Below are 56,418 nucleotides of genomic sequence, written 5' to 3'. Positions count from 1 at the left end.
CGGCCGCCGCCCCCGTCGCCGACCGATCATTGACGATGATCGAGATGCGAAACGGAATGTCGAACTGGATTGGCCTGAGTGCCAGTCCGAACTCGGAATAGAAGCCCGCAGTGAACGGATCGACCACAGCCAGCGAAGGGCCCCCCCTGACCAGCGCGCAGGCCAAGAACGACTGGAAGATGTCGGCGACGGTGTTGGCCGCGGTCACTTCGAGTAGCCTCGCGCCGTCGCGGCTGCGGCGGAAATAGAGCTCGCCCAGCGACACGAAAGGACAGCGGGAAAAATCCTCCAGCCGGACGCCTTCGCTCTCGGCGAGCGGATGCTTCTGGTCCATGACACAGACGCTATTGCGTTCGAAAGTGGCGACGCATTTGGCGTCCAGGAAAGAAACGCCCGCGTCCACCAGGCCGACGTCGGTCAGACGCGAGGCGACGGAGGAGACGATCTCCGTCGAGCTGCGCACCGCGATGGTGGTCCTTGCCTCCGGAAAGCGCGTCCGAAGCTGCTGGATCGCATCCGGCACGATCTTGAAGGACATCGCCGCCAGCGTCCCGATCCGCACGACGCCGCGCTTCAGTTCCCTGATCTCCTGCGCCGCCATCATGAGGTTGCGCGCGCCATGAAACGTCTTGCCGACCTCGCCGTAGAACAGCAGGCCCTGCTCGGTCGGAACGAGCCGACCGTGCGAGCGATCGAACAGGCTGAGGCCGGTATCGATCTCCAGCTCCTGCAGCAGCCGGCTGACGCTCGGCTGCGAGACGTTGAGCGCGATCGCAGCGCCCGACACGGAGCCGGCCACCATCGTTGCCTCGAAGGCCTCCAGTTGACGAACGCTGAGCCCGGAAAAACGCATCTCGTCCTCCCGGTATAGGATTAGCACATACCGGACCAAAATCTTGATCTTTGATTTCGCTGCGTTTCGGGCCCTAGCTGCAAGCTTGGCAGAAACTGACGGAGCCGTCGTGAAGCGAGCCAATGTCATCTTCATCTGTGCCGACCAGATGCGCTACGACGCGCTCTCGGTCACCGGCAACCGCGTCGCCCATACCGCAAACATCGACCGCATCGCCGCGCGCGGCGCAACCTTCCATCGGCACTTCACGCCTAACCAGATTTGCTCGCCAAGCCGAGCGACCATGGCAACAGGGCTCTATCCACGCCATCACGGATTGTGGCGCAATGGCGTGGCGCTCGACGATCGGCTCCCTAATCTGTGGCAGGCGCTGTCGCTTGCCGGATACGCCACAAAAGGCGTCGGAAAGCTGCACTTTCAGCCACTGCTCGCGCCCGTCGAACGCGACATGCCGGAATCGCTTGCCTATTGGGAAAGGCCGGGCTGCGAGGACTGGCACGGTCCCTATTTCGGCTTCGATGCCGTCGACCTCGTCATGGGCGAAGCCAACGAAGCCACTCGCGCCGGCCACTACGCCGCCTGGCTCAAGCGCAACCACCCCGAAGTGGTGGACCTCTACGAGCCCGACGCCAGTCCCGACAGCCGGGCGCAGGATCTGAACGAAGTCTGGAAAAGCGCGGTGCCGCCCGAGTTGCACTACACCAGTTGGATCGCGGATCGGGCGATCGACTTCATCGAGCGCCAGGGCAAGCAGGCAGAGCCGTTCGGCCTGTTCGTCTCGTTTCCGGACCCGCACCACCCCTTCGCCCCGCCCCGGCCCTATTGCGACCTGTTCCGATCGGAGCAAATGCCCACGCCGACCATCCGGGCGGGCGAGTTGGAGCGGATGCCGGCCTATCTCGGCGAAGGCGACGATCCGACGAAAGTGCCCTACATCGCCTCGGGCGAGCAGCCGCGCGAGCAGGGCTTCCTCCTGCGCACCGACGATATCTCCGACGAAACGCTGGCCATCGCAATCGCCCACACGCATGGCATGATCCAGATGATCGACGATGCCGTCGGGCGGCTGCTCGCGGCCCTGGACGACGTTGGCGTGCTCGATGACAGCTTCCTGCTGTTTACCGCCGATCATGGCGAGTTGCTCGGCGACCACGGGCTGCTGCGCAAGGGGCCGCCGCCCTACCGACAACTGCTGCAGGTCCCGCTGGTTCTTAGCGGTCCAGGCATCCGCGCCGGAACAAACCTCGATGCGCTGACCAGCCACCTCGACCTGTTCGCGACCATCGCATCGCTGCTCGGCCTGCCGGCGCCCGCGACCGACGGCACCGATCTCAAGCCGCTGATCGACGGCCGGGTCGCCGACGTCCGCGACTTCCTGTTCGGTGAATATCATCCGCGACGTGACGCCTGCCTCTACAACCAGTCGATCATCTCCAAGGAGTGGCGGTTCACCCGCTATCCCAACCAGCCGGCCTGGGGGGAGCTGTTCGATCTTCGCGAAGACCCCTGGGAGCACTGGAACCTATTTCCCGAGCGAGCACTCGGCGCGCAGGCGCGCGCGCTGAGCGCGGTTCTCGACCGGCGGCTGCCGCCACAGCCGCTGATGGTCAACGAAGTCCTTGGCGCCTATTGAACCAATGGGAGAATGACATGAACGACAGAAGCGTCTTCTCGAGCCTGGACAGCATGAACCGCCGCAGCTTCATCAAGACGGCCGCTGCGGCTGCCTTCGCCACGGCGGCGTTTCCACATACCGGCCTTGCCGCGGCGCCGCGCAAGGGCGGCGCGCTGCGCCTTGGCCTCAACGGCGGCAGCTCCGCCGACACGCTGGACCCCACGCAACTGATCGGCACTTTTTCCATCAACGTGTCGCGGCAGGTCTACAACACGCTGGTGGAGATTGGCGATGACGGCAAGGCGGCGCCGGAGCTCGCGGCAAGCTGGGAAGCCAGCGACGGCAACAAGCGCTGGATCCTCAATCTCAGGCCGGGCGTGCAGTTTCACAACGGCAAGACGTTCGACGCCGACGACGTCAAATACTCGCTTGGCCTGCATATCGGCGACAAGACCAAGTCGAAGGCCAAAGGGCTGGTCGCCGACGTCGCGGAAGTGCGGGCCATCTCGCCGACGCAAGTCGAGATCCTGCTCAAATCGGCAAATCCCGACATGGATTATGTGCTGTCGGATCTGCATTTCGCCATGGTGCCGGCAGGCTTCGCCGACTGGTCGAAAGCGATCGGCACCGGTCCGTTCAAGCTCACTGCCTTCCAGCCCGGCGTGCACGCCACCGCCGCACGCAACGAGACCTACTGGCGCGGCGATCGCGGCCATGTCGATACGGTCGAGACGGTCGTGATCAACGACGCCGCGGCACGCGTCTCGGCTCTTCAAGGCGGCTCGGTGCACATCGTCAACGGCATCGACTACAAGATCGCTCCACTGCTCAAGAAGGACCCGCGCGCCTATCTGCTGGTCACCGAAGGCAAGCAGCATTTCTCGCTGCCGATGGACGCCACGAAGGAGCCGTTCAACAACCCCGATGTCGTGCTGGCGCTCAAGCACGCGCTCGACCGCGAGCAGATGGTGAAGCTGCTGATGGCCGGCTTCGGACGGGTCGGCAACGACCATCCGATCGCTGCCGGCGATCCGAGCTTCAATCCGAACATCGCGCAGCGCGGCTACGATCCGGACAGGGCCCGTTTTCACCTCAAGAAGGCCGGCAAGAGCGATCTTACCCTCGAGCTGCACGCCGCCCCCGTGGCGTTCGAGCAGGCGGTCAACACGGCCGAGCTTTTCGCGCAATCCGCCAAGCCCGCCGGCATCACCATCAGCGTCAAGCGCGAGCCCGATGACGGCTACTGGAGCGACGTGTGGCTGAAGAAGCCATGGGTGGCTTCCTTCTGGGCCGGGCGGCCGTCGGCGAGCATGATGTTCTCCTCAGTCTACGCCTCGGGCGCGCCGTGGAACGAGACGCATTGGAAGAACGACAGCTTCGACAGAAGGCTGACGGAGTCGCGCTCACTGGCCGATCCGGCAAAACGCCGCGAGGTCTATTTCGAGCTGCAGCAGATGATCCATGACGAGTGCCCGACCATCATCCCGGCCTTCGCCAGCTGGATCGACGCGGCGCGCCAGGAGGTAAGGGGTTTCGTTCCCAATCCCAACTTCCTGCTCAGCGATCATCGCGTGGCCGAACGGGTCTGGCTGAGCGCATAAGAGCTTCCGTCGGAGAGCGTCGGCAGGAACATTTCTGCCGGCCCCACATTGTGCTATAGGGGGTGTGGCCGGCTCAACGGCCGGCCACGGCGGGAGGCACGTGGCAAGGGGATGTCGCAGGTCCAGACCGTAAAGCCAGCCGAAGCAGCGGCGCCGCCAAGGGGCTCCGATGCATTCGCGCTGAAGCTCACTTCCTCCGAATTCGCAACCACCATGTCGCATTTCCACCGCGCGGAGATCGGGCGCATGGCGGGCTGGCGCGACCGGCTCGATCGCACCAGCAATTGGGCGATCACCGTGGTGGCGGCGATGCTGTCCGTATCGCTGTCGACGCCTTCGGCGCATCACGGCGTGCTGCTCTTCGCCATGCTGCTCATCACGCTGCTTCTATGGATCGAAGCGCGCCGCTACCGGTTCTTCGACGTCTATCGGGCGCGGGTGCGTCAGTTCGAGCGCTATTATTTCGCGCAGATCTTTTCGCCGCAGCCGGATTTCGCCTCCAACTGGCTCGCCATCCTCGGCGAAGGCCTGCGCTCGCCGCGCTTCCTCATCTCGCAGCGCGCGGCGCTGGTCCGGAGGCTGCGCCGCAACTACGTCTTCATGTACACGATCCTGATGCTTGCCTGGGTGTTGAAGATCACCACGCCCAGCCTGCAGCGTGAAGGCTCGCCGATAGGCTTCGGCGCCTCGCTGCTCGACACCTTTCGCGTGGCGACGCTCGGTCCCATCCCCGGCGTCGTGGTGGTCTGCGGCGTCGTCGTATTCTATCTCGCGATGCTTGCCGCCGCCTTCCTGATGCGCGCCGACGACGGCGAACTGTCGTTCGGCGACGTGCATGTTTGAGCCTGGGGCGGCGGCCCTTGGTCTTTCAGGCAGCCCGCCGTTTCCACGCGCTCACAATCCCGGTGGCCTGACGAAACCGTCGGTGAGACGCGCCAGCGCTTTCGCCACGGCCAGCAGCTTCATGTCCGAATGGCGGCGGCCGACCAGCTGGGCGCCGATCGGCAGGCCCTCCCGGTCGACACCGATTGGAATGACGGCGGCCGGATGCCCGGTCAGGTTGAAGCGGCAGGCGTGGCTGAGCGCGCTCCAGTAGGGCGTCTCGATGCCGTCGACGGGGATCGGCGCACCCATTTCGCGGTGGCGGAAGGCCGTGCACATCATCGCCGGACAGACCAGCACGTCCCACCCGTCGAAGAAGCGCTCCCAGGCAGCGATGAATTCGTCGCGCCGGTTGAGCGCCTCGAGATAGGCGGCCAGCGAGGGCGAGGTTTCGCGCGGCTGCCGGAAGACCTGCGAATACCAGGTGATGAGATCGGAAAACAGCGCCCGCTCGGCCGCGAAATCGTGCTGCGGCAATGCCTGCCCTACCCGCGCGCCGCCGACCTCGATGGCGCCCGCGAAGCCGGCGATCGCGTCGGCGATGTCGAGCGCGGTCGGCACTCCGGGAAATTCGGGCGCGAAGGCAACCCTGAGCTTGCCCAGCGACGGCTCCAGCGCCTCGTCCGTCGCTACCGGCGGCACTTCGGTATCGAGACCGTCGGCGCCGGCGATGATGCGGTGGGCCAGGATGAGATCGTCGACGTCGCGGGCCAAAGGCCCGATGTCGAACAGCAGGCGGAAGCTGCGCGGCATGTCGGGCGGATCGGCGTAGCTGCCGGTGATCGGCACCGTCGCCTGCGTCGGCTTGAAGCCATAGACGCCGCACAGATGCGCCGGCATCCGGATCGAGCCGCCGGCATCGCTGCCGATCTCGAGCGGCACCAGCCCGGCGGCGACCGCGGCCGCCGCGCCGCCGCTGGAGCCGCCGGGTGTCCGGGTAACGTCCCACGGATTGACGGTGCGGCCGAAGATCGGGTTGTCGGTCTGCAGGTCGCGCAGCCTGGGCGGCACGTTGGTCTTGCCGATGATGACGGCGCCGGCCTTGCGCAGCCGCGCGGCAATCGTGCCGTCCGTCGCCGGCACATGATCGGCAAAGGCTTCCAAACCGACGGTGGTGCGCATGCCGGCTGTGGCATGGCCGTCCTTCAGCGTGACAGGCACACCGTTGAGCGGACCGACGGCCTCGCCGCGCGCGACCGCCATATCCGCGGCCTTCGCTCCGGCGCGGGCCGCCTCCTCGTCGAGGGTGACGATGGCGTTGAGCAGCGGGTTGACGACAGCGATGCGGGCAAGCTGCGCCTCCATCGCCTCGACAGCGCCGACGTTCTCCTCGCGGATCGCCGCCGCCAGTTGCGAGGCGGTCAGGAAGGTGGTGTCCAAATGGCTCGTCATGGTGGTGTTCCTTCCTGCGGAACGGAAATAGGGGAGTAGGGGAGTAGGGGAGTAGGGAAGATCAGACTTCGTGAACTCCGCACATCGGATGCCAATACCTTTTTCCCCTATTCCCCTATTCCCCTATTCCCCTCCCTTCCCTTCAATTCAACGAAAGCGCCGTCCGGAACTCCTTCGTGGTGTTGCGGTTGGGATAGGGCTTGTCCGGCACCGGAACGCCGAGATGGGCGCAGAGCGGCGCCCAGCCGTCGCCCAGCTTGTGAACCAGCAGGCGCTCGGCCGGCACCGTCTTCAGCACCGCTTCGATATTGGCCTCATAGACGGCAATCGCGTGCGCGCGGTCCTGCGGACGGCCGCCGAAAACCTGCTTCGTGACAAGGGCGACGCCCAACGACTCCTGATCCTGGCTGTCAATGACGGCCGGCAGGATGGTTTTTGCGAAACTCTCCCACCAGCTTTCCGGCGAGCGCCAGGTGAGGATGACGCGCGCCTCGGGGTAGGCCTCGATCAGCTCGCGCCAGTAATGCACCGAGGGCCAGTCGACGCAGGATTTATAACCGGCAAACAGCCGATCCCAATCCGGCGCGGCGCCTTGGGCGAGCGCTCGCCAGAGCCGCTTCTGTTCCGCATGCGCCATGACCTCCGACATGTGATGGCACGGGCCGAAGCCGAGCATGGTCAGCGCCTCGCGCATCGAATCCGTGCCGGTGCGGCCGAAGCCGGTTCCTATCACCCTGATGGTCATTCTCCCCTCCTCCCACTTGTCTTCCCCAATGGTCCGATGCGGCGCGATCAACCTTCCCGAAGCACGAACCGCAAGCGATTGCCTTCCGGGTCCGCGGTCTCCACGGCACCGCCGATCTTTTTCGGCGGCAGGTTGGCGGCATCGAGCCTGCGTTCCAGCGCAGCCAGCTCCTCGACCGATGCAAGCTCAACAGTGAAATGGTCGAGGCCGGCGGCACCCGGCGGCGGCTCGCGCAGCTCGTCACGCGCCCAGATGTTGAAGGCGACCATATGCGGCCGGCTCCCGGTGCCGCAGTCGAACATGCCGAAGCTTCTCGACTGGATGTGCGGGCGGAAGCCGAGCACGCCGACATAGAATTCCATCAGTTTTTCCGGCGCGCGGGCACGCATATGGATGTGGCCGATGAAGGCGTCGTGGGCCATTGCGGGTTCAACGTGGCCCGAATTGCCGAGGTCGCGCAGCAGGCCCGGGAGATCGAGCGGCTCGAGCCCGGAATGCGCGCTGCCGTCGGTGCCGATCAGCGCCACGCGGCCATCGGCCGACACCTCGCGGCCCAGACAGCGTTCCGGCGTGTCGAAGCAGATCTCGATGCCGTTGCCGGACGGGTCGGAAACGTAGAGCGATTCCGAAACCAGGTGGTCCTGGGCGCTGTAGCGCAAGCCGGACGCCTTAAGCCGAGCGGCGGTGTGGGCGAGGTCGCGGCGGCTCGTCACATGGATGGCGACATGGAAGAGATCGCGCGATTTCTGCGGCAGGGCGATCCGCGCTCCGGCGTGAAGCACGATAAGCTTCCGCCCGCCGGCGCCGAGCTCCACCGTGACGGCATCCTCGCCGAGGACCGCCAATCCGAGCGTATCGCGCCAGACGATCAAGGCAGCCGGGATGTCGGTCACCCTGAGATGGACCGGCCCGAGACGGGTGGCTTGAGGCAACCCTTCGTCCATCGTCGTCCGTCCGATTGCGGTCGGCGAACATATTAGCTGTGAACGATATTTCTGTCTCGCGCCAAGTTCGGGTTGACCCCTCCCCGGCGGGCGGCGACTATTGCCACCAAGCTTCTTGGGAGGAGATCACATGGACGAGACCGACCACTGGCGCAACATGGCGAGCGCGCCGCGGGACGGCAGTCGCATCCTGGTGACGGTGCGCTCGTCCGAACAGGGACCGGCCGAGGTCGACATGGCCTACTGGTCGCGCGCCGACCAGTTCGGCGAGGAAGGCTGGCGGGCATCGGATTCATCGCCCGGACGCATCGTCGAATATGCCGAGCCGGAGTTGAGATGCTGGATGCCGCTGCCCACGGCGGGGCGAGGTTCGTTGCCGAGCCCCTGGGAAGGCGACGACGTGCCGCTGGTGGATGGCGAGGGGATTTAGCGCCTCTTTCCTTCTCCCCTTGTGGGAGAAGGTGTCGCCGAAGGCGGCGGATGAGGGGTGCTGGACGGAGTGAGGCGCTGGGGAATGTCGCTGCGCTGTCGTCGTGGCCGCCAAGCTGGAACACCCCTCATCCGTCTCGGCGCTGCGCGCCGATCCACCTTCTCCCACAAGGGGAGAAGGAGGAGCTTTTCACCCCACCGCCACCATCACCGCTCCCGCCTCGACCTTCGCCGGATAGGTCCTGAGGTTGATGCATGGCGGCAGGCGCTTGGCGGCTCCGGTGCGGTAGTCGAAGGCGCCGGCGTGCTTTGGGCATTCGACCTCGTAGTCCATGACCAGGCCGTCGGCGATGTGCACCGCCTCATGCGTGCAGAGCCCGTCGGTGCAGAAGACCTCGTCGTCGGGCGAGCGAAAGACGGCATAGGTCTTGCCGCCATGGTCGAAGCGGCGGGCGCCTTCCTGTTCGATGTCGTCGAGCCCGCAGGCCCTGATCCAGCCGGTCATTTTTCTTCCCTTCACATCGAGGTGAACCCATCGGGGCGGCGAAGCCGGCCACCCCGATGATCCGGGTCTAGTTCTTGTTCAGGTATTCCGCCGCGTTGGCGGGCGTCACCAGCTCGAAAGGCACATAGACGACGCGGTCGACCTTCTCGCCCTTGGCGAGCGCGAGCGCCGCATCGACACCGCCTCCGCCCTGGCCCTTGGCGTTCTGGAACACCGTGACCGAGAGCTCGCCGGCCTTCATCGCCTGCAGGCCGTCCTGCGTGGCATCGATGCCGCCGACCACGACATTCTTCAGGTCGACGCCGTTGGCCTTGAGCGCCAGGATGGCGCCGATGGCGGATTCGTCGTTGTTGGCGATGACGGCGTCGGGCGCCGGGCCGGCAGTCAGCCAGTTGGTCATCAGGTTCTGCGCATTGTCGCGCGACCATTCGGACGACTGCTTGTCGGTGACCTTGATGAAATTGCACATGTCGGTCGAAAAGATCTGCTCGACATCCTTGGTGCGCTGGAGCGCCGCCTGATGCACCAAGCTTCCCATGATGATATAGGCCGTAGCGCCGGCCGACTTGCCCTTGGCGCGCAGCATCTTGCAGACCTCGAAGGCCTCCAGCGTGCCGGACTCGACCTCGTTCGAGCCGACATAGACCTGTTTCTCCGGCAGGTTCTTCATGTCCGACGGCTCGAGGTTGACGAAGACCAGCGGAATGCCGGCCTTGGCGGCTTCCTCGCTGATGGTCTTCGAGGCATTGGTGTCGACCAGCGTGACGATGATGGCGTCGACACCGCTGGCGATGAAATTCTTGACCTGGTCGAGCTGTTTGGCAACGTCGTTCTGGGCGTCCTCGACCTGGATGTCGGCGCCCTTCTCCTTGGCGCGGGCCTGCATGCCATGCATCAGCAGCGTCTGGAAATTGTTGTCGAAGTTGACGATCGAGACGCCGAGCTTGGCGGCGAAGGCGCCGGTCGAGACAGTCGCGAACGCGGTCGCCATCAAAGCGGCGAGCGCCGTCGAGATGAGAAGCTTCTTCACGGGTTTCCTCCCTCTGGATTTGGAGTGCCGGCTCACTCCTGTCTTGTTCGCCGGCCCTTTCGGGATCGTTGAAGTAGGCGGCTCAGGCCGGCCACGTGGCTTTCTCTGCGGCTGTCATTTCGCGGCGGCGTTGGCGCGCGCCTTCTTCTTCTCGTAGCGGGCCTGCATGCGCGCCTCGCCGTCCTTGCTGCCGTCATGGAAAGTGCCGAACCAGCGGTCGAACGGGATCAGGCCGTCGCCGTAGTTCACCTCGAAATATTTGTGGTGCAGGTAATGGATATAGGCGTGGCTATCGACGGATCTGTCCTCGGTCAGTTCCACCTTGTCGAAGCCGACATGGCCCGGGATCGCGCCGAAGCCGGCATAGTGGAGCTGGTAGAGCGCCAGCAGCGGGTTGGACGGAATGATCAGGTGCCAGAAGGCGACGCCGAGATAGCCGAGCTGCTCCACCGGATGCATCGACAGCGACGACCAGGGCGACGGGTTGACCGAATTGTGGTGCACCGAATGCACCCATTTGTAGAGCGGCCCCCAATGGATCGTCCGGTGCAGCAGGAAGAAATGCGTCTCGTGGATGATCGGCACCACCAGCGCCAGGCAGAACAGGTAGACGGGGTTCTCCGCGAAGGTCAGCCACGGCACGTAGCCGTTGGCGTAGGCGTAGAGGATCGCCACCTCGATCGCCGTCCAGATCGGCATCCCGGTGCCGAAGGTGCGCAGCATGTTGTCGATGTTCTGGTTCTCGAAGAAGAAGGCTTTGCTCTTCTGCTCCGAGGGCCATTTGCCGTTGTATTTGAAGCGGTTGCCCTGGGCTCTCAAAATGTAGAGTCGAAGCTCGAAAGCGCCGAAGAAGACAAGCAGCGCCGCGCAGTTGACGATGAACAGGCGCAGGATCCAGCCGATGGCGAGCGTCTTCATCGTCTCGACGTCGGGCAGCACGTAGCGCCACCACACCACTGCCGAGAGGGCGAAGAGCAGGTTGTAGGGCAGGAAATAATGCGGCAGCCACTTCAGCAGCGCCAGCGGTCGCGGCGGAAACGCAAAGAGCGGCGCGGTGCCGGCCGGTTCGTTCGGGGCCCAATCGCCTCTCTTGTTGCGCGTGCCGTATTGCAGGTCGTCCATGGCTGGTCTCACAGCGATTGAGAAAGCGTGAGGAAGCGGTCATAGGCGGCATCGTCCATGTCCACCTGGTGCTTCGCTTCCGGGTAGCTGCCTTCGGCCACGTCGCGGCCGAAGGCGCGGAACGCACTGATGCGCTTTTCCTGCAGCTCGGCCTCCAGCGTGACGAAGTCGGCATAGCGCTTGGCATGGCGCGGATAGTGGCCGGTGTGGGTGCCCAGCACGTCGCAGGAGAAGAGATACTGCGTGTCGCAAGCAGTGCCGCAGCCCATGCCCATGGTGATCAGCGGCGTCGAGCGGGTGATGTGGTCGGCGAGCCTGACAGGCACCACCTCGACCTCGATGCAGGCCGCACCCGCATTCTCCAGGTCCTTGGCCGCGCGCAGCACCTTGAAGGCCTCTTCCGCCGTGCGGCCGACGGCTCGGAAATTCGTCCAGGTGACGCGGTTCGGCACCAGGCCGACATGGCCGGTGACGGGAATGCCTTCCGCCGCCATCGCCTCGATGAAGCGCGGCGAGTGCGATGAATAGATGGCGTCGGCGCCGCGCTTCATCATGGCGAAGCCCAGCCGCACCGCCTCGTCCGGCGACGCGACCGCGCCATGCGGCATGCCGACGGAGAGGAACGCGTGAGGCGCCGCTTGGCGGATCGATCCCAGATTGTGGTCGGGCTCGCAGGAGAGGATGACGATGTCGCAGGCGACCGCGGCCGCCGCCTCGGCCGGCGTGTCGACATGCAGCTGCAGCCATTTCCTGCTGCCCTTGGCGCTTTGCAGGTCGTAGGCCGTCAAGCGACTTGCCACCGATGATCCTCCCGTTCGCGGGCAGACGATCAGGCGTGTGAAAGGTCCCCCTCACCCGGATTGGCAGCCGATTTGCGAAGCGCAATTCGGGGCCATCCGACCTCTCCCCAGGGAGAGAGGAGCCAGGCTGCGTCGGTGCCGGCCCTCTTCTCCGCTCGGGAGAAGGTGGCCGCGCAGCGGCCGGATGAGGGGGAGAATTCGCACATGCTCGTCTCCCGTTCGCGGTCGAGTTAGCACCGCGATGCCGGCCAAGGCTCGCGCAACCTTGATCAAATCAGATCAAAGGTTCTCGGCAGTGAAGGTGATGAAGCGGATCGGCGGGTTGTCGACCGGCAGGTCGTGCAGGTTGAGCGCCGCCAACACCAGGTCGATGGCGCGGCGCGCCTGCGCCTCCGGCGCCTGGTCGAGCACGACGTCCATCGTGCCGTCACGCAGGCCGCGCGTGCTGCGCTCGGTCAGTTCATGGCCGACGAAGAAGACGTCGCGACCGCGTGGGTGCCGGCGCAGCACTTCGTTCAGCGCCGTGTTGGCGCCACCGGCATTGTACAGGCCGGCAAGGTCGGACCAGCGCACAAACGCCTCATGCAGCTGCTCGGCATTGCGGTCGCCGTTGTCGAAACCGAACAGGGTGGCGATGGGTTCGAAATCCCGCCCCTCGTCGTTCAGATAGTCGAAGAAGCCCCGCACGCGGTCGCGGTGGACGCGATAGATCTGGCTGTGACAGATCGCGACCACCTTGCCCGGCCGCCGCTGCATCTTCGCCATCAGCAGCCCCGCCATGCGGCCGGCGGCGTAATTGTCGATGCCGACATAGGTGCTCTTGGTGCCGGAGATCTGGGTGACGATCTGCACCGTCGGGATGTTTTCCGCCTCCAGCTTCGCCACGGCCGCGCTCACCAGCGGATGGTCGGGCACGGCGAGGATCAGCGCGGCGCGCCGCATCTCCGGTTCGAGGATGCGCTTGGCGATCGCCGCCGGATTGGCCTCGTCGAGAAAGGTGCGGTGGACGGCGATCGAGCGGTCGAGCGTCGCGGCGATGCGTTCGAAGGCACGGGAGAGGCGCGCGAAGAAGGTGGCGTCGGGCCTGACCAGGATCACCTCGATGCGGATGACGCCCCGATGCGCTTCGGGGAGCCGGCGCGGATAATCGAGCGAGCGCGCCGCCGCCACCACTTTCTCGACGGTCTCGGGGCGCACCCCGCCCCTGCCGTTCAAAACGCGCTCCACCGTCGCCGTGCCGACCCCGGCGCGGCGGGCGATCTCGAGGAAGGTGGGCTTTGGAATGGGCGCGCTCCTGGGGGTGCTTTGGCACGAAGCCTAGCCGTTCTCCGGCAACAGGAGAAGGCGAGACGCCGAAGCCGCTAATCTCCCCCCTTGCGGGGGAGATGGCCGGCAGGCCAGAGGGGGGTGCGAAGGAACGCTACCGTTGGCCGGATCGGTTCACCGACAGGATGAATGTGGGACTGCCAAGAATTGACAGGCTGGCGGGACAGCACCCCCCTCTGCCCTGCCAGGCATCTCCCCCGCAAGGGGGGAGATTGGCAGTTTCAACGCCTCAAAACATAAACGCTGCCGTCGCCGGGTTTGGTCCCGTACGGCCGTCGGCGACGCCGCCCAGGCCGCACTATCCCGCGAACGTCTCGACGATGATGCGGGCCATATCGCGGTGGACTGCCTCGCGCGACGCCCGCGGCGCGGTGGATCCGGTGTAATAGACGGCCACGAGAATGGGCGCGCCCTCGGGCGGCCAAAGGATTGCGACGATGTTGGTCGTCCCGTTGTCGCCGCTGCCGGTCTTGTCGCCGATGCCCCACGTTGCGGGCAGCCCGGCACGAATTCGCGCCGCGCCAACCTTGTCTTCGATCAGCCAGGCCTCGAGCCGTTTGCGAGATGCCGGCGACAGCGCGTCCCCCAGCAGGATGCGCCTGGCGTCGCCAAGCGCCGCTCTCGGGCTGGTCGTATCGCGCTTGTCGCCGGGGATGGCCGTGTTCAGCGTCGGCTCGGTGCGATCGAGCCGGGTGACATCGTCGCCGAGCGTGCGCGCGAAGCGCGTAAGGCCCTGCGGCCCGCCGAGCATCCTGAGCAGCAGGTTGCCGGCGGTGTTGTCGCTCCAGACGACCGCCGCGGCGCAGACATCCTCGAGCTTCATGCCCTCGCCGGCGTGGTCCTTTGTGATCGGCGAATAGCCCTGCTCGACATCGGATGCGGCATAGACGATGCGGTCGTCGAGCTTGGCCTTGCCGTCATCGACGGCCTTGAGCACGCCCGCGGCGGCGAGGAACTTGAAGGTGCTGGTGATCGGAAACAGCTCGTCCGCCCGGTACTCGATCGCGGCGTTGGTCCCGATATCGAGAACCATGACGCCCAGGCGCCCGCCATTCCTGGCTTCGAGCGCTTCGACCGCCTTGGTCGCGGCCACCACATCGGCCTTGCCCGGCCGCGTCGCCGCCTGGATACGGACGATCGGCAAGGATGCGAATGCGCCGGCAAGCGCTGAACGCCGGGTGATCGAGGTCATCTGTTTCTCCATTTTGGGCAGGTTTTTTGGGGCGCAGGCGGTGCCCCGGTAAAAAAGTGCATGGCGAAGGGGATTTGAGCGCCGAAGCGACCGAACGAGCGGCTAGTCGGTGAGCCGCGACAGCACCTGGTAGGCCGCCCTGACTCGCGCCTCATTCGGGTAAGCCTTGTTCGCCAGCATGACGATGCCGATCTTCCTCGACGGGACATAGGCGACATAGGCGCCGAAGCCGTTTGTCGAGCCGGTCTTGTTGAGCACCACGTCGGCGCGTGGCGCCATCGGCGGCTCGATCGCAGTTGCAGGGATCGGCTGCAGCATACTGGGCGCATTCCCGGCGACGATCTTCGCCAGGTCGACCGGATAGGGATACTGCTCCCAGATCAGATCCTGGATGAGTTCGCCCGCGCGGAAATAGCCGGTGTGGGTGGCTTCGAGCGCGCGTGCGACATCGTCCGGCACCTTGCCGACGCCCATGTTGGCCTCAATGAAGCGGATCATGTCGACTGCGTTCGACTTGATCCCGTAGGCCTCTTCGGCGAGCAATGCCGGGGTGACGCGGACAGGCTTGTCGTTGCGGTTGTGGCCCCAGGCGTAGGATTTCGTCTGTGCGGCCGGGACGTTGACGTAAGTTCGCCGCAAGCCGAGTTCCGGCAACAGCCGTTTTTCCATCAGCGCCGGGAAGCTCGCGCCCATCGCCTTGGCGGTGGCCATCCCGAGCAGGCCGATGCTCGGGTTGGCGTAGGTGCGGGTGGTGGCGGCCGCGAATTGCGGCTTCCATTGGCGATAATAGGCGATGAGCTGTTTTTGCGTCTTCACCGTATCGGGCAGCTGCAGCGGGAAACCGCCGGCCGTGTGCGTGGCGAGGTCGAGCAGCCTGACATCGCCCAGCGCGCTGCCTTGAAGCTCGGGCATGTGCTTGCCGACCTTGTCGCCAAGCGCGAGCTTGCCCTCGACCTCGGCATAGGCCGCGAGCGTCGCGGTGAAGGTTTTGCTGATCGAGCCGAGCTCGAACAGCGTGTCGCGCGTCACGGCGGCCCGCGGCTGCTTGGCGGCCACGCCATAATCGACAAAGAAGCGCTCGCCGTTGACGGTCACGGCGACGGCCATTCCCGGAATGCCGTACTGCGCGATCACCGGCTTCACGGCCTCGTCGACGAGTTGCCGTATCCTGTCGGCCTGGTCGGCAGCGCAGGCGCTGGACAGGCTGCCCGGCGCGCAGGCGAAGACGCCGGCGGCGATGGTGAAGCGAAGCCGGTTGGACATGATCTGCTCCTTTGCGTTGGGCTGGATACGGGGACCGGATGCGGGTTTATGACCCCTTCGAACCGGCTACAAACGATGATAAGTCGGATAAGCTATAAGATAATCTTGGGCATCGATGGTTCGACCTTACCTGCCGCTCAATGCATTGCGGGCCTTCGAGGCGTCGGCCAGGCATCTCAGCTTCACACGTGCCGGCATCGAACTCGCGGTGACGCAGGCCGCCGTTAGCCAGCAGGTTCGATCGCTCGAACAGCGGCTCGGCGTGCAGCTGTTTCGCAGGTTGCCTCGCGGCCTCAAGATCACGGCGGAAGGCGAGGCTCTGCTGCCGATCGTCGGCGACGCCTTCGACCGCCTGGGGCGATCGCTGGAGCGGGTCGGATCTGGAAAACTGCGCGAACCGCTCGTCGTCGGCGCCGTCGGAACCTTCGCCGTCGGCTGGCTGCTTCCGAGACTGGAAGACTTCCGGCGCACCCATCCGTTCGTCGAGCTGCGGCTGTCCACCAACAACAACCGCGTCGACCTGGCGGCCGAGGGATTGGATTTTTCGATCCGCTTCGGCAACGGCGCCTGGCATGGACTTGATGCGACGGAACTTTTCGAAGCACCTCTGACGCCGCTTTGCACGCCGGAACTGGCGGCGACGCTTCACGCGCCGCAGGACCTCGGCGCGCTTACCTTGCTGCGCAGCTACCGTCAGGACGAATGGAGCCGCTGGTTCGAGGCCGCCGGCATGGAAGCGCCGGCGAACTTCGCGAGCGCGATCGTCTTCGATTCTTCACTGGCGATGATGGAAGCCGCCGAACAAGGGGCAGGCGTTGCGCTGGCTCCGGCGCTGATGTTTTCGCGACAACTGAGCAAGGGGTCGATAAGGCGCCCTTTCCAGGCCTCAATATCGCTCGGCAGCTATTGGCTGACCAAGTTGAAGTCCAGGGAACCGACCGCCGCGATGTCGGCCTTTGCGGACTGGATCACCAGCTTGGAACCGGACAGACGAAGCGCGCTCAGCTAGCGGTGCTTCAGCCGGCTTTCGCCGCCTCCGATGCCCCGAACCTCAGCCCATCCATCAAGAGCTTCACCAGCCGCCCCGAGCGGTCCCGCCAGTCGGGCGTGTTGGGGGCGGAGTAGATGCCGCCCAGCGCATGCAGCACGTCCGACGCATCGACGTCGGCGCGGATCTTCCCCGCAGCTGCGGCCTGTTCGACCAGCCCCTTCAGCGCGCCGGATACGCGGCCCGAGGTATCGGAGAACAGCGTCGAGTTGGTGGTGAGCAACAGCCGCAGGCTTGTCGCCAGACCGCGCTTGGTGGCGATATAGTCGACGAAGCGCTGCATCCAGAGTTCCAGCGCCACATCGGCCGGATGAGCGCCGGCAAGTTCCTCGGCCGCATGGCAGAGCGCTTCCACCTCGCGGCGGTAGACCACCTCGACCAGATGCTCGCGCGTCGGGAAATGCCGGTAGAGCGTGCCGATGCCGACTCCTGCCCGCTTGGCGATCTCCTCCAGCGAGGCATCGACACCCTCGGCGGCAAACGCCTGCGCCGCCGCCTCGACAAGCTGGTCGCGGTTTCGCCGCGCGTCGGCGCGCAGCGGCTTTGGCGCCGGCGTTTCAGGCTTTTCGGCAGGCTCCGAGGGCTGTTCAGTCAGCTTTTTCTCCACTGTCGCAATATGGGGCTTGAACCCATGCGGGTCAGCCCCCACGTAAATAAACGGAGGCGCCTCCGTTTTAGTGGAGTTGTCTTATCATATAATCAGGGGAAGCGATATGTCACGGGGTAAGCGCCTAATCTCCCCCCTCGAGGGGAGATGTCGCCGAAGGCGACAGAGGGGGTCGCCGCGCGTGAAACGCCTTGCTGGCGCGTGAAGCGCCTTGCTGGCGCGCGACGCGCGAGGACGTTGGCGCTCGACGTGAGACGACCCCCTCTGCCCTGCCGGGCATCTCCCCCGCAAGGGGGGAGATTAGCTGCTTCGACGCCTTGCCCCTCTCCTCCCAAGCCCCATTTCCCTCCCCCTAGCGTCCAGCAATCGGAGCCCGACGCCTCATGACCAGCCAGACAATCATCGACCCTCCCGAAGACGGCCATTTCAGGAACGGCAAGGCCAGCAACGGCGCAAGCCCCACCACCTTGTCCATCCACCTCACCATCAACGGCCGTGACCACGCGCTCGATATCGAGCCGCGGGTTACCCTGCTCGACGCGCTGCGCGAGCGGCTCCACCTCACCGGCACCAAGAAGGGCTGCGACCAGGGCCAGTGCGGCGCCTGCACGGTCCATGTCGAGGGTGAGCGGGTGCTCGCCTGCCTGACGCTCGCCGCCCAGGTCGAGGGACGCTCGATCACGACAATAGAAGGGCTCGCCGACGAAGACGGCACGCTGCACGCCGTGCAGGCCGCATTCCTCGAACAGGATGCATTCCAGTGCGGCTACTGCACGCCGGGACAGATCATGTCGGCGGTGGCCTGCATCCGCGAGGGCCATGCCGGCTCCGACGAGGAGATCCGCGAATACATGGCCGGCAATCTGTGCCGCTGCGGCGCCTATCCGCACATCGTCGCCGCCGTCCGCCAGGCAGCTAGGGAGCTCCGCTCATGAGAGACTTTTCCTATCTTCGCGCCGACAGCGTCGAGGCCGCGCGCAACGCGGCCGCCCTTCCCGGCGCCATGCTGCTTGCCGGCGGCACGACGCTCATCGATCTCGCCAAATGCGGCGTCGCCGAACCGGCCACCGTCATCGACATCAGCCATATCGAGGGGCTCAACGCCATTGATGTAACCGCCGACCGCGCCGTCATCGGCGCGCTGGCCAAGATGAGCCATGTCGCCGACAACGCCGAGGTGAAAAGCCACTTCCCAGCGGTTTCGGAAGCGTTGTGGCAGGCGGCCTCGGCGCAGCTGCGCAACATGGCGACCATCGGCGGCAACCTGATGCAGCGCACGCGCTGTCCCTATTTCCGCGATCCGCAGAACTTCCCGGTCTGCAACAAGCGCGAGCCGGGCAGCGGCTGCTCGGCGATCGGCGGCGTCACGCGCGGCCATGCGGTGCTCGGCACCAGCGAAGCCTGCATCGCCACCTATCCGGGCGATCTTGCCATCGCGCTTGTCGCCTTCGACGCCGAGGTCGATCTCGGCGAGCGGAAGCTGAAGGTCGAGGACTTCTTCCTCGCCCCTGGCGCCACGGCCGAACGCGAGCACGACATCCGCCCCGGCGAAATGATCACGGCCATCGAGATCCCGGGCTCGGCCGCGGCCCGGCGGTCGACCTATCTCAAGGTCCGCGACCGCCAGTCCTATGAGTTCGCGGCGGCGAGCGCTGCCGTCGGACTGGAGCTCGAGGGCGACGGCCGCACCATACGCGACATCCGCGTCGCGGTCGGCGGCGTCGCGACGAAACCGTGGCGGGCGCGCGCCGTCGAAGAGGCGCTGAAGGGCAAGCCGCTCGACGAAGCGTCCGTTCGCAAGGCGAGCGAGCTCGTCATGGAGGGCGCCGTCGACCATGGCGCCAACCGCTACAAGATCGCATTGGCGCCCCGCGTGATCGCGCGCGCCATCCTGAAATTGGGAGAAACGGCATGACCGTTCATGACATGAAACACGCAGGCTCCGACAGCGCGCGCCTCGAAGCGGTGGGCGGGCGCCTGTCGCGCGTCGACGGCCCGGCCAAGATCACCGGCGCCGCGCATTACGCGTTCGAACAGCAGCTCGAAGGGCTGACCCATGCGGTGCTGGTCGGCGCGACGATTGCCGCCGGCAAGGTCACCGGCATCGACACGCGCGCGGCTGAAACCGCGCCAGGCGTGCTCGCCGTGCTGACGCCCGACACCATCATGGAACTGAATTCGGCATCGGACTGGTTCGGCAGACAGCCGTCCGAAGAAACCTATTGCCCGCTGGTGCGCGAGGTCACCTTTTCCGGCCAGCACGTTGCTGCCGTCGTGGCCGAGACCTTCGAGCAGGCCGTCGCCGCCGCGGCGCTGGTCAAGGTCAGCTATGACGAGATGCCGGCAATCGTCGACCTCAGCGACGGCAGCGACGGCATTCCGGTCGACGCCATGACCAAGGAATGGGGCGACGCCGAGGCCGCCTTCGCCGAGGCACCGGTGCGCGTCTGCGCCGCCTACAACACGCCGCGCGAGTTCCAGGCGGCTATGGAGCCGCATGGGCTGATCGCGCGCTGGGAGGGCGACCAGCTCACCATCTGGGAACCGAGCCAATGGCTCGACGGCATGGCGCGCACCTATGCCGAATGGTTCGGCGTGCCGTTCCAGAATGTGCGGCTGGTCTCGCCCTATATCGGCGGCGGCTTCGGCTCCAAGGCGCTGGCGCTCGCGCACAGCGCGGTGGCCGCGGCAGCGGCAAAGATGCTCGGACGCCCGGTGAAGCTGGTGCTCAACCGCCCGCAGAATTTCACCTCCTATGGCGGCCGCGCCGCGACACGCCAGACGGTTGCGATCGGCGCCGACAAGGCGGGCCGCATCCAGTCGATCGTGCATCGCGGCGTCAACGAGACGGCGGTCGACGGCATGTGGGTCGAGCCGCTCGGCTCCGTCACCTCGATCATGTATGCGACGCCCAATTTCTCCTCGAAACAGAATGTGGTCAGGGTGAACACGGTGGTGCCGGGGGCGAAGCGCGCGCCGGGCGAGAACCCGAGCGCCTTCGGTATCGAATGCGCCATCGACGAGCTCGCCCATGAGCTCGGTATCGACCCGCTGGAGATGCGGCTGATCAATTATGCCGAGCAGGATCCCCACGCAAAGAAGGCGTGGTCGACAAGGCAGTTGCGGGAGGCCTTTGCCGCCGGCGCGGAAGCCTTCGGCTGGGCTAAGCGTTCGCGCGAGCCGCGCTCGATGCGTGACGGCCACCAGCTCATCGGCTGGGGCGTCGCGGCCGGCACCTATCCGGTTCGGCGCGCCTATGGCGAGGCCGTGGTGAAGCTCCTGGCCGACGGCTCGGTCGAGGTCGAGAGCTCCTCCATCGACATGGGCCAGGGCACCTACACGATCCTGGCGCAGACCGCGGCCGAGACGCTCGGCGTGCCGGTGGAGAAGGTGTCGGTGAGGCTGGGGGATTCGCATTTCGCCCGCGCCGGCGTCACCGGCGGCTCGCGGCTTGCCGGGGTCATGACCGGCGCCGTCTACAAGGCGGCGGGCCAGGCGCTGGACGAGCTGATCGGGCTGGCGCTCTCCGATCCGCGCTCGCCCTTCCATGGGCTGCAGGCGAACACGCTGCAAGTGAAGGGTGGCCGCATCGCCTCGCCGCGCGGTGACGGCCCGGAGTTCTCGATCGCCGAGCTGATGCGCGCCCTCGGTCGCGAAAAGATCGAGGCCAAGGGCGACACGGTTCCGGCCAGCTTCACGCCGGAGCAGCGCTACAACAACTACACCACCATCGCCATGGCGCTGCCGCACACCGAGGGCGATTATTCCCGCCACTCCTGGTGCGCGCATTTCGTCGAGGTGCGCGTCGATGAGGATTTTGGAACGGTGCGCGTGTCGCGCGTCGTGTCGGCGCTGGATTCCGGCCGGCTCTACAACCCCAAGCTGGCGGAGAGCCAGTGGAAGGGCGGCATCATCATGGGTATCGGCCAGGCGCTGCTGGAAGAAGGCATCGTCGACCGCCGCCATGGCCGCATCGTCAACGGCAACCTCGCCGACTACATGCTGCCGACCAATGCCGACATCCCGGACATCCGGACGATCTCGGTCGGCATCCCCGACCCGCATTCCTCGGCGCTGGGCGGCAAGGGCGTCGGCGAGCTCGGCATCGTCGGCGTGGCGCCGGCGATTGCCAATGCGGTGTTCCACGCCACCGGGAAGCGGGTGCGGGATCTGCCGATTACGCTGGAGAAGTTGATTTAGCGCCGGCCTTGTCTCCCCCCTCGAGGGGGAGATGTCGCCGAAGGCGACAGAGGGGGTCGCCGCGCGTGGGGCGCCAACCTACAACCGTCGCAATAGGCCGAGTCCAGTCGGACCGACCCCCTCTGCCCTGCCGGGCATCTCCCCCTCGACGGGGGAGATCACCTGCCCTGGCCCTGGCCCTTCAGGAACTGGCTAAGCAGATCCACCGGCAGCGGGAAGACCACGGTCGATGAACGCTCGCCGGCGATGTCGTGCAGGGCCTCGAAATAGCGCAGCTGCATGGCCTGCGGTTCGGCCGCCAGCATGCGGCCGGCCTCGACCAGCTTGGCCGCCGCCTGCTGCTCGCCGTCGGCGTTGATGACCTTGGCGCGCCGCAGCCGCTCGGCCTCTGCCTGCTTGGCGATGGCCCGAACCATGCTCTCATTGAGGTCGACATGCTTGATCTCGACATTGGAGACCTTGATGCCCCAGGCGTCGGTGCGCTGGTCGAGGATGTCCTGGATGTCGCTGTTGAGCTTGTCGCGCTCGGCCAGCATCTCGTCCAGCTCGTGCTTCCCGAGCACCGAACGCAGCGTGGTCTGCGCCAGCTGGTTGGTGGCGGTCATGAAATCCTCGACCTGGATGATCGCCCGCTCGGCGTCGACGATGCGGAAATAGAGCACCGCGTTGACCTTGACCGAGACATTGTCGCGCGAGATGACGTCCTGCGGTGGCACGTCCTGCACCACAACGCGCAGGTCCACGCGCACCATCTGCTGGATGAAGGGAACGAGCAGGATGAGGCCGGGCCCCTTGACCCCGGTGAAGCGGCCGAGCGTGAAGACGACGCCGCGCTCATATTCCCTCAGGACGCGGATCGCCGCCGACAGGAACATGATCACCAGCAGCGCGAGGATCAGATAGGCAACATAGCCGAGCGTCATTGTTTTGCTCCGTCGTTTCCCGCTCCGTTGTGACCTGCACCACGCCGCCGCACCGTCAGCACGAGATCGCTGACGGCGGTCACCTCAGCACGATCTCCGGGCGCGATCGGCTCCTCGGCCTTGGCGCGCCAGCGCTCGCCGAGCGCCAGCACATGACCTTCTCCGCCTTCCCAGTCGAGAACGTCCACGGAAAGACCGTGCATGGCCCCGCCGCCGACGCGCGGCGGATTGCGGCGCGCCGCCCAGAGATAGCTGCCGGCCAGCAGCGCGAGGCCCAGCGTCAGCGCCGCGGCGGGGCCGATGACCGCCCACGATATGGCGAAGCCCGGCCCCTCGACCTTGAGCAGCATGGCCGCGCCGAGCAGGAAGGCGGCCGCGCCGCCGACACCCAGCACCACTGTCGGGCTGAAAGCCTCAACGATGAGGAAGGCGACGCCGAGCAGCATCAGGGCGAGACCGGTATAGTTGATCGGCAAGAGATCGAGCGCGTAGAGGCCGAGCACGAGGCAGATGGCGCCAATGACGCCAGGCGCCACCGCACCTGGGCTCGTGACCTCGAAGACGATGCCGTAGAAGCCGATCAGCATCAGGAGGACGGCAACGTTCGGATCGGTGATGACGGCGAGAAGCCGGATGAACCAGCCGGGATCCAGGACCTCGACGGCCAGGCCCTTCGTCGCCAGCACCTCTTTCTTGCCGGCCACGTCGACGGTGCGGCCGTCGGCGAGTTGCAGCAGCTCCGCCGTGTCACGGGCGACGAAGTCGATGACATGTTGCTGCAGCGCCGCGCTTGCCGAGAGGCTCGCCGCCTCGCGAACCGCCTTCTCGCCCCAGTCGCCATTGCGCCCGCGCAGTTCGGCGAGGGAGCGGATCAGCGCCACCGCGTCGTTGGTCGCCTTGGCCGTCATCGGGTCCCCGGCTGGCTTGCCGGTGTCCTTGTCGTCCTTCTCACCGCCGGGAAGCGAGGGCAGCCCGCCGATCTCGACCGGCGTCGCGGCGCCCAGATTGGTGCCGGGCGCCATCGCCGCGACATGGGTCGAGTAAAGGATATAGGTTCCGGCGCTCGCCGCATGACCGCCGGCGGGCGCGACATAGCCGATGACGGGAACGGGGGACGCCAGGATATCGGCGATCATCTCGCGCATCGAGGTGACGAGGCCGCCGGGCGTGTCGAGCTGAAGGATGAGAGCCCCGGCGTTGCGCTCGGCCGCGGTCTTGAGCGCTTCCTTGAGCTGGCGCGAACTCGCCGGACCGATGGCGCCGTCAATCGCGATGCTCAAGGCCATCCTCTCCCCCGCCGTTTCGGCCGAGGAGAAGGGGAAAACCGCCGCGGCGGCCATGAAAGCCGCTGCCAGAAGGGCCACCCGCGCGAGTTTCACGCCTCAAAGCTCCTTGGGATTCAATATGGGGTTGTGCCGGGGCAAGTCCAATGAGGGGCGAGCGGAGCGGGTAATCTCCCTCCTCACGATTCCACGGCAATTTCGACGTCGCCTCCAACGCTGGCTCCCTCGCCCGTACGTCATTGTCCCCATCGACGGCGCGAATGAACGCGTTCGCAACAATGGAGACGACAATTGACGACGATGGATCGTTTGCAGTACGAAACCGGCCGCACGGGCTTCAACCTGTTCGGCTCTGCCCGCCGCGGTTTGCGGCTGGCCTATCACGCCATGCGGATGCGCAGCGATCGCGCCGCGCTGCGCGCCATGCCGGACTATTTGCTCAAGGACATGGGCATCAGCCGCTCGCAGATCGAGCACTACACGTCCACGCGCGCCGCGCTCGCCGCAGCCGGCAGGACGGACGCCTGAAGCGGATGAACCAGTGCATCGGCGGCCGGCCGGAAGGCTGGTGAAAACCCCGGCTCGCCGGGGTTTTCGCGTTCCGGGGCGAGGCACTGCCGGCATTGGAACCGGTCGCGGGCTGCCCGCCCAAATGAAACGGCCGATGCAATTTCCACGGTGGGCGTATCAGAAATTCCACGCTGCCATCCACTCTCGTTCAAACGCATCGGCGTCAGAAAGGAGCCGTCACGGCAACCAAGCCGCAAAGCAACCTTCGGAGTAGTCACATGCAACCCAGCACCAAACCTGCCCGCGTTCCGCTCAATGGCGTCGACACACCGAACCTTCTGGCGACCATCAATTTCGTCGCCGGTCAGCCGGAGCTGGCGAAGTTCCAGTTCCGCGCCCACAACGAATGGATCGAAGGCACCCACAGCAAGAGCGTCATGCATGGCTTCCACGGTGCCGGCCAGGAGCAGAAGCACGAGAAGCCCTTCTATGCCGACAGCGACCATCCGGCGATCCTGTGCGGCGCCGACAACGCCCCGACCCCTGTCGAGTGGCTGCTGCATGGGCTGGCGAGCTGCCTGATGGCGGGGCTCGCCAATATCGCCGCCGCGCGCGGCATCAAGCTCACCAGCGTGAAGTGCTCGGTCGACGGCGACATCGACCTGCGCGGCATCCTCGGCATCTCGGACGAGGTCCGCAACGGCTTCCAGAACATCCAGGTGTCGTTCGAGGTCGAGGGCGACGCGCCGGCCGAGAAGCTCGAGCAGCTGGTCGAGCAGGCCCGCGCACGCTCGGCCGTGTTCGACGTGCTGACCAACGGCGTGCCGGTCACGGTCGGCATCAAGACCATCCAGTGAACTAAAGCGCGTCGTCCTGAAAACGGATTCAGGCGACGCGCTTTAGATCTTTGTTTGACGCATGTCGTTGTTCCAGAACCGCTGCACACTTCTGGGCGACATGCGTTAGCTGAAGCGACGGTTCGGAGAAATCCGGACCGTCTCTCCCCAGGGCCTCGGAACAGAGCCATGAAACATGCTGACGTCGTCATCATCGGCGGCGGGCAGGCCGGGCTTGCGCTCAGCCATTGCCTTGGCCGCGCCGGAATCGACCATGTCGTGCTGGAGCGCGGCCGCATCGGCGAGCGCTGGCGCACGCAGAGCTGGCGATCGCTGAGGCTGCTGACGCCGAACTGGCTGAACGGCCTGCCCGGCTCGCCCTATGACGGCCCGGACCCCGACGGCTTCAGGACAAAGGACGTGTTCGTCCATGATCTCGAAACCTATGCAAGCCGCTGGCAGGTGCCGGTGGAATGCAGCGTCGAGGTCACCTCCTGCAGGCGGACCGGCGGCGGCTTCGCGCTCGCCACCGGCACCGGCGACTGGTCGGCCAGGGTCGTAGTGGTGGCGACGGGGCATTGCGACCGGCCGATGGTTCCTTTCGCGTCGGAGTTCCGAGGCGGGCCGCTCTCCCTCCACACTTCACAATATCGTTCCCCTGGCGAGCTACCGCCCGGCGAGGTGCTGATCGTCGGCGCCTCATCTTCCGGCGTGCAGATCGCCGACGAGCTCGCGCGCGCCGGCCGGCGTGTGATGCTGTCCGTCGGCAAGCATACGCGCCTGCCGAGACTGTGGCGCGGCAAGGACATCTTTTTCTGGCTCTGTCAGATGGGCGTGATGGCCCAGCCGCTCGACGGGCTCGCCAATCCCGAGAGCGCCAGGCGGCAGCCCTCGCTGCAGCTCGCCGGGCGACCGGACAAGGCCGATGTCGACCTTGCCACGCTGCAGGCGCTCGGTGTCGAGCTCACCGGCCGCGTGCGCGGCATAGCCAACCGCGAGATCGCCTTTGCCGACGATCTTGCCGCGCAGATCGCGGCGGCGGACGCGAAGCAGGCGCGGCTGCTTACCGAGATCGACCGCTTCGCCGGCGCCGCGCGGCCCGGCCGGCGCGAGCCGGTGCGGGTGCCTTCGACGCGCCGCCAGCGGCTTTCGCTGACGGAGGGGTCGACCGGCACGGTGATCTGGGCGACGGGCTATGCCCGCTCGTTTGACTGGCTGGAGCCGTCGGCCGTTGGGCCGGATGGCGAGCTGGCGCACCGCGACGGGATCACCGGCGTTCCCGGCCTCTACGCGCTCGGCTTCCGCTTCCTGCGCAAGCGCGATTCCAACTTCATCGGTGGCGCCGGCGTCGACGCGCAAGCGATCGCCGCCGAGGTCTCCAGCTATCTCGACCGCAAAGGTCGCCAAGCCGCCTGAGAGGCCGCCGTGAGGACACCGAAGATGCCAACGACCGCGATTTCCCTTCCGCTCACGCCTAAGCGCGCCCACTACGACGCCATCATCGTCGGCGCGCGCTGCGCCGGCGCCTCGACGGCGCTGCTGCTTGCCCGCGCCGGCCTGACGGTGCTGGCGATCGAGCGCCGGCCCTATGGCTCCGACACGCTGTCGACGCATGCGCTGATGCGGCCCTCCGTGCTGCAGCTGTCGCGCTGGGGCCTGCTCAAACCGCTGCTCAAGGCCGGCACGCCGCTGATCGAGACAACGACGTTCCACTATGGCGAGGAGGAGATCACCATTCCGCTCAATGCCGGGCCCGATCTTCCCGGGCTGATCGCGCCCAGGCGCACCGTGCTCGACCGCATGCTCGTCGATGCCGCGCGCAAGGCCGGCGCCGAGTTCCTGCACGAGGTGGCGGTCGGCGACCTCTTTGCCGACACGCGCGGACGCGTGCGCGGCGTCGAGATCCGCGGCGCCGGCCGCGCGGCCTTACGTTTAAGCGCCGACATCGTGATCGGCGCCGACGGCATCGGCTCCACGGTGGCGAAATGCTGCGACGCGCAAGTGCTCAGAAGGGGCACGGTCTCGGCAGCCCATGTCTATGGTTATGCGCCGGTCGAACCCGGCGCCGGCTATCACTGGTATTTCCGCGACGGCATCGCCGGCTCCCTCATTCCGACCAATGCCGGGCTGGCCTGCATCGTCGCTTCGGTGCCGACCAAGCTGTTCGACGAGCGCTTCCGCCTTGATCATTTCCGCGCCCGCATGGAGGTGCTCGAGGCGCTTTCGCCGGCACTGGCCGAACAGGCGAGCCGGGCGCCCGACGATGCCCGCCTGCAGGCTTTCCGCGGCGTGCCGGGCTACATCCGCCACGCTCACGGACCAGGCTGGGCGCTGGTCGGCGATGCCGGCTTCTTCCGCGACCCGCTCACCTCGCACGGCATTGCCGACGCGCTGCGCGATGCCGAGGGCTTGGCGCGGGCGATCCTGGACGGATCGGAGGCAGCCTTCGCGACCTGGCAGCAGGAGCGCGACCTCATCGCCCGCCAGATCTTCGACACCACTGACGCCATTGCCGGTTTCGACTGGTCGCTGGCCGATATCGGCGAGCGGCATCGCCGCTTCAGCGCGGTGATGAAGGCCGAGGTCCGGGCGCTCGCCGCACACGCGATCCCGGTCCGCCGCGCCGTGTCCGCCATGAGCGGGCTGGCGACTTATCGAGCGCCGGCAAACAAGGACGAACCGCAGGCAATGGCGAGCTCGAGCCTCTATCGCAACCGAACGGGAGTAAGACCATGACCGTACATTTGATGAAGGACGGGTGGATCGGCGTCATCAAGGGGCGGCCGCAGGTCGGCGCCGTCGCCGAACGTTCGCGGCGCACGCAACCGCAGGATATCGACGCCTTCGCGGAGATGACCGGCGACCGCAACCCGCTGCACTACGACAAGGCGTTGGCCGAGGCCTCGGTGTTCGGCAAGCTCATCGTGCAGGGCGGCGTCACCTCCGGCATCCTGAACGCGGTGGTCGCGGAGGACCTTCCCGGGCCCGGCTCGGTGTTCCTCGAAGTCTCCTGGAAATTCGTCAAGGCGGTCGGCGTCGGCGAACTGATCACCGGCCGCGTCGAGGTCAAGGACGTGCGCGCCGACAAGCCGATCACGAAATTGGAGACCTCGGTGCGCAACGAGGCCGGCGAGCTTTGTCTCACCGGCACCGCGACGGTGTTCACCGTGCCGCTCGCCGGGGGCGAGGCGGACAAATGATCGCCGGCAACGGTTCGGCCCGGCTGTCGGTTCTCGAGCCGGGCCGATAGCCGTCAATAGTCGGTGTCGCTTTCGACGGTGACCGGACGACGGTGATAGCGGTGATGGCGCTCGACTGAGCTCGTGACGACGACGGTATCCGAGCGGTGATGGCGATGCCAGGCGCGGCGGCCGTTGTCATAGAATGCGACGGTGCCGTGATGGCGATGATGAAGGCGGTGGCCTTCCTCATTGATGACGATGGCGGGACGGTGATGGTAATGGTGCCTGTGATGCGTCGAGATGACCACATCGGCCTCGGCGGAGGATGCGACGGCGGGTGCCGCGACGCAAAGCGCCAACGCTGCGAGAAGCACTGTTTTCATTGCAATATTCCTGGCTGGTGGAGCGTCCCTTCGCCGGATAAACCCCTGCCGGGCTGTTTGGTTCCGGCCTGGATCGGGCTGCCCGGCAGCAACGCAGCGAAGGTCATTTCGGGCGTTCGCGCCGCAGCGCAACATATCTGAGGTAGGTGCTCGCCGCGACGTCGCAGGCGCGTCGCGACGGTCCGTTCGCGATCAACATGGCCTTGGCAAGCTTGTCGGAGAGCCCGTATTTGCTGGCGAAGGACGCTGTTTCATAGGGCTGGTCTTCCAGATCGTCCGCGAGTCCGTCGGTCATATATCGCCTCCCGATGCAATGGCGCGTCAGAAATGCGGAAGCATGACTTAGGTTGCGGCGGTCGATCCTCTTCTTTGCTTCCCGGACTTCAGTCCGACGGCGCTTCGGACGGTTGGCCGATGAGTGGAACGAACGCTCTTGGTCGCCGTTTGCCGGCAAGCAATTCGCCGATGGGAGGAGAAATATGGAAGACCCTACCAACAGTGTCCTGGAGGCTCGCTGGCTGCTTGCCGTGCCGGCCTCGATGGTCCTCACCGTGCTGATAGCCGGGTTCCTGCTTTCATAGCGTCGCCCATGAATCGGCTCCTCTTCATCGTCGCCGATTTTCTGTCTAGGCCGCCCGGCTTCTATGCGATCGTCATCGCGATGGTTGCGTGCACCTTGCTCGTACCCTTCGGACTTACCAACACGGTGACCTATGCGCTGTCGGCAGCGGCCATCATCATCACGGGGATCGTGCTTATCCAGGGGTACCGGGACACGGCGGCCATCCACGCCAAACTCGACGAGATCGTGATCGCGCTGCGGCAGACACGCAATGACGTGGTTGGGCTCGAGCATGCGGACACGCAAGAGATCAAGTCGAAGCTGGTCGAGCTGGAGCGCGAAGCGGAAGCCGGCTCGGTCGAGGCGGCATCGCAGAACGAGACGAATGAGGCCGGTGCCGCAGCGGGCGGGGGGTGTTGGGGTAGCTGAAGCACCGGCCGAAGGGGCGGAATGGGCACCGCCGCCACCCAAAGATAAGCTTCCCACGCCAAGATTAAATTACGCGATCGCGGTAGGAGATTTCCTACGACCCTGCCGTACCGGCGACGAAGGCTCGGACATGGGCGACGAACTCGTCGAAGGCCGGCTCGCCCTCAAGCAGGATGTGGTTTTGGCTTTCCAGCTCGAGGAAGCTGGCGCCGGGAATGCCTGCCGCCATGGTGCGGCCGGACTCGACCGGGGCAACATTGTCTTCCCGCGCGTGCAGCACCAGGGTCGGCACCCGCACTTTTTCGAGCAGGTCGCTGACATCGATCACGGAAAAGGCGGCCTGCAGGCGCCAGGCGTCGTCCGGCAAAACGGTGCGCCGCATCAGATCGTCCATCCAGGCGAAATGTTCGTGCGTGGCGCCGGGGATGAACATGGAGCAGAAGGCCTGGCGGAACATCGGGTTCGACTTGCCCCAGCTCTCGCGCATCAGCGTCGATACGGCCTCGCGCGTGGCGATCTCGCCGGGGTCGCCGCGTGCCCGCCAGCCTTTGACGTAGCCGCCGTAGAGGATCATGCCCGAGACTTTCTCGGGGTGGCGTATGGCATAGGCGATCGAAACCGCGCAGCTCTGCGAGAGGCCTAGAAGCGTGAAGCGATCGAGCCCCGCGGCCTCGACGACGCATTCGAGATCCGACACCATCGTGTCGAATGAGACGTCGGCCACGTGGCGTTGCGACAGGCCATTGCAGCGCTCGTCGTAGCGCACCAACTGGTTCCGGCGCGACAGTTCCCTCATCCAGTGCCGCCAGATCGGGCTGTCCCAGTCGAAGGTCAGATGCGACATCCAATGCGCGGCGCGCAGGATGGGCGGGCCGCTGCCGGTCTTGGCAAAAGCAAGCCTTGTGCCGTCGCGAGCCCGGCAGAAATGGACGGCGCGGCCGGGATCCTGCGCGGGCGTCGGGCTGTTGGCAAGCTGAGTGGAAGGTGATTGCATCTGGGCCACGTCCGTGGCGCCGCGTTGCGCGGAGCGTCCCGTCGGCTGGGCGGCTGCCGCCCTCACCTTCTCTTCCAGCGCCGCGATCTCTTCCGCCAGGCCGATATCCTCCGGCAGCAGCCGGCGCAGGCGCCTGGCAAGCGGCAGCGCACGCCTCGGCTCGCCGGCCAGGCGCTCGATCAGCTCGCGCAACATGCCGAGCTCGGCGATCTCGACCTCGCTGGCGACGCCCGCGCGCCAGGCCTCGTATTCGAAGCAGCGCTCGAGCGAAAGATCGGCGAGGAAATCGCCGCGGATCGAACCGGCCACGACCTCCAGCTCTTCCGTCGAAGCCATGGAAAGATCGCCCTTCACCAGCGGCAGGAGCCGGGCATAGTCCGTGCCAAGTTTCAGCGAGACAGTGTTGCGGTCGGCGACCAGAGCGGGTTCGTCCTCGCCGAGCACCTGGCGGATCTTGGACAGGCTCCAGCGCAAGGCGCCGCGCGGATCGTCGGGAATGTCCCAGAAGATTTCGCAGAGCCGCTCGCGCTGATGCGCCTTGCCGGTGACGGCGAGATAGGCAAGCAAGGCTCTCGTCTTGCGCGACGGAGGCAGGTCGAGCAGCGCGCCGTCGCGGACCACCTGGAAGTCGCCGAGCACGCAGAGGTCCAGCAGCCCCTTATGCGGAGCGTCGGTCATCCGGCCGGGCACCCTTCCACTACCATCTGGCTCCTCGTCGATGCGGCGGGAGAAGACCGCAACGGAATATCAAAATCGGCTAATTTACGGAAGCCGATACGGCAAGACGGGCGTTGGGAATGTGCGATGGGTTACGTTGGCGGCGATGCGTACTCTCCCTTCGAGGGGGAGCTGTCGCCGAAGGTGACAGAGGGGGCGCTTCGCGTGAAGCGCCAGCGCTCTCCCCGACAGCAGACGGCGTTGGCAATCCAAGTGAGACGACGCCCTCTGTCCTGCCGGACATCTCCCCCGAAAGGGGGGAGATTGGATGTCACCGACCCTTTCGCAAACCTCCAACCACCGCAATTGCCACCGCCAGGGCGACCAAACCCGCCGCCGCTGCGAACGTAAAACCCATCCCGCCGGCGACTGCTTCCGGTGCCGCGGCGCCGACCTCGCCAGTGCCCACCGCGAAGGCAAACACCGCGCCCATCACCGCCGTGCCGGTGATCAGGCCGAGATTGCGTGACAGGCTGAGCATGCCCGAGACAACGCCGCGCTCGTTCTTATCGACATCGGCCATGACGGCGGTGTTGTTCGCCGCCTGGAAGAGCTGATAGCCGGGCGTCAGCAGCATGATCGCCGCCGCGTAGCCGGCGACGCCGAACAGCGCCGGCAGCAGACCAAGCGCGAGGCAGCCGATGGTCATCAGCACCAGCCCGGCAACGACCATGGCGGACGCGCCCAGGCGATCGACGATGCGGCCGGCAGTCACGCCGCACAGCGCCGAGACGACCGGGCCGATCGACAGCACGGCGCCGACCTGCGCTTCGCCCAGGCCCAGCGCGCGCGACAGGAAGAAGGGTCCGACGACAAGCGTCGCCATCATCACGGTGGAGACCAGCCCGTTCATGGCAAGGCTCGGCGCCAGCACCGGATCGCTGAACAGCGCTAGTTTGACCAGAGGCGACGCCACTCTTCGCTGCGCATAGAGGAACAGCGCGGCGCCGAGAACGGCAATGCCGAGCAACGCGATGTTCGTGCCGCCGAAATGGCCGCGTCCTGCCGTCATCGCCAGCGCATAGGCGGCGAGCGTCAAGGCAAGCAGCAACGTGCCCAGAACATCGAAGCGCGGGCCAGCGCCCTGCGCCTCATTGCGGAGGATCATCGCGGTTTGATCGCCCGGCAGGAAGCGCCGGGCGAGGATCATCGCCACGACGCCCAGCCCGGCAGTAACGAGGAAGATCGCGCGCCAGCCGAGGTAAGCGATCAGCACGCCGCCAAGCGACGGCCCAAGCGCCGTGCCGATCGCCGACATGGTGCCGAGCAGGCCCATGGCGCTGCCGGTGCGCTCTTTCGGCATCGTCGTGCCGACCAAGGCCATGGTCAGCGCCATCATCACCGCGGCGCCGAGGCCTTGAGCGGCGCGGGCGGCGACCAGCAGCGGCAGCGACGGCGCAAGCGCGGCCGCCAGCGACGCGGCGCTGAACAGGCCAAGACCGGCGACCAGCAGCAGCCGGCGGCCGACGAGATCGCCAAGACGCCCGACGCTGACGATGAGCGCGGTGATGACAAGCAGATAGGCAAGCACCACCCATTGCACCGCCTGGAAGGATGCTGCGAAGGCGGTGCTCAGCGTCGGCAGCGCGACATTGGCGATGCTGATGCTGAGCGAGGACAAAAGCATCGCCAGCGACAGGCTGGCCAGCGCGCCGCTGGCCGAGCGGCTTGCGGGAGCGGTGCGTGGATCTGCGATATCGGCCATGGTTCTTCTCCGGCTCGGGTGGAACTTGCCGGGAGAATAGGCGCCTGACCGATATGGCGGAACGCGCAGCATTTGCACTCGAATAGTGCATGAAACGCCATGTCGCTGCATCGAGGACGTGCTAAGATCGCGCCATGTCGCGACCCGATCTCAACCTGCTCGTCACGCTGGACGTGCTCATCGCCGAAGGCAGTGTCGCGAAAGCCGCGCGGCGGCTGAAGCTCAGCCCCTCGGCAATGAGCCGAGCGCTCGCAAGACTGCGCGAGGTGACCGGCGATCCGCTTTTGGTGCGCGCCGGGCGCGGCCTGGTGCCGACGCCGCGCGCCATCGAGCTCGGGACGGATGTCGGCCGGCTGGTGAAGGAGGCGGAGGCTGTGTTGCGCCCCGCCGAACGCCTTGATCTGAAGCGGCTTACGCGCAGTTTCACGCTGCGCAACAGCGATGGTTTTGTGGAAAATTTCGGCCCTGCCCTTCTCGCGCGCGTCGCCGAGGAAGCGCCGGGCGTGCAGCTGCGCTTCGTGCCGAAGCCCGACAAGGACAGCGCGCCGATGCGCGAAGGCAGTGTCGATCTCGAGACCGGCGTTATCGGCGGTTCGACCGGCCCGGAGGTGCGGGCGCAGGCGCTGTTCCGCGACCGTTTCGTCGGCGTGGTGCGCAGCGGCCATCCGCTGTGCGACGGCAAGATCACCGCCGCTCGCTTCGCCGCCGGCCGGCATATATTGATCTCGCGCCGCGGGCTGGATCGCGGGCCTATCGACGACGCGCTGGAACTCGCCGGGCTGACGCGGACAATCGCCACCGTGGTCGGCGGCTTCGCGGAAGCGCTGGCGCTGGCGCGCGGCTCCGATCTCATCGCCACGGTGCCCGAGCGCTATACCGGCAAGCTGCGCGAAGGCCTGCTCACCTTCGCATTGCCGGTGAAGCTCGCCGGGCTCACCATTTCGGTGCTATGGCACCCGCGCCTCGACGCCGACCCCGCGCATCGCTGGCTGCGGGGCCTGGTGAGGGAGATTTGCGGAGGGCGGTGAGACAGCCGATCTCCTTTTTTCGCGGCGACTGGCAAGAAGGCCAGGCGAGGCGCGAAGGAACGCCGCGACGACAGACCGAGATTTTCGCCCCAACAAAGTGTGGAGAGAGGTTGCTTGCCGACGCCGGGACGGAGCGGGGGGACGCCCAACAAGAACCCCCGCTCCGTCGCTGCGCGGGCACCTCTGCCCGATCTGCCGGCCAGGACCTGCGCCGGGCAAGCACTTCGAGCAACCGATGCCCACCTTCCCCCGCTCCGATGCCGAATTTTAGCATCCCTGCATGTGCGCATCATGAAGCGGTTCACAGAGCCGCAGCGTTCCTCTCCCCAGTCTTTGAGGGGCGACGAAACCGCTAGCGCGACGGGGAAGTCACTGCCGATGCTGCGTTGCCGAAATGCGCCCAAAAAAAGTCAAGTTGAGAACCGGACCCCAAAACACCTCAACCTGTGAAAAAACAAGCCTATTCAAATCTGTAGGCGGCAACATTCGCGTCGCCGGCCGCAACCGCCGAAAGCCCGGAAATCCGCCGTTTCGGAGCCTGCCGTGGCGGCAACAACGGAAACGCCGCGGCGCGGTTTCGGCGCTGCACAACCGGAAAAAACGCTGTTCCGGAGGCGCCGCCGCCGACGTTGACAGCCAGCCGGGCCAATGGCAATCCGCAGTGACTGGTCACGCCATGACCGTTGCTGTTGGGGACGGACGGGGTTTCAGCAGCTTGGCGGCGGCGCCGGACGGGCGGGCACTTGCGTAGTGTACCGCCCGCTCCTGGCCGGCAGCGGCGCGAGGTTTCGCGTACGAGGCTCAGAAAGGGTGCCCAGACCGCTACTGACGAACCGTTGCCAGCTTTTCAAGCGTCGGCTCGCTGTAGGCCTTCTTCATCGCAATTCCCTCCTGAAGACGCTTCGCGCGGGCGAGCGCTGCCGGGGAGCGACCATCAAGCTTGCGGCCGGAAGCGTTCACCAGGCGCTCCGTACGACGCAACAGGTCGTAAGAGCGGATCAGCGCCGTTCTGCTCTCCTCAGTCAGTTGGTCCTGGAAATCTGCGGCCGCGTGCCCGCGCTCGGGCAAGTAAGGATTCTTGTTCTCGAGCATGCCGCTCTCCCTGTTCTGACGGGAGCGCGGATCAACGTCTCTCAGGCGCCAATGGTGTCCGGTGGGTGGTTACCAGCGATAAGGCAGGGTACGCCGATTGGCGCGCCGTGGCAAAGCCAATAGTTTCGACCGATCTCGGACCGCCGCTAAGTGAGTACGACAGGGCCGCCTGGCTCGCCTCAGAAGGTAAAGCCCGACGACGGCGCGGCGGCGGTCGCGGCCGACAGCCTGCCGCGCTTTTGCAGCCGCGGCTTTTCGTAAGTCTTCTTCATCGTTCGTTCCTGGGCGGGTCAACGACCGGCGCAGGTGAACGCGATGCGGCCGCCCTGTCAAGCTTAGCCCAGGAATGCTTGCCCTGCTGGCTGTTGCTTAGGTCAGCGCGGGGGGGCCGACGACCCGGCAACGACGCTCGACAGCTTCTGGCGCTTCACCAGCACCGGTTTCTCATAGGTCTTCTTCATGGATATGCCCCTTGCCCAATTTGCCGCCTCACGACGCAAGGGAAGTGCCGTTTTGTCAAAAAACGTTTTCGTGAGATGCGTGCAAAGCGAGCCGGCTGCAACCGAATACGGGCAGGCTGTGGTCAGCCGGCAACATCCGGCCCACTGAGGTTCGTCCCTAGCCCGCGTGCTGCAGCCAGTGGCGGTCGAACACGTCGAGGATGGCGCGGTACTCGGACGGCGGGATTTGGTTGACGCCGCCGTCGCTGTCGGCACTGAGGAACTGGCCGAGTTGCCGGTCGACCGCTTCCGGGTGCTCCATGACGATGCCGAGGCTCGCGAGATCGGCGGCGATCGAGGTGCCGGGCGGCAGGTACCCGCCCCATTGCTCGGCGGCTGGCGCATCGCGCAGGCGCACCAGCAGGATTCTTGTCAGCGAGGGCTGCGCCTCCGGGCCGATGATGGCGGGGCCGACCATATAGCCGCCGAGCACGCTGACCGGCTGCGTCTGCGGGAACAGGCAAAGGAAGAACTGCGCTTCGCCGCCCACCTCCTTCAGATGCAGGTAGAGGCTGCGCTTTGCCGGCGTGACCGGCCCGCCGAGCTGCAACTGCCCGGTCGGCAATGTCTCGCGATATGTGGCGGTGAACGCATGCGCGCCGGGTCCGGCCTCGATCGACAGGCGGCCCCTGATGAGCTGGCCGCGATAGTAAGGCGACCAGGCGCGCGAATAGCAGGCATAGGTGCCGGCAAGCGCCAGTCCGGTGCCCTTGTCGTCATGCCCGGGCGAGGCCTCGGCCTGGGCGTGGGCGCGGCGTTCGAGCTCCGTCGCGTCGATGCCGTGCCGGGCCGCGATCGCGGCCGTGAAGCTCGGCAGATCGCTCTCGGCGATCCAGGCGCCGGGCCGTTCGAGGCGCAGCACTTTCGCCCAGTCTTCGTAGACGCTGTGCTCGCGAGGCTGGGCGCGGCCTTGCAGCCATTTGTCGGCGCGGCCGATATCGAAAGCCGTCTTCGGATTGACCGCTCGGAACGCCGCCGCCAGATCCTTGCGGCTGGCGGTTCCCAGCACGACCGAAGTCAGTCGTAACTTCTGCGCGATGTTCAGTGCCATCCGGCTGCACCTGTTCCGTCCCGACAGAATCGGGATTGGCTTCTTGTTCGAGCGAAGATCATGCTTTCACGGCCGCCGCAAGCTCACTGGGCAGTGCAACCAGGAGCAAGCAAGCCGTCCCGCCGGCTCCGCAGCAGCGCCGCAGGACGATCCAGGCCAAGCCATCCGCCTGCACTGGACCTGCATTTCTAGCGCGCTCCGAAGGATCCGGGCTTCTGCCCGGATCGGCGAGGCAGAACAGAAACGGCCGGACAAGGGCCGAACCAGACAGCCACCCGGCCAGCCTGAGGGCTGGGGCGTGGCGCCGCCGGCGGGGCCGGCGCCTGCCCGCGCAAGCCGCGCGGTTCGCGCGGGCCTTCGGGCCGGTCAATTGAGGGGGAAAGTCGCCTCCCTCATCCAGCCGCCTGCAGCTCCTTCTTGCGGGCCGGCCGGCGGCGTGGCCGGCGTTGCGGCGCAAGCTTCAGCATCACCGGCGGCTCGCTCGACAGGGCGCCCGTCACGGCGCTGACCATGCCATGGGCGACGAAATCGGCGTTAAGCCCGGCGGCAAGTTCGGCCGCGGCCTTGGCGTCGCCGTTGCCGATTTCCGACCAGGACACGATGCCGACCCTGAGACGCGGTTTCAGCCGCTTCAGCCGCCGCACCATGAAGCGCGCGTGCTTGGTGGAGTCGCGGTTGAGGAAACCGATCACCACCGTATCGACGCCACTCAGGTCGAGGCGGCGGATCCCGGCAGGTTCGAGGTCAATGAAACTCGCTCTCGACACTTCGGCGCCCTGCACCTCCAGCACCTGCGCCAGCATCGCGGCGGCGGCGTCGTCGAGCTCGCCCCGCCCGCCGGCGCAAAGCACGGAGAAGCCCACGCCGTCCGGAAGATCGACCTCCTCGGATAGAGGCTCCTTGCCGTCGCCGGCCTTCCGATCGTTCGCCTTGCCTTCAGCAGCCTTGCCCGCGGTGATCTTGGCTGAGGCTGCCTTGCCCGGCGAGGCCTCGGCCGAGGCAGTGGCTGCCTGCTGGCCCTCTTCCTCGTCGGCTTCCGCCTCCTCCGCTTCCTCCTGGGCGCTGGCGTCCAGATTGGCGACGAGCGTCAGCGCGCTCGCCGCGACCTGTTTGCGCTGCTCGTCATCCATGACGCCGCGCATGCGGTCCTGCTCGCCAAGCAGCAGCGCCGGAATCGCCACCTGGTCGTAGAACTCGAACAGGTATTTTTCTTCGAGCATCTCCTCGGCGTGGTCGGTCGCCTCGTCTGGATCGGCGGCGAGCAGCCGCTGATAGAGACGCGCATGCGGCTCCAGCACCGGCTCGTTGCCGAACAGCACGTCGAGGAACTCGAACTGGGGCACGTGGCGGCCGAGGACGACGAGGCAGACGGTGAGCGGCGTCGACAGCACCAGGCCGATCGGCCCCCAGAGCCAGGTCCAGAAGATCGCCGCGACGATGATGGCGAGCGGCGAGAGGCCGGTGCGCGAGCCATAGAGCCATGGCTCGATGACGTTGCCGGTGATCAGCTCCATGGCGATGAACAGTGCCCCGGTCCACAGAAGCAGCGACCAGCCGGGCGCCACCGCCAGCGCCAGGAACAGCGGCAGCAGCGCGCCGATGATCGGCCCGATATAGGGAACGAAGCGCAGGGCGAGCGCCAGCATGCCCCAAAGCAGCGCATTGGGGATGCCCAGCACCCACAGGCCGATGGTGATTGGGATGGCGTAGATGACGTTGACCACCAGCTGCATCAACAGATACTGGCCAACCCGCTTGCCGGCGTCCTGCAGCGCCTGGGTGGTGCGGTGGAGATCGCCATAGCCGACGAGACGGATGAAGCGGTCGCGCAGATCCTCCCGCTCCATCAGCATGAAGATGACCACGACGACCACCAGGCCGGCCGAGCCGAGCGGGCTGAGCAGCGGCTCGATGACTTTTTGCAACACTTCGAGCGGCCTTTCTTGCGCGACGATCTCGACCGGGATCGGATCGCGCTTCGGCGTCTGGGCGGCGGATGGCAGTTGCGGCTCCTGGCGCTCGAACTCCTGGCCGACGCGCTCGATCACGCCGCTCAAGCGCGAGATGATGCCATTGCCCAGCCCGTTTTCCTTCAGCGCGCGGATCTTTGTCAGGATGTTGACCTGATAGACGGGGATGTTCTGGGCGAGGTCGCTGACCTGCGTGGCCACCACGAAGGAGAACAGTGCGAGCGCGGCAAAGGCCCCCAAAACGCTGGCAATCACGGCAGGCAGGCGCGGAATGCCGACGCGTTTCAACGCCGACACGACCGGCGCGATGGCGAAAGTCAACAGCAGCGCGACCGCGATCGGCAAGAACACCTCGCGCCCGAAATAGAGCGCCGCAACCGATGCGACGACGGTTGCGACCGTCGGCAGCGCCGTACGCGGATGGCTGCGCGAGGCAGCAAGCAGCCCCGCCAGCCCCGGTTCCGACTCGCGCGTGCCGTTCTGACGATTATCCGCCACCGTGAGTCTCCACCCTGCCCGCCATGATTGGCTTTCGCCGGCGTGCAACGCGCGGATCGGAGGATGGTTGCGAGGCGCGATCAGTTGGAGCGAGGACGAAGCGGCTGATGCAAATCTCCCCTTGCGGACAAGGGGAGATTTGAAGCGCTCGCCGCCGCACCTGAAGGTCCGTGCCCGGCTATTTTACCGGGATCATGAGATGCGCGTAGGGCGTGCCTGGCCACATCACGTAAGGCTTGGACGTGTCGGGCTTGGCATCGGTCGGATAGCCTTTCATCATGTCCATCGCGTTGACGATCATCACATGCGGCCCCGTCTCGATCCAATTGTTGCCTGCCTCGGGCTTCGTCGCATAAGGATCGGTATTGCTGCCGTCGGTGCCGCCGGACAGCATATACATGAAGCCGACCTTGCCTTTGGGCGGTTCCTTCTTTTCCAGCCAGGCCATCGCCCATTCCATCGAGTTGGCATCGCCGCACATCGGATCCGGACCGGGCGAGGCCGGATTGTCCGGCATGCACCAGAAGCCGGTCTTGCCCTCGCGCAGGGTGCGCATATTCCCCTTTTCATCCATGGCGTAGACCGCAGCGCCACTCGCCACTGCGGCGGGTGCGGCGGACTCGGCGCTTTTGATCAGCGCAGCATCGTCGGCAGCTGCGCCCTGCATCGCAATCAAACTGCCCGCTGCCAACAGCGCAGCGACCGTCAGAAGCCGTTTCATGGCCGTTCTCCGGTTCGAGTTGATGTCTTTGTGCATGATGTCGGACGTCACGGCGTCCTCCCAGAGCCGTTCGTCGGTGCATTGATCCTACCAGATTACCTGCAGGCGGACAATTTGCCTTTAGCGTTCGCCAATGTCCTTCCATGCTCTCGAACGCTGGCGAAACCGGCGGCTGAGCTCCTTCGTCATCCTGGCCGAAACGAGGCGCGCAGACCCTGGCGTGCCGAAGCGTCGGCTGCCGCCGGCGTTGCTGCCGCCTCCCTTTATGTTGCACTGCGTTAGATTTGTTGCATTGCGGTATGAGCCCATAGGCGCGAGGCTTTCCCCAAGGCGGGATACGAACGACCGTTGCGAGGTTCGCCTTCGTGTCAGCACCATCGCCGGACTTCCGGCCCGACATTGAGGGGTTGCGGGCGCTCGCCGTGGCGGGCGTTGTCGCTTTCCACTTCGGCCTCACCGCCCTGCCCGGCGGCTTTGCCGGCGTGGACATCTTTTTCGTCATCTCCGGCTACCTCATCACCCGCCATCTGGTCAGCGAGATTTCGCTCACCGGCCGGCTCGACCTCCTTCGTTTTTATGCCCGACGCGCGCGGCGGCTGCTGCCGGTGGCGCTGTTCGTCATCGCCGCCACGCTTGCCGTCGGCACGCTGATCCTGTCGCCGGAGGAGCAGGCGCTCTATTCCAAGGGCGCGATGTTCGCGTCCGCCTACATGATCAATCTGTGGCTGATCCGCTGGTCGTTCGACTATTTCGCCAACGACGCCGCCAACAACCCCTTCATCCATTACTGGTCGCTGTCGGTGGAGGAGCAGTTTTACCTCGCCTGGCCGGCGCTGCTGATGCTGGCGGCCTGGCTGAGGCCCGGCAAGCGGACGATCATGCTCGCGATCGGCATTGCCGGCCTGGTCTCCTTCGCGGTCTGCGCCTGGCTGACCCCCATTTCGCAGCCCTGGGCCTTCTACTTCTCGCCGCTGCGCGCCTGGGAATTCGCCGCCGGCGGGCTGGCCTCGATGGCGCCGGCATGGCTGCTCCAGAGCCGGCCGCGGCTCGGGACGGCGTTCAGCCTCTGCGGGCTGGTCCTCATTGCCTTCGCTTACCTCACCTTCAGCGAGGAGGCTCCCTTCCCCGGTTTCCTGGCGCTCGTGCCCGTGGCCGGTACTGTCCTTCTCTTGCTGGCGGGCGCGGCCGGCGTCGGGGACGGCATTCTTGCACGCAATTTCGAACGGAAAAACGCGGGGCTCTTTTCCTCGAATTGCGTGAATGCCGCCCTGGCGCTGCCGCCCTTGCAGTGGATCGGAAAGGTTTCCTACTCGCTCTATCTCTGGCACTGGCCGGTGATCGTCTATGCCGGCATGCTGGTCGAGGAGCTGACTTTTGCGCAACGCCTCGCCTGCCTCGGGCTGACGTTTGCGCTCTCTGCGCTGAGCTATCATTTCATCGAAAATCCAATCCGCCGCAATGGCTGGCTTATGGCCAATGCGGCGCGGGCGCTGGTGCCGGCCCTCCTCCTGACCGGCACCGGCGTCGCAGCCGCCTACGGCAACGCAGCGCTTGCCGTGCGCGCCGAGGACCCGGAGCAGCGAGCGATCGCGGCAAGTGCGGCCGAGCCGGCCACCGCGCGCGCCAAGGCCTGCGTCGAGGGCTACGACACGGTGACGCCGAAACCCTGCGTGTTCGGCAATGGCCAGCGCGTGATCGCGCTGTTCGGCGATTCGCACGCCGATCACTGGTCGACGCCGCTGATCGAGGCGGGAAAGAAGAACGGCTACCGCGTCGAGACCTGGCTGAAGAGCTCGTGCCGGCCCTCACGGTTTTCCTACTTTGTCACGAAGCTCAACCGCGACTACCGCGAATGCGACCAATGGCGCGAACAGGCGATCAAGGAGATCATCGCGGCCAGGCCTTCGCTGGTGGTGATCTCCGAACTGGCGCTGACCTCCTCGCGCAAGATGGCGGCGGGCAAGGGCGAGCCGGACACGCCGGACGCCGTATGGCGGGCCGGCCTGCGCTCGACACTAACCAGCTTGAGCAAGGCCGGGCTGAAGATCGCCTTCATCCGCGACGTGCCGTTCAACGACGAGAACATCGACACCTGCGTGTCGCGCGCGCTGTGGCGCGACAAGGCGCCCTCGCTCTGCGACCAGAGCCGCGCCTATGCCGCCAACGACCAGATGGCGGCGGTCGAGCGCGAGATCGTCACCAGCGTGCCCAATGCCACCTACGTCGACCTCACCGACCGCTTCTGCAACGCCACCACCTGCCACGTCTTCATCGACGGCCAGCTCGCCTTCCGCGACCAGCACCATCTGGCGACGCCGTTCGCGGAATCGCTGGAACCGGAGGTGGAGAGACGCGTGATTTCGAAGGTGGGAAGGTAGGGCGCCGCCCCTGTCGTTCGTCATGCTAGGGCGGAGCAAGGAGCGAAGCGACGCGCGCAGACCCTAGGACCCATGCCGTGACGCTAAAGCGTTGCAGCAGTAACAGAATTCTGCACCGTAGCGCTTCACGCCGAAGGTCACGGCATGGATCCTCGGGTCAAGCCCGAGGATGACGACCGTGCGAGCGTCGGCGTTCCTTCACACCCCGTCTGTCCTGCCAGACATCCCCCGCAACGGGGGAGATCAGCAGCTTCTGCTCACTCCGCCACAACCACAAAATGCTTGGTCACCGGCTCGAGGATCTTCCAGGTGCCCTTGAAATCGGCTTCGACTACGAAGGCGTCGCCGGGGCCGACCTCGACCGGCTCGCCGCCATCGGGCGTGATGAGGATGCGGCCGGCGATCATGTGGACGAATTCATAGTCGGTGTAGGTGGCGTGGTAGGTGCCGGGCGAAGCGCGCCAGGTGCCGGACATCACCTTGCCGTCCTCGCTGGTGTGCTGGACGGCCGTCTGCATGGTCGGCGACCCCTCGACCGCGATCCAGCCCGGCAGATCGCCGCCATCGCCATGCTCGACGGGGCCGAATTTCAGGATGGTGGGCTTGGTCATGGCAGGCTCCTGCGGTTGGGATTGGCTGGACGGGGCAATAGACGACGACGCCGAGCGCGCACGCGCTGCACGGCGACAGCAGGTGGCGATATGGCGACTCCGAAGATCGAAAACAGCGGGGCGAACAAAAGCGTGACCTTCCCCGCAAGGGCGAAGATCGTCAGCTTCGGCGCCGCTTCGCTCCTTGCTGGGCCCAGGATCGCCGCCCAACTTTCTCGGAACACCACCCGTCCCGAAACCGTTTGTGCCTGGAAGGGGCAACCATCGACCTCAAGGAGGCAGCGATGAAAAAGCTTCTGCTTGCTTCGATGATCGCCATCGCCTCGGCGTTTGCGATCGCGCCGGCGAGTGCCGGTAGCGTTCAGTTCGGCATCGGCGTCGGCCCCAGCTACGGCGATTACTATGGTGACTACTATGGCGGGTATTACCCTCACCGCTATTACCGACACGTCTACGATGACGACTACTACACTCCCTATCGCGAACGTTATGTGGTGCGCTATCATAACCGGTATTATCGCGATCATTGCCGGATCAAGATCGTGAAGCACTGGCGCCACGGCCACCGCGTCATCGAAAAGATCCGCATCTGCCGGCGCTGACCGACCAGCGAGCGGACATCTCCCCTCGGCAAGGGGAGATGTCCGGCTGCGGTTGCGCCGCCTTGCAAATTCCCGCCAAAATGCCATCTAGAAGCCGGCATTCATAAGGAAAGCAAAAGTGACGCAGCGAAGCGGCAGCGCCGACGTGCCGCTGCATGGCGGGCGGGTCCCGAAATGGCTGGGCGATCGCATGACGAAGCTCGGCGCGGTGCTGTGCGAAGCGATCATCCATCATTATGGCCGCGACGAGCTTTTGCGGCGCCTTGCGCATCCCTTCTGGTTCCAATCCTTCGGCGCCGTGATGGGCATGGACTGGCACTCCTCCGGCATCACCACGTCGGTCATCGGCGCGCTGAAGCGGGGGCTGAACCCACTCGGCAACGAGCTCGGCATCCATGTCTGCGGCGGGCGCGGCGCACATTCGCGCAAGACGCCGGGCGAGTTGCTGGCGATCGGCGACCATGTCGGCCTCGACGGCGAGGCTCTCGCCACCGCTAGCCGGCTGGTCGCCAAGGTGGACAGCGCCGCCGTGCAGGACGGCTACGACCTCTATTTGCACGGCTTCATCGTCAGCGATGACGGGCGCTGGGTGGTGGTGCAGCAAGGCATGAACGGCGACGCCCGCCAGGCGCGCCGCTACCACTGGTTGTCGGAGGGGCTGGAAAGCTTCGTCGACCAGCCGCATGCGGCAATCGAGGGCGAACGCCAAGGCGAGATCGTCAACCTCACCGACCACCGCGCGGAGAAAGCGCGCGGCGGGCAGATCGCGCTTCTGAAGACGATGAGCCCGGAAAAGATCCTGAGCGAGCTTGCCGTTCTGGAGCCGCCAGCCGAGGCGCCCGAGCCGGCCGCGCAGCCGCTGCTCCCCAACCTCGTCATGCCCGCGCATCACGACGTGCGCGATAGCGACATCGTCATGCGCCGCCTGCACGGCAACATTGCCGCGGCGATCGAGAGCGGCCCGAAGGATTTTCCCGAACTGCTGCTGGTGCCCGGCGTCGGCCCGCGCACGGTGCGCGCGCTCGCCATGGTCGCGGAAGTGGTGCACGGCGCGCCCTGCCGCTTCTCCGACCCGGCGCGCTTCTCGCTCGCCCACGGCGGCAAGGACCGCCACCCCTTCCCCGTGCCGCTGAAGGTCTATGACGAGACGATCTCGGTGCTGAAATCGGCGGTGAGCAAGGCCAAGCTCGGGCGCGAGGAAGAGCTGCAGGCGCTCAAGCGGCTGGACGGGGAGTCACGCCGGATGGAGCGCTATGTGACGGGGCCGAGCCTGAAGGAGATTGTCGCGGGCGAGATGGACCAGTCGCATTTGCTCGGAGGGCGGAGCGTGTTTGGGTGGGAACCACCACCTGATAGCGACCCGAAGCCGCTGAAGAAAGGCGCTTGAGACACGGCTGAAACGGCGTCACGCAAAGCGCGCAGATAACCGCATCGATCGGCGCTGCCCCTCATTGCCCTGCCGGGCATTTCTCCCCGTATAGTGACGGGGAGAAAGATGCTGTCACCGCCGCTTTCGCCAACCGCCAACGTCGCGGAATAGCTGCCAGCGTCGCGGCCATCCCTTCTCCCCGCCACTATACGGGGAGAAGGTGCCGGCAGGCGGATGAGGGGCAGCGCCGAGGCCAGAAGTTTTTGCGCGGTCGTCTTTCAATACGCTCTTCGGCAGTGGATCGTCGGAATAAATAACAATGTGAACTTGTCCTTCGGCACGTCGTTTAATCAATGCTGGGATTGGGAGAGCGCCGCAGCCGCCTCCTTGCTTCCACCTTCAGCGGCCAGTTTTAGCCACTTTAAACTCTCGCTGGCGTCGGCTCTCACCCCGTCCGTCCCGGCGCCGTAGGCCTTTGCAACCATAAGCTGGTATGGCGCCGCTGGATCGGCGCCTTCCTCGACAACCAGCGGGCCCCACGAGCCAAGCCGACGGAACCAGTAAGTCGCGTCCGCATCACTCTTGTGAACTCCGCCCCATCCGTAGGCGTAGATTGACCCGACGAGCATCTGGGCAGTTCCGTCCCCGAGCTGCGCCAGCGGTTTCAGGCTCGCCAAAGCAGCGGTGCCATCCTCCCGTTTCAGCGCTTGTACGCCGCTATTCATTTGGCTGTTTCGCAGCAGCAGCAACCCCGCGCCAATTGCCGCCACTACGACCAAGCCCATCAGGAAACCGAGCAATCAACCTGGTCATGGAGCTTGCCTCATCTCCTCCTCTCGCCGCGAATAGCCCAAAGCCCCCCCCCTGGCAAAAGTCGGCGTGTCCTGCCGCTCGCCAAACGGCTTGATGCGGAACAGATCGTATTCGAACAGCCTGATCCGGTATTTGCCTTGCTCATGGGTCAACTTCTGCGCTTCGAGGCTAAAGCGATAGATCGCGGTTTCGACGGTGAATTCGACCTCGACGGTCTTTTCCAGTTCTCAGGGTTTCTTCATTGGGCGCTCACGAGTGGAGCGACTTGGTCGCGGCCGACCGGCTGCTCCATCTTCAATCCGGCGCGGATAACGGTCATCGCCAGCTCGATTTCAGGTGCCCCCAGGCCGCCTTAAGCACAAACAGCAGTGTCATCAACATTGCGGTGTTGAGAACAGGATGGGCGTCAAACACTGTCGCAATTACTGCAGCGACGGCCGATCATGAACATCATTGAACCGGAAACAAGTCTAATGAAACGCATTCAGTCACTCCAGTTGCATAGTCAGATAAGCAGCTTTCGATCCGGCGCAAGTTTGGCACATCGCTTTCCCCTCACCCCGCCTTCCGCCCCATCATCCCGTAATGCACCGCCAACAAATCCAGCCCGACCTTCAGCAGCTTGACCACCACATCGCGGCCGTCGCCGGTGCGTTCGGCGATGGCCTTCACCGACTGGCCTTCGAGGCAGGTTTTGCGCACCACCTCCGCCACCTCCCAGTGGGCGAGCACGGCCACGGCGTGGGCGTGGGCGCGGCCGGCTGAGAGCACGCGGTCGGGCACGCCGCCGCCGACGCGGCCGCCGTCGACGCGCTCGCTCCAGGATTGCGGCTGCAGGCCCTCGCGGGCGGAGCGCTCGAAATCGTCGCGAAAACGCTGGCCTGCCTCGCGTTGCTGGCGGGTGAGCGATGTGATGCCGGTGAGCGGATCGACATTGCGCAGGCGCACGATGCCTCCGGTCGAAGTGTAGCCGCCGTTCGACACCTGGTAGACGCGGCGCGCCTCGGCCGTGCCGGGGGTGAGGCGCTGACGGCCGAAGGCGTCCGGCTTCAGCGCGAAGTCATGGCCGATCTCGCGGCGGATGCGCACCTGTTCGGCCTCGCCTTTGGGGAGTTTCGGGGGTTGCGGTTTCTTGGCGGCTTTGCGGGGCATGGGCGGTGTCCTTTGTGGTGGGTGGTGTGAGTGACCAACGGGAGAGGCTGCGTTCCTTCGCGCCCCCCTCTGCCCTGCCGCGCATCTCCCCCACTTGGGGGGAGATTGGCAGCTTGGGCGCCCCGGCTCAGACCTGCGAGGGTGGAGGTTGGCGAAAGCGGTGGCGAAGTCTGATCTCCCCCCTTGTGGGGGAGATGTCCGGCAGGACAGAGGGGGGCGCTGTCCTGCCGGGCGTGTCGATCATAGTCGGCGGCGTTCCTCCGCTCCGTCGCGGCTGCGCCGCGCCACCTCTCCCCCGTATTGCGGGGGCGAGGAACTCGCGCCAAGCAAAGCACTCCGCTTCGCCAACAGCTCCCGCATCAGCCGCCGTTCCCGCACCTCGATCGAAAGCTGGGCGCTGGACGGGCAGAACTGGGCGTTGTCGACCTTCGCCTCGCCGCGGATGAAGCGCTGGATCGCGGCTTGCACATCGGCAAGCTCGGCATCCTGCACGGCTGCGAGATAGCCGCGCAGCTGCATCTCGGCATCAGCGAGCGCGGATTGCGGGAAGCAACTGAACATCGCGGCCAGAGCTTTCGCCGCCTGCTGCAATTCGGCTGCGGTCATTGATCTCCTCGATGATGGCGTTGGCGGCATCGACATGGGTCTTGCGGCGATGCCAGTTCTGTCCGGCTGAACGGCCCGAAAATGATTTCTCGTTCTTTTGCCGCGGAGCGGCAGCCCGGGAAGAAAACGCCAGGGCGTTTTCTCCCGATGGATCTATGACTATTGGATACTTGGATTCTGGATTCTTGGCTTCTGGACTCTGGGGCTTATCCTGCCCCTTATCCCCTGACTTAACCCGCCGCTTATCCAAGCGCGAAAACGCCCTTTCTTTCGAAAGGCTTGGGTTGCCGCCCTTGAGGCCGTTGCGGCGCACCACGCGCGCCTTACGCGCATCCGCGATCATGCGCCGGGAGTAGATGCGGCCATGCCGGTCTCGCGAGAAGACGCGGTTCTGCTCGAGCTCGGCAAGCAGGCGTCCCAGCTCCATTTCTGTGCAGCCGGCAAGGCGCGCGAGCGCCGCCTCCTCCAGCCCCTTGCCTGCGATGGCGACATAGCCAACCGGCTCGTGCGCGGCGGCAATGCAGAGCATCCGCATCCACAGGCCTTGGGCCGCCAGCGAGCAGAGGCGCAGGTTCGGATCGGACTCCCAATCCGACCAGAAAAACTTCGACCAGGTCGTACCGCTCATGGGATTGCCTGTTGAGAGGCCGGGCAGCGGCAGGTAGCTAACTTCCCCCTTGCGGGGGAGATGGCCGGCAGGCCAGAGGGGGGTGCTGTCCCGCCACCCTATCCGCTCTGCTTGTCCTCCACTTTGCCGATTGTACTGCTGTCGTACCTTGAAAGGATTGGCGAGGCTGGCGTTCCTTCACACCCCCCTCTGTCCTGCCGGACATCTCCCCCGCAAGGGGGGAGATTGAGCACTCCGCCGCCGGCGCCTTCATTGTTGCCACTCTCACATCCCCCTCCCGCGATGGCCGTGAAACCGCGCATGATGATGCGCGCAGTAGGAGCGCGTGGCCGACGTCGGCAGGCCGCAGCAGAGCATGTCGGGACCAGGCCGCGCGCCGACAGGATCCTCGTCCGCCTCCTCGCGCAGCGCGAGATCGATCGGCGCGCGGCAGCGCTTGAACAGGCAATCGAGGAAGCGCATCGCCGCGACATGCGGCTGGCGGCCGGGGTTTACCGGGGGCGGCGGCGCGGGGAGCTTGTAGAGCTGGACGTCGGACTTTTCCCGGGTGCCGGGGGAAAGCCAGGCGGGCGGCAGCGTGCGCGCGGGTGTGCGGGCTTTGGATTTTTTGGGTTTGGGTGGAATGCGGGCATCCGGCTGCGTGGATAGCTCAACAGAGGATAGGTTGGCGGGACAGCACCCCCCTCTGCCCTGCCGGGCATCTCCCCCGCAAGGGGGGAGATTGGCAGTTGCGGCGCCGGCTTCTTCAACCCGCTTCGAAAGCGCTGCCGGCTCGGAGAGCGTGACACCTCCGGCCGCCACCCTGCCCCGCCGGCCCGGCCGGTCCGGCCGCACATGTTTCCGCGGCCTGCCACCAGCGCGGCCACCCTTCGGGTTGGCGAAGCCGATGGCACGAAGGCCGGCGTTGCGGTGCACGATGCCGATAATGGCGTTGCGCGAGACTGGGCTGCCGCGCAGCGCGCTGAAGCGGCCGGCAATGCGCGAGGCCGATAGCCCCTCCTTCAGCCAGGCGGCGATCTCGTCGATTTCCTTTTCGGTGTAGGCGGCAGCCATGTCTCATTCCATTGCTTGCGAAGGTTGCGAAGCGCTCGACTTGAAGCCAAGCGCCAGGGTTCGGCCGCGGGGCCGTTGGTCAGGTCAGGGAAACGGTTGGGATCAGGCGGCGCCGGGCGCCGCACCAAGCAGGCGAAGAAGGGCCGCCTCGGCGGCGGCCCGGGTCAGGCCCGACACCGCCAGGCCTGCCCTGCGGTCGAACAGGATGACGGTGCCGTCCTCGGTGCGGATGCAGGAGACGAGCCGGCCCGAATTGGGGGCCGGAGCCGGGGGAGGAGCGGCTCCGGCCGTTCCGGTGAACCGGGGTGCGGGCGGTTCGACCGGATCCGGGGCAGAGGCCCCGGAAAGCGTCCGGACCGGGGAGGAGGACGGCCCGGACGATTGGAATTCGACAGGCGAGGCAAGCGCGTTCATGCCGCCTCCCCTTGCATGGCGGCAGCGGCGCGATGGCCCGCCAGCCATTCGTAGCTGATGCCGGCAATGCCGCGCCTGCGGCTCGCGGCCACCACATGCGGCCAGTGCTGCGGCGCGATGCGTCCGCGACGGCGCATCTGGCGGGCGGCTTCATAGCCGCAGCCGACATCTGCGGCGAAGGCGCCGATGCTCTGCCAGGAATCAATTAGCCCCGAGATGCTCGCGGGCAGCCCCGAGATGCTCGTGGGCAGCCCCGAGATGCTCGTTGGCAGCCCCGAGATGCTCGTGGGCGGCCCCGGCACATTCGCGGCGGAGATGCTCGCAGGGAATGCGGAAATGCTTGCGGTAGGCTCATTCATGCGCTAAGCGTACGTTATGTACGAATGACGCGCAAGCGAAATCGTACAATTCGGACGATAATTTCAGGCATTTTGTACGATGATGGATTCTCGGCACAGATTGCAGCAGGCGCGCGCCCAGGCCGGCTATGCCTCGCCCAGCGATGCCGCGCGGGCCTTGCGCGACATCAACAAGAACACGCTTATCAGCCATGAGAACGGCAACCGGCCGCTGTCGCGAAAGGCGGCGGAGAAATACGGCCGGCTGTTCGGCGTCGACCCCGGCTGGCTCTTGTTTGACGCCGACGGCGTCGAAGCCGCGCCTGTGCACCTCGCCGCCTCGCCCATCACCATCGACGTACCGATCGTATCGTGGATCAGCGCCGGCGAGCTCGGCAGCCAGGACAGCGTGGTCAACCTTTCGGACTACCCGACCATCCCCACCGCCGATCTCGAGGAAGGCGAGTGGATTGCGCTGCGCGTCGACGGACCGTCGATGAACAAGATCTCGCCGCCGGATTCGATCATCTTCGTCAACCTGCGCGACAAGCGGCTGGTGACCAATGGCTGCTATGTGATCGCCGACGAAACCGGCCGCGCCACCTACAAGCGCTACCGCCCGAACGACACCCCGCCCTTCCAGCCGGCGTCCTATCTCGACATTCCGCCGCCGGAGCTCGAAGGGGCGATCACCATCATCGGGCGGGTCAAGCGCTCAATGATCGATATGTGAGAGACAATCTCGCTGAGAAACCGTCGCTCAACGAAGAACAAGAAGAACTTCGCGTTGCCAGGCTTTGAGGGTTGCGTTCTTTGGCCGAGAGCGAACACAGGATAGCGTTCGCAATTTCTGCTTGCATTTCGGAACAAAAACGGAACTATATAGGCAATTGCAGCCGCTGCCGCGGCAACTCCGGGGGGAGGATCAAAACCGTGTCACGCCGCACCGGCGCGTTCGCCCGCGCATTCGTTGCATGGCTTTCATTTGGCCCGCTTTTGGCGCCGGCGGGAATAGTGGTGACGCTTGGCGGGCTTCGCAGTCCGGCGCTCGCAGAGAGCAAGGATTACGCTACTTGCTTCAGCGACGGCGCCCTCTCCGCCGACCAGCAGATTAGCGCCTGCACGCCCATCGCCGAGGACAGCGCCGAGATTCCCGATCTTCGCGTTAACGCCTATTTCTGGCGTGGCCTGGCTTACACGCAGAAGAACGATATCGACCGCGTCATCGCCGACATGAGCGAGGTGCTCGCGCTTGATCCGACATACGTGCCCGCCTTCACCAATCGCGCCATTGCCTGGGAGAGCAAGGCAGATTTCGAGCGAGCCGTCGCGGACTACACTCGCGCAATCGCGCTCACGCCGGACGATGCCAACCTCTATGCCGACCGCGCCAGGGCACTCAACAAGAAAGGCGAGCACGACCGTGCGATTGTCGAATGCGACAAGGCGATCGACATCGATCCCGCCAACGAGATGGCCTATGGCGTGCGCGGCGTCGCCTGGGAGGACAAGGGCGACGCCACGCGGGCCCAAGCCGACTATGACAAGGCAGAGAGCGTCCGCGCGGACCCCATCACGCCTTACCATGACCGCGCACTTTCATGGATCGCCAAGGGCGAGCGCAGGCGCGCGGAAGCCGATTGCAAGCACATCGCCGGCGTCGATGCAGACAAAGGGCGTGATTGCTCACGCCGGATCGCCGAGGCTTTTGGCGAGCCGCGCGACGGAGGTGGCGAGAAAACCGCCACCGCCCAAAATGCGGTCGGCATAGAATGGCAGGAAAAGGGCGACCATACCCGCGCCATCGCCGCATTCGACGAGGCGATCCGGCTCAATCCAGCAAGTTCCGCATTTTACTTCAACCGCGCCAAGAGCTGGGGCTTAAAGAAGAATTATGCCCGCGCTATCGCCGATCTGGATGAAGCCGTACGCCGCGACCCGGCCAACGCCCCGGCTTACCGCGTGCGCGGCATGACTATGGCTCGAGTCGGCAATTCGAAAGAGGCGCTTGCCGATCTCGACAAAGCGATTTCCATCAGTGCCGACGATCCAAAATCGTATTTCGAGAGGGCGCTTGTCTGGGAGGCGAGCGATCCTGATAAGGCAATAGCGGACCTGGACAAGGCAATCGCGCTCGACCCGGCCAACGCGGACTACCGAAAGGAACGGCTGAGCGTCCAGATTGGCAAGCGCAGGGCCGAGGGGCAACCCGTGCTGCAGTCACCGGGCGCTACGACCAGTCAGGCTCATGTCCCAATCCCAGCTGAGCCGCAGGCGGCCAAGCCTATCGCGCCTCCCACGTATGAGCCGCCGCAACTCTATGCCAAGCGCGACAATTCCGCCGCCATCGACTGGAATATGAAATCGGGGTTGCAGCAGATGCAGGTCGACCCCAAGGGCGCGATAGATACATTCAGCTTTGTCATCGGCCTCGATCCCTACAACGCCGATGCCTACTACCACCGATCCATCGCGGAGGCCTTGCTTGGCAATTTCGACCTCGCCGTCGGCGACTGCCGGCGAGCCGTCGAGCTCGACCCGAAGCGGGCAGGCACGTGCAGGGAACACCTGCCCGGCGAGCAAGGCAAGCCGACCGCCGCGAAGCCAGGCAGGGATCCGGCGACCGCCAGGATCCTGCTCGAGCGCGCCCAGATGCGGCTGTCGAAATATGGCGTGGACGGCGCATTGCTCGATTTCGACAAGGCCATCAGCCTCGATCCCGAAAACGCCGACGCCTATTTCGGTCGCAGCCGCGCCCGGATGCTCAAGGGCGATCAGGCCGGCGCGGCAGTCGATTGCCGGCGTGCCATCGAACTCGACCTGAAGCGGACTGGAAGCTGTGACGAGCAGGCTGCCGTTGGCGAAAACAGGCCGGCGCCGCCAGTGGGCATGCAACAGTTGCAGCCCTCTGTTGCGGCCGCCGTTGAAACCTTGGCCAAGCAACTCGGCCAAGGCAAAGCGAGCCCAACGCGAATACTGTCCGCTTCAAAGATGCTGGAGGCGGCCGAGGCGACCGACCCACGTGTCCTGAGCGCGGTGCAGAGCGGCGACACCTTTTCGGACGCGGGCAAATATGACCATGCCATCGCAGAATATGAGCAGGCGATCGCGCTCGACCCCAGTAGCCCATTCGCCTATTTCGGCCGCGGCAAGGCCTTGGCCGCCAAGCGCGCCTACGACCTGGCGATCGCCGACTACGATCGGGTGATCCAGCTCGTTCCGGATCTGGTCTCGGCCCATATTCGCCGGGGGATGGCCAAAACCATGTCGGGCGATGTCGAGGGCGCGCTTGCCGATTGCGGCCATGCCGCCACGCTCGACCCGAAGGCGCGCGACGCGTTCTTTTGCAAGGGCATGGCCTGGCACGCCAAGGGCGACGGCGGGCGGGCGATCGCCGCCTATTCATTAGCGATCGCGATCGATCCGAAAGACGCCGCCAGCTATTATGGGCGCGGCATGGCACGGGCCGACAGGAAGGACTATGACGGCGCCATCGCCGATTTCGACCGGGCAATCGACCTCGACCCGCACAATCCGGATTACCTGGTCAGCCGCAAGGCGGCCGACGCGGCAAGAGGAAAAGGCGATGTCGCGGCCGAAGCCGGCGGGCCTGATCCGAAGAAGCTCAAGGCTTTCATCGATCTCGGCGATGCCCTCTACAAGAGGCACAAATATGATCGCGCCATTGCCGAATACAGCAAAGCCATCAGGCTCTATCCGAAAATGGCGTCCGCATATCTGGGGCGCGGCATGTCGCTGGTAGCGAAGGGCAAGTATGACGCGGCCATCGACGATTACGGCAAGGTGATCGAACTCTATCCTGCCTACGTCGAAGCTTACCTCGGCCGCGCCGTCGCCTGGAGCAAGAAGAACGAACTGGATCGAGCGATCGCCGATTTCAGCCGCGCGGCCAAGATCGACCCCAGTTCTGCGCCGATCTATTTCGGGCGTGGCAGCGCCTGGCTCGCCAACGGCGATTACGACCAGGCGATTGCGGACTACGACCAGGCGCTCAAGCTGGATCCAAGGCTGGCCCTAGCCGAGAAGGGCCGCAAGCTCGCCGTGGCGGCCAAACGCAAGTCAGCCGGAAGCGATCTTGTCGGCTCTGACCAGAGCAAGTTGAAGACCATCGTCGACCACGGCTACGTCTGGTACAAGAAACGCAAGTATGCACGCGCCACCGCCGCGTTCGAACAGGCCATCGCGCTCGATCCGAAAAACCCCGCCGGCTATCGCGGACGGGCGATGGTCCGCACCGACACCCATGACTATGATGGCGCCATTGCCGATTTCAGCAAGGTCATCGAACTCGCGCCGAAGAGCAGCGATGCCTATTTTGGGCGTGCCGCTTTGTGGGGGAAGAAAAACGAGCTTGACCGGGTTAGCCGACTATGACCGAGGCCTGGAGATCGATCAGAGTTGGAGCATGGCCTACTACGGACGGGCAACCAAAAGGCTGGAGAAGGCCGATTACGAGGGTGCGATGACAGACTTCGACAAGGCGATCGAACTGGATCCCAAAGTGGCGCGCTTCTACATCGATCGCGGCTTTGCCTATGCGGCAAAAAAGGACATCGACAGCGCAACGCGAGACTTCAACAAGGCGATCAGCCTGGACCGGAAGAAGAGCGCTGGCGCCCATTTCGGTCTAGGTGCAATCAAGGAAAGCCAAGGCGACCACGATGGCGCCATCGCCGAGTACAGCCGCTCTATCGAGATCGACCCGACATATGCCGACGCCTACGATTTGAGGGCACATTCCTGGAGAGCTAAGGGCGATTTGAAGCGCGCCGAGGCCGACCGCAAGAAGGCGCTGAGCCTCGGACTGAACTAGACAGGCATTTTAGAGGGGCGGATGTCGCGTGGAAAATGGTTGCAGGTGGAGGCGGTCGTCCCCTTTGAGCTTCGTTGAGGCAAAAGTGCTGCCAGCGATGTTCGGTGGCGGCAGATATCACCATGAGTCGGTGGCGAAGCCGCCCCAGCCTGTGACCACCGCCTACATCGATGCCTAGATCCGGAAGCAGGATCTCCAGATCGTTGAGGCTATCGCACGCGAATTTCCGGACGACTACGATGCGATGCTGCGCAAGATCACTGCCGCCGCCCAGACCGGAAGCCAAACAGAAGTGCGCAATACCAGCAGACAGGCGGTCGCCGATCTGCGGCACAGATATGCACCGCTCCTGCTTTCAGCTCCGGACAGCGCGGTCTCGCAAGCGCTTTCGGCGCAACTCGACATGCTCAATCATGTCATTGCGCGCGAAACGCCGGCCACCTGCAACAATTACCTGCGCTACGGGTAGGTCTCGAAGTATGGCCTTTCCTTCAACGCCTTGCCGTTGCCGTCGAGCAGTATTCCCGAGGCAAACAAATACCCGCCCATCGCTTCCATCTTCGCCATGTCCATGGTGCCGATGGCGCCGTTAGCACCCTTCAAAAAATGCCGGTCGTTCAGCGCCGGGTTGGTGAGCGTGTCCTTGTTCGCCGCGATCAGCGGGTCGCCTGCGTGCTTCGCGCGGTCGACGGCGAAGGCGTAGCCGGCCCGCGTTCCTCGAAAAAAGCGGCGGCGGCTTGTCGGTTGGCGCCAAGGAACGCGTTTCCGGAAATGATCGAAGGTAGTGTGCTCGTCCGGCAGCCGTAATCGGCGTAACGGAAGCTGCGCTGCTCCAAGCTTCCAAGCCCGGCCTCAACGCCTTCCAGGTCGAGTCTTCGGGCGTGACGTCGACCGCACCGGGCAAACCGTTTCCCCAATCCGCCGAAGAGTGGCCCATCTCTCCTAGGAGATGCCGGTCGTTATAAGATTTTTACCAGTTTCTTATAACGCTCTTGAAATCTCGCCGAATAAGGCCCAGTTATAAGAAAACTGCAGGTTTCTTATAACGCTGCGCACGCCCGGGGGCGGCCATGAAGACTATCGATCTTGCCTATCGTACCCTCTATGCCGAGCTGGTGCAGCGCAGCCTGGATGCCTCCTTCGAGACCGATTTCTCGACGGCAGGCAATTTCGTGCGCGTGCCGGTGAAAGGCCGCGACTACTGGTATTTCGAAGAGACGCGGCCGCAAAAGTCCAGGCGCTATGTCGGCCCGGCGGAAGATCCCGAGATCGCCAAACGGGTCGCGGCCTTCAAGGAGATCAAGGACGATCTCAGAGCTCGCCGCAAGCTGGTCTCCACGCTGGTTCGCGACGCCGGCCTGGCGGCGCCCGATGCTTTCAGTGGCGACGTCGTCGAGGCGCTGGAAAAGGCCGGGCTCTTTCGCCTGCGCGCGGTGCTCGTCGGCACCGTCGCCTTCCAGACCTATGCAGGGCATCTCGGCGTCAAACTGCCAGGAGCCGCGCTGCAGACCGGCGATGCCGACTTTGCCCAGTTCCATTCCGTCTCGGCCGAAGTCGACGACAGCATGCCGCCGCTCATCGAGGTGCTGAAGGCGGTCGACCCGACATTCCGGGAAATCCCGCACCGAACCGATGCGGGGCGCACGACGCAGTTCGAGAATGCTTCGCGCTACCGCATAGAA

General features: G+C 65.5%; 55 protein-coding genes (2 of these 55 only partly in view). 23 read left to right on the top strand and 32 right to left on the bottom strand.

The window, feature by feature from the left end; translation table 11 throughout:
- Positions 1-853 carry the 5' portion of a LysR substrate-binding domain-containing protein gene (locus tag CK224_RS23935; RefSeq protein ID WP_176478005.1) on the bottom strand. Its footprint begins 41 nt before the window's first position, so the window shows 853 of its 894 coding nt (coding positions 1-853); it begins with the start codon at positions 851-853; the stop codon falls past the left edge of the window.
- A gap of 109 nt (positions 854-962) precedes the next feature.
- Here CK224_RS23935 and CK224_RS23930 point away from each other — a divergent pair, with 109 nt between their 5' ends.
- The 3 genes from CK224_RS23930 to CK224_RS23920 all read left to right on the top strand — a co-directional run bounded on the left by CK224_RS23930 (position 963) and on the right by CK224_RS23920 (position 4,912).
- Complete coding sequence (locus CK224_RS23930) at positions 963-2,486, top strand: sulfatase-like hydrolase/transferase (RefSeq protein ID WP_141245860.1); 1,524 nt, start codon at positions 963-965, stop codon at positions 2,484-2,486.
- 17 nt (positions 2,487-2,503) lie between these two features.
- Positions 2,504-4,069 carry an ABC transporter substrate-binding protein gene (locus CK224_RS23925; protein WP_095783450.1) on the top strand — a complete coding sequence of 522 codons (1,566 nt, stop codon included), beginning with the start codon at positions 2,504-2,506 and terminating at the stop codon, positions 4,067-4,069.
- A 111-nt stretch (positions 4,070-4,180) separates the two neighbouring features.
- Positions 4,181-4,912, top strand: coding sequence for a DUF2270 domain-containing protein (locus CK224_RS23920; RefSeq protein ID WP_095783449.1), 732 nt, complete (start codon positions 4,181-4,183; stop codon positions 4,910-4,912).
- Between the two features lie 51 nt (positions 4,913-4,963).
- Here CK224_RS23920 and CK224_RS23915 read toward each other — a convergent pair whose 3' ends face one another.
- The 3 genes from CK224_RS23915 to CK224_RS23905 all read right to left on the bottom strand — a co-directional run bounded on the left by CK224_RS23915 (position 4,964) and on the right by CK224_RS23905 (position 8,032).
- Positions 4,964-6,343, bottom strand: coding sequence for an amidase family protein (locus CK224_RS23915; protein ID WP_095783448.1), 1,380 nt, complete (start codon positions 6,341-6,343; stop codon positions 4,964-4,966).
- Positions 6,344-6,485: 142 nt separating this feature from the next.
- Positions 6,486-7,088 (bottom strand): sulfotransferase family protein, encoded by a 603-nt coding sequence (locus CK224_RS23910; RefSeq protein WP_095783447.1) that lies wholly within the window; start codon positions 7,086-7,088, stop codon positions 6,486-6,488.
- Between the two features lie 47 nt (positions 7,089-7,135).
- Positions 7,136-8,032: a VOC family protein gene (locus CK224_RS23905; protein ID WP_095783446.1), complete on the bottom strand. Its 897-nt coding sequence runs from the start codon at positions 8,030-8,032 to the stop codon at positions 7,136-7,138.
- Positions 8,033-8,162: 130 nt separating this feature from the next.
- Between CK224_RS23905 and CK224_RS23900 the strand changes: the two genes are divergently transcribed.
- On the top strand, positions 8,163-8,462 hold the full coding sequence (locus CK224_RS23900) for a hypothetical protein (protein ID WP_095783445.1): 300 nt from the start codon (positions 8,163-8,165) through the stop codon (positions 8,460-8,462).
- Between the two features lie 189 nt (positions 8,463-8,651).
- Here the strand turns inward: CK224_RS23900 and CK224_RS23895 are convergent, their stop codons facing one another.
- The 7 genes from CK224_RS23895 to ampC all read right to left on the bottom strand — a co-directional run bounded on the left by CK224_RS23895 (position 8,652) and on the right by ampC (position 15,699).
- On the bottom strand, positions 8,652-8,966 hold the full coding sequence (locus CK224_RS23895; protein WP_067322435.1) for a MocE family 2Fe-2S type ferredoxin: 315 nt from the start codon (positions 8,964-8,966) through the stop codon (positions 8,652-8,654).
- 67 nt (positions 8,967-9,033) lie between these two features.
- Positions 9,034-9,996: a substrate-binding domain-containing protein gene (locus CK224_RS23890; RefSeq protein ID WP_095783444.1), complete on the bottom strand. Its 963-nt coding sequence runs from the start codon at positions 9,994-9,996 to the stop codon at positions 9,034-9,036.
- Between the two features lie 114 nt (positions 9,997-10,110).
- The gene (locus CK224_RS23885; protein WP_095783443.1) at positions 10,111-11,118 is read right to left on the bottom strand and encodes a sterol desaturase family protein; all 1,008 of its coding nucleotides are present in this window, start codon (positions 11,116-11,118) and stop codon (positions 10,111-10,113) included.
- 8 nt (positions 11,119-11,126) lie between these two features.
- Complete coding sequence (locus CK224_RS23880) at positions 11,127-11,918, bottom strand: 3-methyl-2-oxobutanoate hydroxymethyltransferase (RefSeq protein WP_095783442.1); 792 nt, start codon at positions 11,916-11,918, stop codon at positions 11,127-11,129.
- Positions 11,919-12,197: 279 nt separating this feature from the next.
- A complete protein-coding gene (locus CK224_RS23875; RefSeq protein ID WP_095783441.1) occupies positions 12,198-13,202 on the bottom strand; it encodes a LacI family DNA-binding transcriptional regulator in 1,005 nt (334 codons plus the stop codon).
- Positions 13,203-13,542: 340 nt separating this feature from the next.
- Entirely contained in the window at positions 13,543-14,436 is an 894-nt protein-coding gene (gene bla, locus CK224_RS23870) for a class A beta-lactamase (RefSeq protein WP_095783440.1), read from the bottom strand.
- Between the two features lie 102 nt (positions 14,437-14,538).
- Entirely contained in the window at positions 14,539-15,699 is a 1,161-nt protein-coding gene (ampC, locus tag CK224_RS23865) for a class C beta-lactamase (RefSeq protein ID WP_095783439.1), read from the bottom strand.
- Positions 15,700-15,814: 115 nt separating this feature from the next.
- Here ampC and CK224_RS23860 point away from each other — a divergent pair, with 115 nt between their 5' ends.
- The gene (locus tag CK224_RS23860; RefSeq protein ID WP_095783438.1) at positions 15,815-16,708 is read left to right on the top strand and encodes a LysR family transcriptional regulator; all 894 of its coding nucleotides are present in this window, start codon (positions 15,815-15,817) and stop codon (positions 16,706-16,708) included.
- A 7-nt stretch (positions 16,709-16,715) separates the two neighbouring features.
- On the opposite strand, the gene CK224_RS23855 is transcribed toward CK224_RS23860, so the two are convergent.
- Positions 16,716-17,342: a TetR/AcrR family transcriptional regulator gene (locus CK224_RS23855; RefSeq protein WP_095783478.1), complete on the bottom strand. Its 627-nt coding sequence runs from the start codon at positions 17,340-17,342 to the stop codon at positions 16,716-16,718.
- A gap of 479 nt (positions 17,343-17,821) precedes the next feature.
- Here CK224_RS23855 and CK224_RS23850 point away from each other — a divergent pair, with 479 nt between their 5' ends.
- The 3 genes from CK224_RS23850 to CK224_RS23840 are packed head-to-tail and all read left to right on the top strand — an operon-like array spanning position 17,822 to position 21,554.
- The gene (locus CK224_RS23850; protein ID WP_348628408.1) at positions 17,822-18,289 is read left to right on the top strand and encodes a (2Fe-2S)-binding protein; all 468 of its coding nucleotides are present in this window, start codon (positions 17,822-17,824) and stop codon (positions 18,287-18,289) included.
- The gene (locus tag CK224_RS23845; RefSeq protein WP_095783436.1) at positions 18,286-19,269 is read left to right on the top strand and encodes a xanthine dehydrogenase family protein subunit M; all 984 of its coding nucleotides are present in this window, start codon (positions 18,286-18,288) and stop codon (positions 19,267-19,269) included. The genes CK224_RS23850 and CK224_RS23845 overlap by 4 nt, the downstream gene beginning before the upstream one ends.
- Positions 19,266-21,554 (top strand): xanthine dehydrogenase family protein molybdopterin-binding subunit, encoded by a 2,289-nt coding sequence (locus CK224_RS23840; protein WP_066999447.1) that lies wholly within the window; start codon positions 19,266-19,268, stop codon positions 21,552-21,554. Before CK224_RS23845 ends, CK224_RS23840 begins: the two co-directional genes overlap by 4 nt.
- A gap of 158 nt (positions 21,555-21,712) precedes the next feature.
- On the opposite strand, the gene CK224_RS23835 is transcribed toward CK224_RS23840, so the two are convergent.
- Both CK224_RS23835 and CK224_RS23830 read right to left on the bottom strand, forming a co-directional pair.
- The gene (locus CK224_RS23835) at positions 21,713-22,477 is read right to left on the bottom strand and encodes a slipin family protein (RefSeq protein WP_095783435.1); all 765 of its coding nucleotides are present in this window, start codon (positions 22,475-22,477) and stop codon (positions 21,713-21,715) included.
- Entirely contained in the window at positions 22,474-23,856 is a 1,383-nt protein-coding gene (locus CK224_RS23830) for a nodulation protein NfeD (RefSeq protein WP_095783434.1), read from the bottom strand. Before CK224_RS23830 ends, CK224_RS23835 begins: the two co-directional genes overlap by 4 nt.
- 204 nt (positions 23,857-24,060) lie before the next feature.
- Here CK224_RS23830 and CK224_RS23825 point away from each other — a divergent pair, with 204 nt between their 5' ends.
- From CK224_RS23825 to CK224_RS23805, 5 genes are all read left to right on the top strand, one after another.
- Entirely contained in the window at positions 24,061-24,288 is a 228-nt protein-coding gene (locus tag CK224_RS23825) for a DUF1127 domain-containing protein (RefSeq protein ID WP_095783433.1), read from the top strand.
- 260 nt (positions 24,289-24,548) lie between these two features.
- Positions 24,549-25,127, top strand: a complete 579-nt coding sequence (locus CK224_RS23820) for an OsmC family protein (RefSeq protein WP_095783432.1) — start codon at positions 24,549-24,551, stop codon at positions 25,125-25,127.
- Positions 25,128-25,295: 168 nt separating this feature from the next.
- Positions 25,296-26,522: an NAD(P)/FAD-dependent oxidoreductase gene (locus CK224_RS23815; RefSeq protein WP_095783431.1), complete on the top strand. Its 1,227-nt coding sequence runs from the start codon at positions 25,296-25,298 to the stop codon at positions 26,520-26,522.
- A gap of 24 nt (positions 26,523-26,546) precedes the next feature.
- The gene (locus tag CK224_RS23810) at positions 26,547-27,842 is read left to right on the top strand and encodes an NAD(P)/FAD-dependent oxidoreductase (protein WP_095783430.1); all 1,296 of its coding nucleotides are present in this window, start codon (positions 26,547-26,549) and stop codon (positions 27,840-27,842) included.
- A complete protein-coding gene (locus CK224_RS23805; RefSeq protein ID WP_082953788.1) occupies positions 27,839-28,306 on the top strand; it encodes a MaoC family dehydratase in 468 nt (155 codons plus the stop codon). Before CK224_RS23810 ends, CK224_RS23805 begins: the two co-directional genes overlap by 4 nt.
- 53 nt (positions 28,307-28,359) lie before the next feature.
- Here CK224_RS23805 and CK224_RS23800 read toward each other — a convergent pair whose 3' ends face one another.
- Together CK224_RS23800 and CK224_RS23795 are read right to left on the bottom strand one after the other, a co-directional pair.
- Entirely contained in the window at positions 28,360-28,671 is a 312-nt protein-coding gene (locus CK224_RS23800) for a hypothetical protein (RefSeq protein WP_095783429.1), read from the bottom strand.
- A 103-nt stretch (positions 28,672-28,774) separates the two neighbouring features.
- Positions 28,775-28,966 (bottom strand): hypothetical protein, encoded by a 192-nt coding sequence (locus CK224_RS23795; protein ID WP_095783428.1) that lies wholly within the window; start codon positions 28,964-28,966, stop codon positions 28,775-28,777.
- Between the two features lie 294 nt (positions 28,967-29,260).
- Here CK224_RS23795 and CK224_RS23790 point away from each other — a divergent pair, with 294 nt between their 5' ends.
- Positions 29,261-29,662 (top strand): low affinity iron permease family protein, encoded by a 402-nt coding sequence (locus CK224_RS23790; RefSeq protein ID WP_095783427.1) that lies wholly within the window; start codon positions 29,261-29,263, stop codon positions 29,660-29,662.
- A gap of 94 nt (positions 29,663-29,756) precedes the next feature.
- Here CK224_RS23790 and CK224_RS32015 read toward each other — a convergent pair whose 3' ends face one another.
- Together CK224_RS32015 and CK224_RS23780 are read right to left on the bottom strand one after the other, a co-directional pair.
- On the bottom strand, positions 29,757-31,334 hold the full coding sequence (locus CK224_RS32015) for an alpha/beta hydrolase (RefSeq protein ID WP_245426160.1): 1,578 nt from the start codon (positions 31,332-31,334) through the stop codon (positions 29,757-29,759).
- Between the two features lie 310 nt (positions 31,335-31,644).
- Entirely contained in the window at positions 31,645-33,078 is a 1,434-nt protein-coding gene (locus tag CK224_RS23780) for an MFS transporter (protein ID WP_245426157.1), read from the bottom strand.
- A 134-nt stretch (positions 33,079-33,212) separates the two neighbouring features.
- Here CK224_RS23780 and CK224_RS23775 point away from each other — a divergent pair, with 134 nt between their 5' ends.
- Entirely contained in the window at positions 33,213-34,106 is an 894-nt protein-coding gene (locus CK224_RS23775; RefSeq protein ID WP_095783425.1) for a LysR family transcriptional regulator, read from the top strand.
- Positions 34,107-34,928: 822 nt separating this feature from the next.
- On the opposite strand, the gene CK224_RS23765 is transcribed toward CK224_RS23775, so the two are convergent.
- From CK224_RS23765 to CK224_RS23740, 5 genes are all read right to left on the bottom strand, one after another.
- On the bottom strand, positions 34,929-35,198 hold the full coding sequence (locus CK224_RS23765) for a hypothetical protein (RefSeq protein WP_095783423.1): 270 nt from the start codon (positions 35,196-35,198) through the stop codon (positions 34,929-34,931).
- A 179-nt stretch (positions 35,199-35,377) separates the two neighbouring features.
- Positions 35,378-35,470 (bottom strand): hypothetical protein, encoded by a 93-nt coding sequence (locus CK224_RS23760; protein WP_082953785.1) that lies wholly within the window; start codon positions 35,468-35,470, stop codon positions 35,378-35,380.
- A gap of 346 nt (positions 35,471-35,816) precedes the next feature.
- Complete coding sequence (locus CK224_RS23750; protein WP_095783421.1) at positions 35,817-36,749, bottom strand: hypothetical protein; 933 nt, start codon at positions 36,747-36,749, stop codon at positions 35,817-35,819.
- Positions 36,750-37,141: 392 nt separating this feature from the next.
- Positions 37,142-39,217 (bottom strand): AI-2E family transporter, encoded by a 2,076-nt coding sequence (locus CK224_RS23745; RefSeq protein ID WP_095783420.1) that lies wholly within the window; start codon positions 39,215-39,217, stop codon positions 37,142-37,144.
- 178 nt (positions 39,218-39,395) lie between these two features.
- Positions 39,396-39,938: a hypothetical protein gene (locus CK224_RS23740; RefSeq protein WP_066999535.1), complete on the bottom strand. Its 543-nt coding sequence runs from the start codon at positions 39,936-39,938 to the stop codon at positions 39,396-39,398.
- Between the two features lie 365 nt (positions 39,939-40,303).
- On the opposite strand from CK224_RS23740, the gene CK224_RS23735 reads away from it, so the two are divergent.
- Positions 40,304-42,316, top strand: coding sequence for an acyltransferase family protein (locus tag CK224_RS23735; protein ID WP_095783419.1), 2,013 nt, complete (start codon positions 40,304-40,306; stop codon positions 42,314-42,316).
- Between the two features lie 257 nt (positions 42,317-42,573).
- Here CK224_RS23735 and CK224_RS23730 read toward each other — a convergent pair whose 3' ends face one another.
- Positions 42,574-42,927: a cupin domain-containing protein gene (locus CK224_RS23730; protein ID WP_095778861.1), complete on the bottom strand. Its 354-nt coding sequence runs from the start codon at positions 42,925-42,927 to the stop codon at positions 42,574-42,576.
- Positions 42,928-43,211: 284 nt separating this feature from the next.
- Between CK224_RS23730 and CK224_RS23725 the strand changes: the two genes are divergently transcribed.
- Positions 43,212-43,529, top strand: a complete 318-nt coding sequence (locus tag CK224_RS23725) for a hypothetical protein (protein WP_066999538.1) — start codon at positions 43,212-43,214, stop codon at positions 43,527-43,529.
- 118 nt (positions 43,530-43,647) lie between these two features.
- A complete protein-coding gene (locus CK224_RS23720) occupies positions 43,648-44,916 on the top strand; it encodes a DUF763 domain-containing protein (protein ID WP_095783418.1) in 1,269 nt (422 codons plus the stop codon).
- 332 nt (positions 44,917-45,248) lie between these two features.
- Here the strand turns inward: CK224_RS23720 and CK224_RS23710 are convergent, their stop codons facing one another.
- From CK224_RS23710 to CK224_RS23680, 7 genes are all read right to left on the bottom strand, one after another.
- Positions 45,249-45,698 (bottom strand): SEL1-like repeat protein, encoded by a 450-nt coding sequence (locus tag CK224_RS23710; protein WP_095783417.1) that lies wholly within the window; start codon positions 45,696-45,698, stop codon positions 45,249-45,251.
- A 568-nt stretch (positions 45,699-46,266) separates the two neighbouring features.
- Positions 46,267-46,863: a DUF6456 domain-containing protein gene (locus CK224_RS23705; protein ID WP_095783416.1), complete on the bottom strand. Its 597-nt coding sequence runs from the start codon at positions 46,861-46,863 to the stop codon at positions 46,267-46,269.
- Positions 46,864-47,103: 240 nt separating this feature from the next.
- Complete coding sequence (locus CK224_RS23700; RefSeq protein ID WP_141245497.1) at positions 47,104-47,469, bottom strand: hypothetical protein; 366 nt, start codon at positions 47,467-47,469, stop codon at positions 47,104-47,106.
- Positions 47,390-48,097, bottom strand: a complete 708-nt coding sequence (locus CK224_RS23695) for a hypothetical protein (protein ID WP_095783415.1) — start codon at positions 48,095-48,097, stop codon at positions 47,390-47,392. The genes CK224_RS23700 and CK224_RS23695 overlap by 80 nt, the downstream gene beginning before the upstream one ends.
- 264 nt (positions 48,098-48,361) lie before the next feature.
- Positions 48,362-49,150: a GcrA cell cycle regulator gene (locus tag CK224_RS23690; protein WP_095783414.1), complete on the bottom strand. Its 789-nt coding sequence runs from the start codon at positions 49,148-49,150 to the stop codon at positions 48,362-48,364.
- 102 nt (positions 49,151-49,252) lie between these two features.
- Positions 49,253-49,564: a hypothetical protein gene (locus CK224_RS30890; protein WP_141245857.1), complete on the bottom strand. Its 312-nt coding sequence runs from the start codon at positions 49,562-49,564 to the stop codon at positions 49,253-49,255.
- Positions 49,561-49,923 (bottom strand): hypothetical protein, encoded by a 363-nt coding sequence (locus tag CK224_RS23680; RefSeq protein ID WP_245426154.1) that lies wholly within the window; start codon positions 49,921-49,923, stop codon positions 49,561-49,563. The genes CK224_RS30890 and CK224_RS23680 overlap by 4 nt, the downstream gene beginning before the upstream one ends.
- 79 nt (positions 49,924-50,002) lie before the next feature.
- Here CK224_RS23680 and CK224_RS23675 point away from each other — a divergent pair, with 79 nt between their 5' ends.
- From CK224_RS23675 to CK224_RS23660, 4 genes are all read left to right on the top strand, one after another.
- Positions 50,003-50,635: a S24 family peptidase gene (locus tag CK224_RS23675; RefSeq protein WP_067001065.1), complete on the top strand. Its 633-nt coding sequence runs from the start codon at positions 50,003-50,005 to the stop codon at positions 50,633-50,635.
- A 200-nt stretch (positions 50,636-50,835) separates the two neighbouring features.
- Positions 50,836-54,297: a tetratricopeptide repeat protein gene (locus tag CK224_RS23670; protein ID WP_095783413.1), complete on the top strand. Its 3,462-nt coding sequence runs from the start codon at positions 50,836-50,838 to the stop codon at positions 54,295-54,297.
- Entirely contained in the window at positions 54,230-54,736 is a 507-nt protein-coding gene (locus tag CK224_RS23665) for a tetratricopeptide repeat protein (RefSeq protein ID WP_210199670.1), read from the top strand. Before CK224_RS23670 ends, CK224_RS23665 begins: the two co-directional genes overlap by 68 nt.
- A gap of 244 nt (positions 54,737-54,980) precedes the next feature.
- A complete protein-coding gene (locus tag CK224_RS23660; RefSeq protein ID WP_067001059.1) occupies positions 54,981-55,205 on the top strand; it encodes a hypothetical protein in 225 nt (74 codons plus the stop codon).
- On the opposite strand, the gene CK224_RS31485 is transcribed toward CK224_RS23660, so the two are convergent.
- Entirely contained in the window at positions 55,196-55,339 is a 144-nt protein-coding gene (locus CK224_RS31485) for a hypothetical protein (RefSeq protein ID WP_156752745.1), read from the bottom strand. The two genes, CK224_RS23660 and CK224_RS31485, sit on opposite strands and share 10 nt — an antisense overlap.
- A 467-nt stretch (positions 55,340-55,806) precedes the next feature.
- Between CK224_RS31485 and CK224_RS23655 the strand changes: the two genes are divergently transcribed.
- On the top strand, positions 55,807-56,418 hold the 5' portion of the coding sequence (locus CK224_RS23655) for a GSU2403 family nucleotidyltransferase fold protein (RefSeq protein ID WP_067001056.1). Its footprint extends 477 nt past the window's final position; the window shows 612 of its 1,089 coding nt (coding positions 1-612); it begins with the start codon at positions 55,807-55,809; its stop codon lies off the right edge, out of view.

This window comes from Mesorhizobium sp. WSM3862 (genome assembly GCF_002294985.1).
Classification (GTDB): domain Bacteria; phylum Pseudomonadota; class Alphaproteobacteria; order Rhizobiales; family Rhizobiaceae; genus Mesorhizobium.
Note: the sequence above shows the minus strand (reverse complement) of the source record. Positions and strands in the feature narration are given on the sequence as shown.

Coding starts and splice junctions, on each gene's coding strand:
- CK224_RS23925 (WP_095783450.1), top strand. CDS start 2,504: ATGAACGACAGAAGCGTCTTCTCGAGCCTGGACAGCATGAACCGCCGC.
- CK224_RS23920 (WP_095783449.1), top strand. CDS start 4,181: ATGTCGCAGGTCCAGACCGTAAAGCCAGCCGAAGCAGCGGCGCCGCCA.
- CK224_RS23915 (WP_095783448.1), bottom strand. CDS start 6,343: ATGACGAGCCATTTGGACACCACCTTCCTGACCGCCTCGCAACTGGCG.
- CK224_RS23910 (WP_095783447.1), bottom strand. CDS start 7,088: ATGACCATCAGGGTGATAGGAACCGGCTTCGGCCGCACCGGCACGGAT.
- CK224_RS23905 (WP_095783446.1), bottom strand. CDS start 8,032: ATGGACGAAGGGTTGCCTCAAGCCACCCGTCTCGGGCCGGTCCATCTC.
- CK224_RS23900 (WP_095783445.1), top strand. CDS start 8,163: ATGGACGAGACCGACCACTGGCGCAACATGGCGAGCGCGCCGCGGGAC.
- CK224_RS23895 (WP_067322435.1), bottom strand. CDS start 8,966: ATGACCGGCTGGATCAGGGCCTGCGGGCTCGACGACATCGAACAGGAA.
- CK224_RS23885 (WP_095783443.1), bottom strand. CDS start 11,118: ATGGACGACCTGCAATACGGCACGCGCAACAAGAGAGGCGATTGGGCC.
- bla (WP_095783440.1), bottom strand. CDS start 14,436: ATGACCTCGATCACCCGGCGTTCAGCGCTTGCCGGCGCATTCGCATCC.
- ampC (WP_095783439.1), bottom strand. CDS start 15,699: ATGTCCAACCGGCTTCGCTTCACCATCGCCGCCGGCGTCTTCGCCTGC.
- CK224_RS23860 (WP_095783438.1), top strand. CDS start 15,815: ATGGTTCGACCTTACCTGCCGCTCAATGCATTGCGGGCCTTCGAGGCG.
- CK224_RS23845 (WP_095783436.1), top strand. CDS start 18,286: ATGAGAGACTTTTCCTATCTTCGCGCCGACAGCGTCGAGGCCGCGCGC.
- CK224_RS23840 (WP_066999447.1), top strand. CDS start 19,266: ATGACCGTTCATGACATGAAACACGCAGGCTCCGACAGCGCGCGCCTC.
- CK224_RS23835 (WP_095783435.1), bottom strand. CDS start 22,477: ATGACGCTCGGCTATGTTGCCTATCTGATCCTCGCGCTGCTGGTGATC.
- CK224_RS23825 (WP_095783433.1), top strand. CDS start 24,061: ATGGATCGTTTGCAGTACGAAACCGGCCGCACGGGCTTCAACCTGTTC.
- CK224_RS23820 (WP_095783432.1), top strand. CDS start 24,549: ATGCAACCCAGCACCAAACCTGCCCGCGTTCCGCTCAATGGCGTCGAC.
- CK224_RS23815 (WP_095783431.1), top strand. CDS start 25,296: ATGAAACATGCTGACGTCGTCATCATCGGCGGCGGGCAGGCCGGGCTT.
- CK224_RS23810 (WP_095783430.1), top strand. CDS start 26,547: ATGCCAACGACCGCGATTTCCCTTCCGCTCACGCCTAAGCGCGCCCAC.
- CK224_RS23805 (WP_082953788.1), top strand. CDS start 27,839: ATGACCGTACATTTGATGAAGGACGGGTGGATCGGCGTCATCAAGGGG.
- CK224_RS23800 (WP_095783429.1), bottom strand. CDS start 28,671: ATGAAAACAGTGCTTCTCGCAGCGTTGGCGCTTTGCGTCGCGGCACCC.
- CK224_RS23795 (WP_095783428.1), bottom strand. CDS start 28,966: ATGACCGACGGACTCGCGGACGATCTGGAAGACCAGCCCTATGAAACA.
- CK224_RS23790 (WP_095783427.1), top strand. CDS start 29,261: ATGAATCGGCTCCTCTTCATCGTCGCCGATTTTCTGTCTAGGCCGCCC.
- CK224_RS32015 (WP_245426160.1), bottom strand. CDS start 31,334: ATGACCGACGCTCCGCATAAGGGGCTGCTGGACCTCTGCGTGCTCGGC.
- CK224_RS23780 (WP_245426157.1), bottom strand. CDS start 33,078: ATGGCCGATATCGCAGATCCACGCACCGCTCCCGCAAGCCGCTCGGCC.
- CK224_RS23775 (WP_095783425.1), top strand. CDS start 33,213: ATGTCGCGACCCGATCTCAACCTGCTCGTCACGCTGGACGTGCTCATC.
- CK224_RS23765 (WP_095783423.1), bottom strand. CDS start 35,198: ATGCTCGAGAACAAGAATCCTTACTTGCCCGAGCGCGGGCACGCGGCC.
- CK224_RS23760 (WP_082953785.1), bottom strand. CDS start 35,470: ATGAAGAAGACTTACGAAAAGCCGCGGCTGCAAAAGCGCGGCAGGCTG.
- CK224_RS23750 (WP_095783421.1), bottom strand. CDS start 36,749: ATGGCACTGAACATCGCGCAGAAGTTACGACTGACTTCGGTCGTGCTG.
- CK224_RS23740 (WP_066999535.1), bottom strand. CDS start 39,938: ATGAAACGGCTTCTGACGGTCGCTGCGCTGTTGGCAGCGGGCAGTTTG.
- CK224_RS23730 (WP_095778861.1), bottom strand. CDS start 42,927: ATGACCAAGCCCACCATCCTGAAATTCGGCCCCGTCGAGCATGGCGAT.
- CK224_RS23725 (WP_066999538.1), top strand. CDS start 43,212: ATGAAAAAGCTTCTGCTTGCTTCGATGATCGCCATCGCCTCGGCGTTT.
- CK224_RS23705 (WP_095783416.1), bottom strand. CDS start 46,863: ATGCCCCGCAAAGCCGCCAAGAAACCGCAACCCCCGAAACTCCCCAAA.
- CK224_RS23700 (WP_141245497.1), bottom strand. CDS start 47,469: ATGACCGCAGCCGAATTGCAGCAGGCGGCGAAAGCTCTGGCCGCGATG.
- CK224_RS23695 (WP_095783415.1), bottom strand. CDS start 48,097: ATGAGCGGTACGACCTGGTCGAAGTTTTTCTGGTCGGATTGGGAGTCC.
- CK224_RS23690 (WP_095783414.1), bottom strand. CDS start 49,150: ATGGCTGCCGCCTACACCGAAAAGGAAATCGACGAGATCGCCGCCTGG.
- CK224_RS30890 (WP_141245857.1), bottom strand. CDS start 49,564: ATGAACGCGCTTGCCTCGCCTGTCGAATTCCAATCGTCCGGGCCGTCC.
- CK224_RS23680 (WP_245426154.1), bottom strand. CDS start 49,923: ATGAATGAGCCTACCGCAAGCATTTCCGCATTCCCTGCGAGCATCTCC.
- CK224_RS23675 (WP_067001065.1), top strand. CDS start 50,003: ATGATGGATTCTCGGCACAGATTGCAGCAGGCGCGCGCCCAGGCCGGC.
- CK224_RS23665 (WP_210199670.1), top strand. CDS start 54,230: ATGCCTATTTTGGGCGTGCCGCTTTGTGGGGGAAGAAAAACGAGCTTG.
- CK224_RS23660 (WP_067001059.1), top strand. CDS start 54,981: ATGCTGCGCAAGATCACTGCCGCCGCCCAGACCGGAAGCCAAACAGAA.